Here is a 57,671-nt window from a genome sequence, read left to right as displayed (position 1 = left end):
ATGTCCTGAGCTACATTATTGGTAATGTTTTCCACTGTTTTGCTGTTCGGATTATACACCCAGATATCATCCGCCATACCGCCTTTATAATACTTCCAGGTACGAAATTCGCGCATCACCCGGTTGTATGCCAATTGTTTTCCGTCCGGTGAGTAACTGCAAAATCCGCCCTCCGGAAGAGGAATTGCTTCTGACAATCCACCTTCCTTGTCCACTGTAAACAGTTTGCCGGAAAATCCATCACTGATACGGTTACGGTATACGATGCGCTGTCCGTCCGGTGTCCAGGTCATGACAATGTTATTGGGTCCCATACGGTCACCCAGGTCATCGCGGCTATTGGTAGCCGTATAGGTAACTCGTAACGGTTCACCCCCTGTCGCAGGCATGGTATACACTTCTGTATTTCCATCATACTGTCCGGTGAATGCAATCGTTTTGCCGTCCGGAGAAAACCGGGGAAACATTTCGTATCCCACATGGGAAGTCAGACGCTGTGCCTCACCTCCCGCAGCAGGCACTTTATACAAATCGCCCGCATACGAAAATACGATTTCCTTTCCGTTCGTAGCAGGAAAACGCAGTAATCGTGCTTCTCCCGCAGCCGATAACAGTACAGGAGCCCCCGCCAGAACGAAGATAGATAAGATTAGTTTCTTATTCATGTGATTATCTATTAAAATTGATTCACAAAGGTAAGAAAAGAACAAAGAGTGAAAGAGGAAATACACAAAAAAACCGCAGATTCCATCATTCTTTTCTCACAAAAAGATCAAGGAAACCTGCGATATTTACTTTTGACTTGAAAACATGAATTGAGCGGTAGGCGAGGGTCGAACTCGTGACCTGCGGCTTGGGAAGCCGCCGCTCTGCCAACTGAGCTACTACCGCAATGTAATTGCTTCCGTTTTGTAAAGCAGTGCAAAGATAAATATTGTTTCTGAAATACCCATGGCAATGGCACAATATTTTGCATCCGGGAACGGAAATATAAAATATTACCGTACATTTGCTAACCGAAAATACACAGATAGATTCATGAAACAGATCATACTTATCACCGGAGGGGCCCGTTCGGGCAAAAGCAGCTATGCCGAACGGTTAGCATTATCTCTCTCCCCCAATCCGGTCTACCTGGCCACCTCACGCATCTGGGACGAAGAGTTCCGTCAACGGGTGTTACGTCATCAGGCCAACCGGGGACCGGAATGGACCAACATAGAAGAAGAAAAGGAACTGAGCCGCCATTCTTTGCAAGGGCGTGTAGTGCTGATCGATTGCGTAACACTCTGGTGTACCAATTACTTCTTCGACCTTGAAGCGGATACAGACAAGGCACTCGCCGCCATAAAAGCCGAGTTTGACCGGCTGACAGAACAGGAAGCCACCTTTATCTTCGTCACCAACGAGATCGGCATGGGAGGCACCTCAGAAAACCTTATACAACGAAAGTTCACCGATATGCAGGGGTGGATGAACCAGTATATTGCCACCCGGGCCAATCAGGTCTTATTAATGGTATCGGGCATTCCCGTAAAAGTAAAAGATGAAAAACAAACGATAGACTAACCCTATATAAAATGAAAACATTTCAAATCACCAGACCGGACGAAACAATCCGGGAAGCATTGACTGACAAAATAAACAATCTGACCAAGCCCAAAGGTTCTCTGGGAACACTTGAAGAACTGGCTTTGCAAATCGGGCTTATCCAGCAGACACTGACTCCCACGCTGAAATGTCCGCAGAACATTATATTTGCAGCCGATCATGGCATTGTCGACGAAGGTGTCAGCCTCTCTCCCAAAGAGATCACCTGGCAGCAAATCAGCAACTTCCTTCATGGAGGGGCAGGTGTCAACTTCCTCTGCCGCCAACACGGATTCGAATTAAAGATCGTGGATGCCGGAGTGGATTACGATCTGCCTTACGACAAGGGAATTATCAATATGAAAGTACGCAAAAGTTCACGCAACTACCTGCATGAAGCGGCCATGACGGAAGAAGAGATGGACTTGTGTATAGACCGTGGGGCAGAGATAGTCCGCCGGTGCCACGCCGAAGGATGCAATGTGCTCTCCCTGGGTGAAATGGGAATCGGCAACACTTCATCCTCCTCTATGTGGATGACCTGCTTCACCCGTATTCCCCTCGAACAATGCGTCGGCGCCGGAAGCGGACTCGACAATGCCGGAATCCGTCATAAATACAGCGTATTGCAGCGGGCACTGGACAATTATCAGGGAGACGGAAGCGTACGCGACCTGATTCGTTACTTCGGCGGTCTGGAAATGGTAATGGCGGTAGGTGCCATGCTTCAGGCAGCCGAACTGAAAATGATTATCCTGGTGGACGGATTCATCATGACAAACTGCATCCTCGCGGCATCCCGGCTTTACCCTGAAGTAATGCACTACGCCATCTTCGGCCATCAGGGAGACGAGACTGGACACAAGCTTCTGCTTGATGCCATGGGAGCCAAGCCGTTATTGAATCTGGGTTTGCGCCTTGGAGAAGGGACCGGGGCCATCTGCTCCTATCCTATCGTAGACTCTGCGGTGCGGATGATCAACGAAATGGACAACTTTGCGCATGCGTCCATCACCAAATACTTTTAAAGAAGCCCCACATGAATATATTAGCAGCATTTATCTTTTTCACCCGTCTCCCCTTCTGGCGCATCCGAGAAGTTCCGGCAGAATGTTTTAAGCACGTGGTGCCTTACTGGCCCCTTTCAGGATGGCTTACGGGCGGCGTCATGGCGGGGGTACTCTGGTCGGCCGCACAGGTTCTCCCCTTCACCGTTGCCGTATTGCTGGCACTTACCAGCCGATTGTTGATTACAGGCGCATTGCACGAAGACGGGCTGGCGGATTTCTTTGACGGATTCGGCGGAGGAACCAGCCGGGAACGTATCCTCTCTATTATGAAGGATTCGCACATCGGCAGTTATGGGGTCATCGGATTGATCGTATACTTCTTCCTGCTATGGAATCTCCTGACAAGTCTTCCTCTCTCCTTCGCCTGCTCTGTACTGATTGCAGGCGACACTGTGAGCAAGTTGACTTCATCACAGATCATTAACTTCCTGCCTTACGCACGGAAAGAAGAAGAGAGTAAGGCGAAGGTGGTTTATAATAGAATGTCGCAAGGAGAATTTGCTTTCGGACTTTTATGCGGAATACTTCCTTTGACGCTCCTGCTTCCGTACAGGTATTGGATTGCCATTATATTCCCACTGGCAGTGTTGTATCTACTATACAGGCTGATGAAACGAAAGTTACAAGGGTATACAGGCGATTGCTGCGGTGCACTGTTCCTTTTAAGCGAACTGTCCTTCTACCTGGGGGTAGTTATTCTTATATTCATATAGTTTGATTCACCACAGAGTTCCACTGAGATGATTTATCTCTTAAACATCTTATAGACAAGAATTTAAAAACCGGTAAAACTCTGTGTTACTCTGTGGTGAATCAAACTCATACTTAAACCAATAAGATCATGGAAATCATATTGATCCGACATACCTCTGTCGATGTTCCCAAAGGCGTCTGTTATGGCCAGACCGATGTTCCCTTACGGGATAGTTTTAAAGAAGAAGCCACAATCACGGCTCAACAGTTGCAGGATGATGTGTTTGATGCCGTATTCACAAGTCCTTTGAGCCGCTGCACCCGTCTGGCAGAGCACTGTGGCTATCCGGATGCCATTCGTGATGCCCGTCTGAAAGAACTGGACTTCGGTGAATGGGAAATGAAGGAGTTCGACAAAATAGATGATCCGCGACTGCAAGAGTGGTATGACGACTATTTCCATGTAGCAGCCACAGGCGGAGAATCGTTTATAATGCAACTTCAACGGGTCTCCGAATTTCTGGATGAAGTGAGCAGGCAAAAGTACGGGCGCGTGGCTGTCTTCGCACATGGCGGAGTACTGATTTGTGCACAGATCTATGCAGGAACATTAAAGATGGAAGATGCTTTCGGCGCACTGACACCTTACGGTGGAATAGTCCGGCTGCAACTTAACCCAAAGACAGCAGAACAGTCAGCCACACCAACGCGACCATCAACGCCTCTGCCTTCTGATTGACGGATACCGCTTTCCTCATATCCGCTGTTGTCAATACCCGTTCGTTATCACCGATGAACGGTTTCCATACCTCCTCCCCGAAGTAATAATGCGGACCGCCGAACCGGCAATTCAGGATACCTGCCAATGCCGCCTCCGGATAACCGGAGTTGGGACTGGCATGGCGACTGCCGTATTTACCCACAAACCTGAATAAAGAAAGCCGTCCGCTGACGATTATCATCAACAGAGCCGTCAGGCGGGCAGGAATGTAATTGGCGACATCATCTATCCGGGCCGCTATACAGCCGAACTGACGATAGCGCTCGTTTCGGTAACCAATCATCGAGTCGAGCGTGTTCACCATCTTATACGCCATCATGCCGGGTACTCCCAGCACGGCATACCAGAAAAGAGGCGCAATCACTCCGTCACTCAGATTTTCCGCCAAGGTTTCCAAAGCTGCCGTGCGCACTTCCTGCGCAGATAAAGCAGAAGTATCCCGCCCCACGATACGCCCCACCTGTCGGCGTCCTTCGTCCAACGAACGGTCCACCGCCTCGAAAACCATCCGGACCTCACGTATCAACGTCGTTCCGGCCAGGCAGCAGAATATCAGCAGGGTCTTTATCAGAGCCGTCAATACGATGGAATACTCTTCGGTCACCCTGAGAAAGAAGCAAGTGAAAAGATAGACTCCCGCAATCAGCACTGCCGATACCAGCCCACCTTTCCAAACGCGGGCACTCCCCACATTCATCGACTTTTCTCCCCAGGCTATCAGTTTGCCGAATCCCACCACAGGATGCGGCAACCAGGCAGGGTCTCCCAACCAGCGATCCAGCAGCCAAGCCAAAGGCAAGGGGGACAGCCGGCAGAAATATACAAGGCAAACAAACCAAAAAAACATCTCGTCCATACTCTGATACATCCTTAATCTGTCATTATTCCGCCATCCACTTCGCAATGGCCCTCACCAGTTCATCATTCTCTTCCGGTGTCTGGGTGGCAACTCGGAAGAAACGTTCGTCCAGCCCTTCGAAGTTGGAAGCATCACGAATCAGAATTCCTTCTTCACGGGCCAGATACTCTTTCAAGGCAGCAGCTTTACCGAATCGCAAACAAACCAGCATAAAGTGCGTATCGCTAGGCCATACTTCCAGTCCGCCTATCGCTTCAAGCGAACTTTTCAGACGGGCACACTCTGCCAGATAGTCCTTCATGGAGAGAGCTTCCGGAATGCCCTCGGAAAGCAGGTAGAGACCTGCCTCGATGGCAAGCTGATTGACCGACCAAGGCATGCGGTTCGTACGCAGACGGGCCATCAGCCCCGGCTGCGCAGTTACGTATCCCAGACGGAGCCCCGGTATGGCATATCGCTTGGTCATGGAATGCAAGAGGATCACATTGGGAAATCCGGCAGCTTCACGTGCGGTGAAGAGTTCCTCCAACGTAAAGTATTCATACGACTGATCGATCACGAAGCAAACCTGCGGATGTTTCCTGATCAGTTCGGTCAGGAGCTCTTTACCATGCACCTCTCCTGTCGGATTATTCGGGTTGCAGAGCCATACCATACGCACGTCCTCCGGCACTGCCTCCAGCGTATACAGGGATGTGACCCTATGCCCGTGCATGCGACAGGCATCGGCATATTCGCTGAACGTAGGCATCAGGATGGCCGTATTCGTCCCCCGGAAGGTTTGCGCTATCAGATAAATGGCTTCTGTGGCACCATTCGTCACGCAAACCGAAGCGGCAGGCAAAGCGTGACGGTCGGCCAGACGGGCCTCTAATGTATAAGGTTCCGGTTCGGGATAAGCGGAAATGGTGGAGATACGCCCGCACAAATGCGTCCGCAACCCGTCAAGGTTTACCTTATTATATACGTTCGAACTGAAATTACTCCGTATCGGGCGGAGGTATTTATAAGAATCGTCTCCGTGTCCTTCAATCATTGTCTGTCAATATTTGATAGATAAGCGGCAGGTCGACATGCTTGCGGACGTGGGCTGCCAGTTTATCGTATTGTTCTTCTTTAAACGCTTTATAGTCGAAAGTGGTCTCCTTCAGCTTATCGGCGAAAGGTTCCAGCAGATAGTCGATGACCGAAGGATTGTCGAGAATGCCATGTACGTATGTCCCCATACAGGTACGGTCGGCAAAATATCCGTCCTCCCTTCCGTCTGCCAGATGGTTGAGTGGCGAAGCGGGAACATCGGCAAGGGGCGTCGTTGTACCCATGTGTATCTCGTATCCTTCACAGGTCTCGCTGCCTTCAAGAAAATGGAAACGTACCTGCCGCGTAATCTTTTCCCCCTGCATACGGGTGCTGACGGGCAATAATCCCAATCCCGGCAAGCGTTCTATCTCACCTTCCACATGATCGGGATCGCAAACCTCCTGCCCCATCAACTGGTAACCTCCACAAATGCCCATCACCGTGGCACCCTCGCGGTGGGCACGGACAATGGCCTGTGCCACTCCGTTACGGCGCAACTCATACAGATCGGACAAAGTGCTTTTCGAACCGGGCAACAGGATGATATCAGCTTTCATCAGTTCGTCCGTATTGTTGGTGTAGAACAGGTGTACACGCGGATCGCGCTCCAATACATTGAAGTCGGTAAAGTTACTTAAATGCCGGAGCAGCACTACGGCTATGTTTACCTTCCCCTGTCCGGCACGGATATTCTTGGTTTGCAGCATCACCGAATCTTCTTCTTCGATATAAATGTCTTTGTAATAAGGCACGACTCCCACCACCGGAACACCACAGAGATCTTCCAGCATCTTTACCCCCGACTCGAAAAGACGGATATCTCCACGGAATTTATTAATCAATATCCCCTTGATATGCTTCCGCTCTTCCGGCCGAAGCAGCATCACCGAACCGTAAACACTGGCAAACACTCCCCCACGATCTATATCCGCCACGAGAATCACATCTGCTCCGGCATGCATAGCCATAGGCAGGTTCACCAGATCGCTGTCACGAAGATTGATCTCGGAGATGCTCCCCGCCCCCTCCATCACTACCGGATTATATCGGGCAGCCAAACGGTCGAATGCGGCATGAACCTCTTTTCGCAATTCCTCCCGTCCTTCACGGCGGAAATATTCGTAAGCATTCCGGTTACCGATGGGGCGCCCGTTGAGCACCACCTGTGAAGTATGATCGGACGATGGTTTCAGTAGCAACGGGTTCATATCCGTATGGCAAGGCACGCCTGCGGCCTCGGCCTGCACAGCTTGTGCCCTTCCTATTTCAAGTCCCTCGGGAGTGGCATATGAATTTAATGCCATGTTCTGTGCCTTGAATGGCGCCGGATGATAACCGTCTTGCAGGAATATGCGGCAAAAAGCTGCGGCAATGATGCTTTTACCCACATCACTACCGGTTCCGGCCAACATTAAAGGGTGTAAGTTCTTATTCATATCGTGTTTGTCACGTTAATGGGCGACAAACTTAGTGAAAATATTCGGGGGGGACAAGTGGGGGTATCAAAAACTCACCACAGAGAACACAGAATAACACAGAGAGGGGGGGGGTGTCGAAACTCGTATTCACAACAGATTTATACAGATAAGTATCATTAGTTATCAACAGATTAAGTTTGCTCTATGGAACTCTGTGTTACTCTGTGGTGAATAATGACACATCCCCAATCCATGCAGAGTGCTTCCATGCGGAAGTCATAACAGTCTCAACTTTCTTGTCACATTCTTTGCTATTCCCACAAGATTCTTTATCTTTGTCACTTGAAAGCCGAAGAGAAATGCGGCATATTGAAACGTTTTTTGCGGAAAGAAAAGTACCAAATTTAATTAATGCATAAAAACAAGAACTTCAATAAATCAGTTTCATACGTGCGACGTAGGGTCGGGCGTGTGAACATATTTATGAAGTTCTAGGTATTGGTACTACCTCTTTCCGCGTAAATATGAACTCAGCGCCCGACTTCTTATATATATAAGGTATACCATAAGGATGTGGACGTTCATAATAATCAGAAAGGTATGAACAGACCAATCAAAGAAGTAACAAGGAGGGGCAGGCATGGCTAACTGGATAACCCTCAAACAACTGTCGGAGAAACGCGGTATTGCCGAATCCGACCTCCGCACATGGGCAAACTTGGGATATATCGCTTCATCGAGGATAGAGAACGTCCTAATGATTGATGACGAAAGCCTGACCCAATATCTTGATGTTCACCAGACCAAAGATTTAGGTGAGAATTATCTGGAAAAGATCATCAAAGAAAAGGAACTGGAACGTGAAGTACTCCTCTCACAATGTGACGACGAACTATTTCTATTGAAAACCCAGAAACTACACCAACCGCTTTTCCATATCCTCATTCAGGAACTCGGTCAGTTGATTACGGACGATCACGAACGGGAAATATTCCTTTCCGTCTCCAGTGGCGAACCCATCGCACGGGTGGCGAAACGTAACAAAATGACGTATGCACGAGTGGCGACTAACTATAGTTCCATCCTCCGGACTCTGGGCGAACATAAGGGGCGAATCGCCACATTTCGCAGTCGGACGATGGAACTGATGTTCGATAAATGCAATACGGTCACACCCGTAAATACTCCCCTATCAAACCTTGTCGGCGCGCATGCCTATAATGTTTTATATGGAGAGATGGGATTCAGGACAGTACGCGACCTTCTGCAATACACCACCCAGAACGGATGGCAAAGCCTGAGACGCTTCAAGGGCATGGGACTGGTTACGTATAAGAGTGTGATGAACGCACTAAGGGATGCCAACTTCATCATTGTCCGCAAAGACGGAAACATCGAGCTGTCACCAGAGATCGCTGCGCTGGTAATATAAAAAAGATAGAACCGAGTATCCCGAAGGGAATTGAGCCAGACACAAAGTACCCTTTTATCAAAATGATAATCCAAACGCTTCAGATTCGCTTTTTCCCGTACAAAGTACCAAGGATGGGCAAAAATCGCCGTATTTTCGCATCAAGAGAATACCGTTAGAAACCAATACATCAATTACGAGAACAAAAGGATACCTATTTTGCATTATCGTTTAACAGCAGAAACAAAAACCAATAAAATATCATATTTTTATCAATCATCAACCTATCACTCTACGAAAGCAACCAGAGAAATAGGACCACTGTTTTCACTCCCAAACAAGAACAATATATGTAATGGAAGAAAACATATAGAGATATTGGGCAAAACTCTTATTCATTTTTGAAAAACGCAACCGTCTTTCGGAGCAAATGCTTACTTCTTTTAGTCGAAATGCCGGCTCTTCAAGGTGAAAACGCCGGCTCTTCCTCCTCCCAAGCCCGGCTTTCCGGGCGAAGAAGCGGAAAGTTCCGGGACATTCTCTCCTATATGGGCAAGAAGATGAAAAGGGATAGTTAGCGGAAAAGGCCATTAGCCGTCTTTTTGATTCCGAAAACGTTTTATAGATATCAATTAGGCAAATGAAATTAATTCTGAACGGAACCTTATTCGCTATCAATTAATTTATTATCTTTGTATTCATACTAAAAAAACAAGACGCATTATGAAGGAGTCTAAAAAATACAAGCAACAAGAAGAGGAAACAACCAAAGTATCCGAACCGGTAGTAGCTTACAATAGTATGGCTTATCTTGAATTGGAAGCAGAGAAAGCAGAATTGATCCGGACTATTGCCAATATAGACAGTAAAGAGATCATCGACAAAGTGAAGCAGAAACTTCACGATGTGCTCGGTTTGAGAGAGAAAACTGCTGTTAAGAAAGCAGCTCCCTGCCAGCTCACAGAAGATGAAATTAAAGAAGAAATAGAACAAGCAATAGATGAAATACAACAAGGACAAATCATCAGCAGCCAAGAAATGCACACTACTTTTAAACACTATCTATTATGATGAAGATAGCATGGACAATTCAAGCACAAAGAAGGGTTATTGAAATTTTAGAATACAGCCAACAAGAGTTTGGTAACAAAGCAACCGATCGCCTGGCAAGAACCATTGAACAAAAAACATTGCAACTAATCAATAACCCATTCCGAGGACCTGTAGAACTGATACTTGCCAAAGAGAAAAAGATTAGCTGCCGATACTTACTCGTAAATCCTTATAAAATTATATATTATGTAGATGAAAAGGAAGAAAGCATATACATCGTAACTTTGTTCCATACTCACCAACATCCTTCTAAGTTGGACAAAGAAGTCGAATTATAAAGACGGCATTCCCTTACATTTTCTGAACAAACCTCCCCCCTCGTCTGTTACAAGGACTCATAAACCTAAACCGTAACAGACGTATGGAAAAAAAGAAAATACCGGTCGCGCTGATGATAGCGGCAGGAATACTCTTATACAGCAACACCGTTCTGGCGCAAAGCCTCCCTCCCACGCGGGAAACTTCGCAGCAGCAACTCAGCTTTGATGAAGCGTTGCAACTGCTGCACAAGGGCAACCAAAGCCTCAAGATAGCCGACAAAGGTATCGACATAGCCCGTGCCGAACGGGGAAAGCTCAATGCCTTCTGGATGCCCAGCCTGCAATCGACCGGTGCATTTGTGCACCTTTCCGAAAAGATCGAAGTGAAACAACCCCTTTCCCAGTTCACCGATCCGGCCAAAGACTTTGTACATACCATCCTGCCGGATGATAAGATCATATCGTCCATACTCGACCAGATTGGTACGAACACACTTATTTTCCCGTTGGCGCCGCGTAACCTGACCACTGTAGACCTCACCGCGGAATGGGTGCTCTTTGCCGGGGGCAAACGTATTCATGCCACCAAGATAGGCAACACAATGATAGACCTCGCCCGTGAAAACCGGGCACAGGTAGACGCCACGCAGCGCACGCTGCTTGCCGAAAGCTATTACGGCCTGCGCCTGGCGCAGGAAGTCGTCAGTGTCCGCCGGGAATCGTACCAGGCACTGAAGCTCCATTACGAGAATGCGTTAAAGCTGGAGGCCACCGGCATGATAGACAAGGCGGCACGCCTCTTTGCCCAAGTCAACATGGACGAGGCACTGCGCGAGCTGGAAGCCGCCCGCAAGGAAGAGGCCGTGGTGCAACGTACGCTGAAAACCCTGCTCAATCTGGAAACAAGTGGAGATATCACACCTTCCTCTCCCCTGTTTATCAACGATACCCTACCTCCCAAGATGGAGTTTTTGCAGGTGGTAGGCATCAGCAACTACCTGCTCAACCAACTGAACCTTCAGGAACGCATGGCCAAGCAACAGGTCCGGATAGACCAGAGCGGCTATCTGCCCAATATCGCCCTCTTCGGTAAGCAGACGCTTTACTCTCATGGCATACAAAGCAATCTGCTGCCTCGCACCATGGTCGGCATAGGTTTCACCTGGAACCTTTTCGACGGACTGGAACGGGAGAAGCGGATCCGGCAATCGCGCCTGACCCAACAGACTCTCGCATTGGGGCAGGAGAAAGCACGTGACGATCTTTCCGTCGGAGTGGACAAACTGTACACCGGTCTGCAAAAGGCGCTCGATAACGTGCGGGCACTGAACACTACCATCGAGTTGAGCGAAGAATTGGTGCGGATGCGGAAAAAAGCCTTCGCCGAGGGAATGGCAACTTCAACAGAAGTAGTAGACGCAGAAACTCTGCTATCGAAAACAAAGGTGGCCAGACTGGCAGCCTACTACGAGTATGACGTAACCCTGATGAATCTGCTGGCACTGTGCGGCATACCGGAACAATACTCGAACCTGCAAAATAATCAATAAAACAATAATAAAGAGATGGAGAAGTCAGAATCTAAAAAAGGCAGAACCTTAAGCATCGCCTTCATCGCCGTACTTGTGGCAGTAGCCTTGTTCACTGCCATCGGAATGATTGCCATGCGCCGCCAGCCCCTGATCCTGCAAGGTCAGGCCGAAGCAACCGAAATCCGTATCAGCGGCAAACTGCCGGGACGCATCGACACCTTCCTGGTGGACGAAGGCGAGTGGGTGAAACAGGGTGATACGCTGGTGGTCATCAACAGTCCCACCGTAGAGGCGAAATACCGCCAGGTGGACGCATTAAAGCAAGTGGCTGTAGAGCAAAACAAGAAGATAGATGCCGGAACCCGCCGGCAAATCATAGCTACGGCGCAGCAACTGTGGAACAAAACCCAGAGTGACCTGGCACTGGCACGGACAACGTATAACCGCATCCTCACCTTATACAAGGACAGCGTGGTCACCTCTCAACGCAAGGACGAGGTAGAAGCCATGTATAAAGCGGCTCAGGCAGCCGAGCGTGCGGCCTACGAACAATACCAGATGGCAGTGGACGGGGCGCAGAGTGAAGATAAAGCTTCGGCCCGCTCCATGGTAAACGCGGCCAACAGCACGGTCGATGAAGTTTCATCACTGCTGGTGGATGCCCGCCTGATTGCGCCGGAAGACGGGCAGATAGCAACGATCTTCCCCAAACGGGGCGAACTTGTGGCACCGGGCACTCCGATCATGAATCTGGTAGTGATGGACGACGTGCATGTCGTTCTCAATGTAAGGGAGGACCTGATGCCAAACTTCCGCATGGGAGGTACATTCATTGGAGACGTGCCGGCCCTCGCCGAAAAGGGAATCGAGTTTAAAATCTACTATATCAGTCCGCTGGGGAGTTTTGCCACCTGGAAGTCGACCAAACAAACAGGAAGCTACGACTTACGGACTTTCGAGATCCACGCCCGCCCTACCCGGAAAGTGGAAGGGTTGCGTCCGGGGATGTCGGTATTGGTGGAGATCAAATAGAGAATAGAAATGAATACGATTCACCACAGAGGACACAGAGGGCACAGAGTTTAAATTTTCTGTTTATAGAATATTAAAGAGAAAAATATATTTTCTCTGTGCCCTCTGTGTCCTCTGTGGTGAATCAAACTCAAAAACCAATCATTATGCAACAATCCCCTATCACCCGTGTCGTACAACGTGAGTGGCGACGGATGACCTCACGGCGCCTTTACTTCGGCGTCTGCCTGGTGCTTCCGCTATTCACGCTTTTCTTCATGGCTACCATATTCGGCAACGGACAGATGGAGAACATCCCCATCGGCATTGTCGACCAGGACAATACGGCCACCTCGAGGGATATTACCCGGCGGATGTCTGCCGTACCCACCTTCCGGGTGGTTCGTCACTTCGTCGACGAAGCCGAAGCACGCAAAGCGGTACAGCAGAAAGAAATATATGGTTACCTTTCCATTCCTCCACGCTTTGAGCAAGATATGATATCGGGACAGGACGCTACGCTGAATTATTATTATCACTATGCACTGCTCTCAGTGGGAGGCGAGCTGATGGCCGCCTTCGAAAGCTCGCTTGCTCCCGTAGCCCTCTCACCTATCGTGATGAAGGCCGTGGCGCTGGGCGTAAACGAACAGCAGATAGAAACCTTCCTACTCCCCGTACAAGCCAACAATCACCCGATTTACAATCCATCGCTGGACTACTCAGTCTACCTGAGCCAGCCCTTCTTTTTCGTACTCTTCCAGGTGCTGGTACTGCTTATCACGGTATATGCCGTGGGGAGCGAGATCAAGTTCCGTACGGCCGGCGAATGGTTACAGGCAGCCGGGGGTGACATCACGATAGCCGTTATCGGCAAGTTGCTGCCTTATACACTTATTTTCAGCCTGATCGGCATACTGGGCAACTTTGTCATGTTCGGCATCCTGCACATACCTTTTCAAGGGAGCTGGTTGCTACTCAATGGAATGACGGTACTTTTCATTATCGCCACCCAGGCACTGGCTCTGTTCATCTTCTCCCTGTTTCCTGCCGTGGCAATCATCATCAGTATCGTATCCATGGTCGGATCGCTGGGGGCTACCTTGTCCGGCGTCACCTTCCCGGTACTCAACATGTATCCGTTGGTGCGAGACGCCTCCTATCTGTTCCCCGTGCGCCATTACACCGAGATTACACAAACCATGCTCTACTATGGTGGCGGATTCATCCACCTATGGCCTTCGGCAGTGATACTTTGTATCTTCCCGCTATTGGCATTGGCGATGCTCCCTCACCTCAGACGAGCCATAATCAGTCGTAAATATGAAAATATCCGGTAAACTATCGCAGATTTCCTTCATCATCACACGTGAATTCCGTGCCATCAGTACCAGTTATGCCGTACTGTTGGTGCTGATGGGAGGTATCTTTGTTTATGGGCTGCTCTATAATTATATGTATGCTCCCAACATCGTGACCGACGCTCCCGTAGCAGTTGTCGACAACTCGCACAGCAGCCTTAGCCGCCAATATATCCGTTGGCTGGACGCCACGCCGCAAGTAGCCGTCTATGCACAGGCAATGGACTACCGGGAAGCCCGCGAATGGATGAAAGAAGGCAAAGTGCAAGGCATTCTATATATTCCGCATGATTTCGAAACCCGCGTCTTTCAAGGACGGGAAGCAGTGTTCTCGCTATACGCCACCACAGATGCCTTTCTCTATTTCGAGGCGTTGCAGGAAGCCACTTCACGTGTATACCTTGCCCTCAATGATGCCCACCGCATGGATGGTGCCGTATTCCTTCCTCCGCAGGGACTGCTTGCCGTAATGATGGCTAAACCTGTCAACATAGCAGGCACGGCACTCTATAACCACACCGAAGGGTATGGCTCCTATCTGATTCCGGCTGTCATGATGGTCATTATCTTTCAGACATTGCTGATGGTCATCGGTATGCTGACGGGCGACGAATATCAGCACCGTGCCACAGAGCCGTTACTTCCGGGATTCAGGACGACCGGTAAAAACGGGCTTTGGGAAGCGGCAACGCGCCTTGTGGCGGGAAAAACATTTGTATATTGCGGGCTTTATGCGATCTTTTCCATGTTCCTGCTCGGGCTGTTACCCCACTTCTTCAGTATCCCCAACATTGGGAACGGACTGTACATCACCGCCATGATGGTGCCTTACCTGATGGCAACCTCTTTCTTCGGGTTGGCCGCCTCGCGTTTCTTCACCGATTCGGAAGCCCCACTGCTGATGATCGCTTTCTTCTCGGTGGGACTGATTTTCCTGTCGGGAGTCTCCTATCCGTTGGAACTGATGCCCTGGTATTGGCGTATGATGCACTACATCATCCCGGCCGCACCCGCCACTCTCGCCTTCGTCAAGCTGAACTCGATGGGGGCCGATATGGCAGACATACAACCGGAATACATTACCTTATGGATACAGGTCGTTGTTTATTTCGGACTTAGCGTGTGGGTATACAAGAAGAAACTGGAAGCGTAAACCAGAAGCGTGAGCCCTTCCCAAATTCGGAAGTGACGCCGATACGTCCGCCCATCTTTTCGATAATGCTCTTGCACAAAGGAAGGCCGAGGCCCATACCCTGTACGAAACTGTCTACTTTCATAAAGCGGTCGAAAACTGCCGTCTGATTCTCAGCAGAGATACCGATGCCGGTATCTTCTACAAACATTTCAAGCTGCCGGGCGGCATCGATCTGATAACCGATGGTGATAGTGCCCCGGTGCGTAAACTTAATCGCATTGCTCACGAAATTGGTAATCACCTGGTTCAAGTATCCGCTGTCGGCGTTGAACCAGGCATCGAGCGGTGAGTCTTCATCGATCCGTAACTCTACTCCTTCGGGTACTCTGTCCTTCATCTTCTGTAGCATCATGGCACAGAACTGATAAAGATAAACAGGTTTCGGCATATACTCAAACGAACCTGCATCGATCTTAGAAAGGTCGATGATATCGGAGAACAGTTGCAGGAGCAATACGTTGTTTTTCTGTATGGTCTGACGGAACTCTTCCTGCTCCGCCGGATCGTCCACTGTCATCAGAAGGTCGGAAAAGCCGACAATGGCATTAAGCGGCGTACGTATTTCATGGCTGATATTTGCCAGAAAAGCGGACTTCAACCGGTTGGACTCTTCCGCTTTATCGCGGGCTGCCCTGAGCTCTGCCTCTGTTTCTTTCTGGACCGTTATGTCATAGTTCACCTCTACTAATTCCAGTCTCGGATCGGGCGACTGGTAGGAAGTCACCATGGAAGATTTATGTATCCAGTTCCATTCGTCCGAACCCTCTGCCCGGCGGATACGCAGATCACCATCAAAGAAACGTTCCGTACCCGCTTTGGCCTTTTCATAGAAATCGAGTACCAACTTCCGGTCATCGGGGTGCATGTACGAAAACACACCGATAATATCCGTCAGCGGCGTGTCATGGCTTTCACCCAGATTCCTGTACCACTGGCGGATAGCGTATCCGGTGTGATTCAGCAGGTTGATTTTCGCATATCCCACCTTGGAATAGTCGGAAATAATAGAGAAGAAGTTCTCAAAGTCATGCACTTTGCTCAGTGCATTATTGCGTTCGGTATTATCTATATTCATCAGCAGATAGTTCGACAGATTCCCTTCCGCATCATAGAGCATCAGGCTCCGCACATCAAGATCGACCATCCCCTTCCGTTCCGACCGGAAGAGCCTGCGTTCTTCGTCGAAGTTATAATGCAAATGAAAACTGCCGGGACAGCCGGCTTGAAGGCTTTCAAGCATATCCTGAGTCACATTGGGGCTCTCAAACAGGCTCAGGCCGATGATCCGGTTCTTGTCTGTTACTCCGAATATCTCGAGGTTCCGGTTATTGCAGTCCAGCAACACGCCCTCCTTATTATATAGCTCGAGACCGACCGGAATGTTGTTGAATATATCGTGAAACAACTTATCGCTACGTTGGCTCCATACGCACTGATAGCCTTCTGTCTCCGGGTTTTCTATCCGTTGGCTATATCCGGTAGCAATCAGCTGTCCTTCTTCATTTTCCTCTTCCATGCTCAGTGCGCAGTGCATCCAGAAGATGTTACCGTGGCTGGAAGATACGGGAAAGGTCTGTTCGAATACTCCTTTTTGGGGAATGGACATGAATTCGTCCGTAATGCGTTTGCGATAGTCCCGGCGTACAGTGGACATTAATTCGTCTATGCTCAACAATTCACTGCTGACTTCCAGCGCCTTAAGCAGGGTTTCCGCAATAAGGCATTGTCCTGTGTTAAAGTTCACTTCCCACCATCCGATTTGTGCATCGGCACAAATCTTATTCAGTTTGGCTACATTGTCCAAAGGAGTTTTGCTAATCATTATGTTTGCTTTGTTTTGACAGAATTTGGGATAGGCTTCTTATTTTTTCTTTTTCTTATATGCGAACGACTGCCAGCGCTCTTCCGGCCAGTCCTGTTGTTGCATGTCATAGCGTGCCATAACAAAAAACAGGTCGGACAAGCGGTTGATAAAGCTCAGGATTTCTTCCGGGACGGCATCTTGCCGGTTCAAAGTCCAAAGACGGCGTTCTGCTCTTCGGGCAACTGTGCGGGCAAACTGCAATTGGGCAGAAACCGGTGTGCCTCCGGGCAGCAGGAAGTAACCATTCTCTTTCAGCTCGGCCGTCATCGCATCCATTTCCTGCTCACAGAAGGTTGCCAGATGGGGTGATAGACTGTTCGGGTTCTTGTCGCGAATGGCCGACGGAGTCGCTAAATGACTCATAACCACCATCAACTCCCGCTGGAGGGTATGCAGCAACCTTTGCCAGTCATGTGTTTGCGGAAGCAATGAACGGATTATGCCGATCACCGCATTCAATTCATCGATGGTTCCGTTTGCTTCAATCCGGATATCGTCTTTTTCTACCCGTTCTCCACCATGAATACCGGTTGTTCCCCGGTCGCCGGTCCGTGTATAGATTCGTTTCATTATTCAAATAATTTAAGTAAATCAATCTCTCCCCAGTATAGATGCGTGTAACTGGCTATCACGTTTTTGTATCGGAACACAGGTGTGCCGACAGGTATTCCCTTGGCATTGTATACCTGAGTGACAGACTCCGGCAGTTCTTCCGTCTTCGGTTCGAATTGCGTATAGTGGAACTCGTGGCCGCGAAGATGCTGTCCGTTATAATCGAAAGACCGATACCCCAACGTCAAACGCCTGTCGGCTTTACGGCTTGAAATATAGAAAGGAAATACCCCTGTTTGCAGTCCGGTCGCAATCCCCGGATGTTCCGGCCGGTCGAAGAGGATACCTTTAGAAAGGTAAATCATCCCTCCGCATTCGGCAAGCACGCGCCCGCCCGCCTCTGCATAGTTACGGACAGACTGCATTCTTCGCCAAGCCCGACTCAGCCGAGTATGACATTTCTCCGGATAGCCTCCGGGAAGATAGAGCAGATCGGTTCCTTTCGGCAACGGACGATTGTGTTCAGGATTGAAAAAGGTAACGGTTCCCAAACGGCGAAGTATATCCAGATGTTCCTGATAGATGAAAGAAAAAGACTCTGCACTGCATGCCACGGATATTTTTAAATCTCCTTGTCGGAAAGTATCCGGAGTAGAAGGTATGGGGGCAGGAAGCATTGTCTCTTCAAGCAGGCGGGTATAGTCGATGTGTGTTTCCATTAAGGCGGTCAACTCCTCAAGTGCATCCGTCCCTCCCGAACGGCTGAAGTCCAGCCCCAAGTAACGGGATTCCTGCACCAGATTCTCCCGCTTAGGCAAATATCCTAAACAGGAAATACCCAGTTCGCTACATACTTCCTGTAGCATTTCGTAATGACGGGGAGACCCTACACGGTTAAAGATAACTCCCGCTATTCTTATCTCAGGACGGAAATGAAGGAAGCCCGAAAGCAGAGGAGCCATCGAGTAGGCCGCCGACTTGGCATCGACTACCAATACGACGGGTAAATTCAGCAAGCGGGCTATTTCGGCCGAAGAACCCCGGTCACGGTCATATCCGTCATACATGCCCATCATTCCCTCCACAATACAGGCATCGGCCCCTGTAGCATAGCGGGCATAAAGTTCCCCCACATGCTCTGCCGAAGCCATAAAGGTATCCAGGTTAATGGAAGGACGCCCGCAAACTGCCGTATGATATTTGGTATCGATATAGTCGGGCCCGCACTTGAAAGGTTGTACTTTCAACCCTTTCTTTATCAATAATGCCATTAATCCGCGACTGACCGTTGTCTTTCCGCTGCCCGAAGAAGGGGCTGCTATCAGAAACTGAGAAATCATCCTACACTCCATATTGTCAGTTTTTATCCTGCAAAGATACGGATATTTCTCTCTAAGGGTATATCTTTGTCTGTAAAAATGCGCTATGGCTGCTGGGTCGGCACCAGTTCCAAAAACATGGTCGTGGTCAGTAAAATCCCGATAGATACGCAGACAAGAATAAGTAACCAATTAATATATTTTGCTTTAGGCTTGGTATCGGCATGCAGATTGTTGAGGAAATACTCCCGGAAAAAGAGGTATAATGCGGGAATCGTTGCACTGGCCAGCAGAAAATCTTCCGGAATATTAAAGAAGTAAGTTTTCGACAAACCGATAAGAGACCAATGGCACAGGAACAATACCAGAAACATATTCACTTTGCGCGAGAATAACAGAAGCAGACCGATAGTAAAAACGGTTACCGAGCAAGGCATCACCGGCGATGTAATGCCGGGAAAAGCAAGTCCCCTTGCGACAGACACCAAAGGATATACGAATGGCAAAGCCAACAGCACGTACGAAAGCATATCGTATTTATGCGTACGCTCAAAAGTGGTATATCCGGTGATGGCATCCCACACCCATATCGTAGCCATAACAATCCAAAACATAGCCAATGCCCCGTTATAGCTGCGCTCGTCACAACAGATGGCATAGTATGCGATGGCAATCCACAAATACAGAAAAACCATATACAGTTTCATGCCCATCTTTACCCATGGACGGGGATTCTTTATTAGCATCACTGTCAGCAGCAAGCCGGCAACAATGATCAGCAACTGATAGATCCAGGTAGCAGAATTATAATACGCAATAGTTTTCCAGAATATCTCCATAAAATATAGATTCTTATTAAACAGATTAATTTATTAATGCCGCGTCAGGGAAAATGCTTTGTGAGGAAACAGGAACATGGGGAAAGTGGCTCCCACCGCCAACATAAAGATAACGGTACAAGTCACCAGTCCGTTGGCAAAGAATGTCTCCATGTATTTACCCAGCCGCTCCGGCTCGTTCATTGTTTGCAGACTCATAATCAGTGAAAACACCATGTTATAAGCAAACTTACCCGGAATCATCGGAAGCAATGCCGGTATATAGAGTACGGTCATCGGGCAATATACTTTCTGCCCGAGCCACAAGCTGCCGAAACCGATAATCAATGCTCCGAACAAAGAAGCCGTAGCAATATCCACCCCCAGAAAGGTCATCAGGCAATAACGGCAGGCATGTCCGGCAGCCGCAAGTAACGCAATCATCTTGAAAGCCCGCAACGGCGGATCGGATATAGCCCCAAAGCCAATACCCGCAATTGCGGCAAAAAATCCATCGGAAAGAATATCTAAAGCTATCATATCAAACTGTTTTTAACCATTAACAATGTAAACGAAAGACCTATCGCAATGCTGACAATCAGCAGGGCAGCCTCCGTCAACCGGGCAAATCCCGTGAGGATATATCCTTCTACAATATCGATCACACCATTGATCAGCGGCACGCCCGGTACCAGATAAAGCACGCTGGTTGCAAGGGCTATCTCAGAGGTAGTGTCAAAAATAAGTGCTGTCGACGCACATAATGACGCAACAAAAGCGGAAACAATAAAAATGATATAATGATTTATTTTCTTCTTCTGCATCTGTTGCTTCAGGAAAAGTCCCGTGATAGTAGCCGAAAAGACAATGCTCATAGAAATGATATCACCACCAAACAACTTACAGAATGAAGCATTGGCGAATCCAACCAGTAGAAGCACAAACAACGGATCTATTTTCGGTGCCGATATAATTTTATTGAACTTGTCCGCCAACTCGTGTAAAGGCAGATGCTTGTCATAAACCTCCCAACTCAAAGCACTCAATTCAGAGTTGTGTTCAAAACTGATCGGATGGGCAGGAATATCAATTACTTCGTTACAAGCCTCACGCGTTTCGTTATCAATAATGGTCAGGATAATGTTTTTATGAAAAACACTCAACTTCACATCCACCCCATAGGCTTCTCCGATACGCTTCGAGTTACGGATGACACGTGAGGTGTGCACACCTGCTCCCATCAGATGGGCCGAATATCCGGCAATGAACTTGGATATGGAAATCAAAGATTCATTTGTAGTCATAATGCTCACTTTTTAAAATCGGGCGCAAAAGTACAAAAAAGATAGGAAAGAGAGACATGATGCAACCTTTCATTTTATCCAAATCTTGTTTCGCGCCGCGTAATGTTGTTATTTCTAAAGTTAACCTAATGCCAAAATAAGGATCTGTGCAGTAAGTACCCGCAGGAACATGGTCAATGGATAAACCGTGGCATAACCAACCGCAGGCGCATCGCACGAAGTCAGGTCATTGCAATAAGCCAATGCCGGCGGATTGGTGGTCGATCCGGCCAGCACACCGATCAACGTGTAATAATTTAACTTAAAGACACAACGTCCGATGATTCCTGCCAATAACAGAGGAAGCACAGTGATAATGATGCCATAACCAATCCACACATAGCCTCCCTCATAAATAATTGTTTCTACAAACCCTCTGCCGGCTCCCAGTCCCACACAAGCCAGAAAAAGTGATATGCCGATTTCGCGAATCATCAGATTAGCACTCATTGTAGTGTAGGTAATCAGTTTATACTGCGGTCCAAAACGGCTGATAAGGATGGATACAATCAATGGTCCTCCTGCTAATCCCAGCTTGACAGGCTGAGGAATGCCGGGAAACATAAAAGGAAGACTACCTAAAATACATCCTAAAGCAATACCCAGAAAAATAGGAATCAGATTGGGATGGTTCAGCCGTTTCATCGAATTACCCAATACTTTCTCAGCGTGGCTTACTGCCAACTCACTCCCCACAATGGTAACACGATCTCCCATTTGTAACTGTAGTTGCGGGGCGGCTACTAAATCAACTCCCGAACGATTGACACGAGTGACACTGGCACCAAAATTATTGCGGATCTTTAGCTGTGAAAGTGTTTTGCCGTTCAATTCTGGTTTAGTTATCAAAATACGGCGGGACACTAACTCCTTATTCAACTGCTCCCATTCCATATCAATCGGTTTACCAAAAAAAGCTGTGATAGCCTCCATATCTATTGGAGTGGCAATCACCAATATTTTATCCTGCAGGTGCAATACCGTATCAGAGTTGACCAGCTCCGTCTCTTTCTTTCCGTCATGGTGACGGATACGTGATACAACGAAATTGCGGTTTACCAACGGACGTATTTCTTTGATTCTTTTCCCTTCCAAGGCTTCATTTCTGACTTCCAGAGAAACAGGCCGGACAGTTAGTTCCTGTAGATGTCCCAACCCCTGCTCTGCGTGGGCTTCCTCTTGTTTTGTATTAATATGAAGAAGATATTTTAGTCCCAGCAAAGACAAAATACACCCTACCACTCCCAACGGATACGCCACGGCATATCCCAAAGCGATCTCCGGGGCATCAATTCCATTCAAATCACTATTTGCCTGTTGAGCCGCACCCAGTCCGGGAGTATTGGTTACCGCCCCTGAAAGGATGCCCACCATGGTCGTTATAGGTATACCTGTTATAAGATGTATGGAAACCGTAATAATGACTCCCGCGAAAACAACCGTCATAGCCAATACATTCAGTGTAAAACCTCCTTTCTTGAAAGCGGAAAAGAACCCCGGTCCCACTTGTAAGCCAATGGAATAAACAAACAGAATCAGTCCGAATTCCTTCAGAAAATGAAGTAAGTGCTCGTCCAGGTTCAAATTAAAATGCCCGAATACAATGCCGACAAATAAAATCCAGGTGACTCCCAAAGAAATACCTGCCACTTTTATTTTAGCCAACATGATACCAAATGCAATGACAAGCGACAAAATAAGTACGGAGTGTGCCACTCCTCCACCCCATAGGTTGGGGTAACCTTCAAAAAGATTTCTTAAAAGTTCCATAGTATAATATAGTTAGATTCGTTCAATACTTAGCTTTCCGGAAGATGTGTCGTCCTTCACGCTATGTGCAATGTCCTCCAAGCATGAATGACACAAACAGTCTGTGTAATTTTCTTTAATATAAGCGTATTGGAATGCGTCCAGTTTCACACTTGCACAATGACACAACATTATATTGTCATGCCGGCACTCAAAAGCAACACCACAACGAGGACATACCTTTTTCATCGGCATACCACCTTTCCATCTTTTTTGAAGTTAATCTTTTTTCGTACTGCTTTCCTAATCCCACGAGTAAAAACAGCCTTTGATGAATGGCAGGTCTTCTGACTTACTCCTTATCCTGAAGCCTTCCCGATGTTTCAAATCCGACACCAGTGGCAAAAGATGTTTCCAAGATATATAAACGGAGCTTCACAGCAGCGGGACTGTTTGGGACTTACACCCAATTCCCTTTTAATCCGAATGACGAGAATCTTCATCCGAAACCAATTCGGGACAAAGATAAAGAAAAAAACAGAGCGGGGAAGAATAATCAATAAGAAATGTAAAATACAATCCCATTCAGCATCTTCCATCATTGACATTTTGACATTCTGTCATCTTGTATTTTCTATGTGGCTTGTAGCACATTTTTCGGAGTCTGTCCCAGGCTTCTCCGGAAAAAGCGCCGTATTTACAATTCTCCAAAAACAAAAGAACATTCGTGAACATATCTTCTAAGCAAATTAAAATATATCCACTGCATTTTGTAGCATAAAGAATATAAATAACTGATATTACAATCCAAACGATTAATCCGGCCGAGCATCGAGACGGAGTCAACCAGCATAAGAAACAGAGCTTTTAGTGCCTTTTTTTAGAGTGTTAACCTCACCCGGATACAATGTTAACTTCCTCTGAACGCAATGTTAACTTCCTCCGAATACGATGTTAACTTCATATAAAGACAATATTAACTTCCTAAAGGCAAGAAATCGATCATCTCTGATCATCCAAAGTATATTTAATCACAAAACAGTCCGGATATCGTATACTAATGCCATATTTATGCGGACTACTTTTCTATTTCACACATATAGAATTCTTCCCTTGTTTTAAAAACAGAGTAAATCCCTTCTTTCTGCTACAAATAAGCAGTAAACCGCGTCCTTTTGACTGAAAGACATCCGCCTTTCCCAATATAAAAGGCTTCACTTCTCCGATATACCTATAAATAAGTATATTCTTTAATTTATTTCTATATAAACTAATAAATGTATATCTTTGTCCCCGCTTAGGTGATGCAGTCGAAGCATTCCGTTCGATGCATAAAAGGGAATCCGGTGAGAATCCGGAACAGTGCCCGCTACTGTGATGCCCATATACTCCGCATTCTGTTCAAAGGAGGAAAGGAAAGCATTTCTACACATACCACTGTCGATGCCGGAAGGCAAGGCGGGAAGGTTGCTTTCTAAAAAAGGGATAGTCAGGAAACCTGCCGAGCAGACATAGATAACAGTGCCGTCCCGGGGTCAGGAAGGCCGTTTATTAACACATTATTCAAAAACATCAATGGACAAAAGATGCTTACTGACCATTCTCTTGGGAGGATGTGCAGCGGTGGGTGCGTTTGCACAGCAACACGCAACAGGCAAAGACAAAGAGATGACTGTGGACCTGAACCCTGTAGTTGTGACAGGTACCGGTACACACCAAAGACTGAAAAACACACCGGCTCCGGTGGAAGTAGTAACTGCCAACGAAATAAAGAAAGCCGGTATCACAGACTTTCAGCAGGCAATGACCATGCTCGTTCCTTCCCTTTCATTCTCTACCAACTCAATGGGTTCTTACCTGATGATGAACGGCCTCTCCAACAAATATGTACTCATCTTAATTAATGGCCGAAAACTGATAGGGGACATATCCAATAACATCGACCTTTCGCGCATCGACATGAGCCGCGTGAAACGTATCGAGGTGCTTGACGGCGCAGGTTCATCGCTTTATGGTTCTGATGCCATTGCAGGTGTAATCAACATCATCACCAATGAACCGAAAGAACTGATGCAGGTGACTTCTACCACCCGATATGAAGATCATCGCCAACTGACACAAATGGTAAATGCGGACATCGCTACTGAAAAGTTTGGTTCGTATACCTCCTACAAACATGAACAAAGCGCAGGGTGGAGAAACAGTGACTTAGCATACGTGACAGATAGTAAAACAGGAGCAGTATCAACTATTCCCACCGTATCGCCTACATCCAATGGCTTCCACTCAAATTTAGTAAATCAAAAGTTCACTTTCCAACCGACTGAGAAGCTCTCTTTCTATGCTAATGGAGGTTACTACTGGAAATTAACAGATCGCCCTGTATACGATAAAAGTATCGACGGAGGTTCTAAATATGACTTGCATTACGAATCATATAACTTCGGTGTAGGCGGACGCTATAAAATCAATAAACGGTCTTCTATCCAACTCGACCTGATAAACGACAATTATATGCAGAACTACAAGTACCTGGTTGCTGACACTAAAAAAAATATTGCAATTGGTGATTATACAAAAACAAAACGGCAGCACTTCTATGATGCCGAACTGAAAGGTATCTTCAATTTTGCGAAAGACAACATGACGGTATTCGGAGTAGACTACCGTTCGGAAAGCCTGGACCGTCCCAGTGCTAATGTTGATAAAGCAATCTATACGGCCTCTGCTTATGCACAACACGAAATTAAATTATGGAACTGCCTCAAAGGTATTGCCGGTGTGCGTTACGATTATCACGAACTTGCCGGGGGACGTTTCACTCCAAAAGTAGCTCTGATGTATTCCGTGGGGGCTTTCAATATCCGTGGTACATACTCTACCGGTTACCGTGCTCCTGGTTTGGATGAATTATATTATTATCTCGTAAAGCCAGGGGGGAGTACCATTACCCAAGGTAACAAAGACCTGAAAGCAGAACACAGTAACTACTACTCCATCAATCTGGAATATAACACGAACCATCTGAATGTATCTGTTACGGGCTATCTGAATTACATTAATGGTATGATTAACGCAACCACCACTCCCCTCAAAGACTTACCCAATGGTGAAGAACTTCGTGCAAAAGCTCAGAAAGACTTCAACCTGACAGATGCCGAAGCCAAAAAGCTCTCCAATTACAAACTCTACGGCAATCTCGACAAGGGTGTTATCCGTGGCTTTGAAATAAATGCAGCAAGCAACCTCGGTGCAGGCTTCAGCCTGAATGGAAACTATGCTTTCGCTTATGCACGTGGTAAAAGTGTGGACGGTGTGTGGGGTAACATCGAACGCTCGGTACGCCATACAGGAACCGTAGCGGGGAATTACAGCCATTCCTGGGATGACTATCTGCTGAACATCAACATCAACGGACGTTTCCAGAGCAAACGCTTCCATCCGGGACACAGCTATGGTGACGCTCCGGGTTATGGGGTATGGAACCTGAACGTAAAACATTCACTGACAGGATTCGAACACTTGGGACTGGACTTCGGCATGGGTCTCGACAACATTTTCAACAAACGTGATACCCGTCCCAATGGCGTTAACTACGCACTTCTTTCTCCGGGACGTATGGCATATGTAAGTTTAACTCTCCGATTCAAGAAATAACCAATGAAAACATCTATTCTCTCTTTACTCTTGTTAGTTTCCCTCTTCTGCTCCGCGCACGAAGGGGGAAACTTCGTGGCCTCCGATATGCTGGCCACCATGCAACCGGGCGATAAAGCCGCCCTTCTTATGGTACATTTCGGCACTACATACGATGACACCCGTACCAAAACCATCGATGCTATCAATGCCAAAGCCAAAGAAGCATTCCCGCAACTGGAAATGCGCGAGGCTTATACTTCACGTATTGTCATGCGCCGCCTCAAAGCTCGCGGCATTGAGAAACCCAGTCCACTGGAAGCACTGTTGAAACTTCTCGGAGATGGCTATACACATGTCATTGTGCAGAGTACTAACATTATAGAAGGTGTTGAGATGGAGTCGTTGAGACGTGACGTAGCCTCAGTAGCGCCATTCTTTAAAGAGATCCGGGTAGGTAACCCGCTTCTTTATTCGGTAGAAGACGCTGAGGCTGTGGTGGATATCCTGGGCAACAGCAAGCCGGAAAAAGGCAGTGTGGTCCTCGTCGGACATGGCACTTATACCCCAAGTACAGCTACTTATGCCATGATCGACTATATGCTGAAAGCCAAAGGATTGAAAAACTTTCATGTAGGTACCATCGAAGGTTACCCTACATTCGACACCATGCTTCAGCAACTGAAGGATAACAAAACCAAGCAAGTGACGTTGGTTCCCTTTATGTTTGTAGCAGGTGACCATGCCAACAACGACATTGCTGTCGACTGGAAAGAAGCTCTTGAAAAGGAAGGCTTGAAAGTAGATGTACGTATGCAGGGATTGGGTGAAATACCCGCTATCCAACAACTATTTATCGACCATGCCCGGTTTATGCTGAAGCACAAAATGGTGGACATTATGAAGAAAAAAGCTAAATATGCAAAAGAAAAAGACGAATGAAAAGAGTAATATTAATGGCAATAGGCAGTGCACTATTGCTCCCCTCGCAGGCACAGCTGCAAAACAAAAAATATACCAACTTCAATGATTCTATATTCTCAATCAACGAAGTAGTAGTGGCAACCAACTACAGACGAAAGACCGATGCCCTGAAACTGGATGTTCCCGCCAAGTTCATTCCTATTTCAACCAATTCAATCACTTCCGGAATGCTTGAGAAACGAAACATCCGGGACATACAGGAAGCTGCCCGTTTCCTCCCAGGTGTACGCTTCCGCACCTCCTACGGAGCCTTTACGCAGTTCTCCATCCGCGGGTTCGATAATTCCGTGATTATGGTGGACGGAGTGCGTGACGAACGTTCATCCATCGACAATTCCTATCCGTTTATGGACCTGTCTTCCGTTGAAAGTATCGAATTGCTGAAAGGTCCGGCTTCGGTACTTTACGGACAGTCCGCCGTAGGTGGTGTTCTCAACATTGTCCGTAAAGCTCCCGTAAGCAAACAAAGCGTATACGCACGTCTCGCTTATGGCAGTTACTATAACAAACAGGCTACAATGGCGTTAGGCGGCAAACTGGTAGGTCCCCTAAACTATCGTGCAAGCGTCAACTGGCAAGATCAGGAAGGATGGAGAAGTAATGCTACCAAACGTCTTTCCGGATACCTGTCCCTTGGCGGACATCTGACTGAAAGCGACGAACTGGACATCCGTATCGGCGCCAACCGCGATTTCTATCCGACCGAGATCGGTTTACCTCCCACAATGTCTTATGATATACTCTCAGCCACAGACGGCAGCACATACCTGAGCAAAGGAGATGCCCTGCCCGGACTGAACAAAAAAGCCCGCTACAACAGTGAATCGGACTTTATGTACAACCGTGGTTTCAACGTATCCGCCATGTATAAACACACCTTCAGCGAAGCGTTCAAGCTGATGGACAAACTCTCTTATACTTATGACGATATTGATTACTTCGGTACTGAGTCATTGGACTATCTGACAAGTGACAGCCCTATCTATGATCATTATTACATAACCAAAGACAAGCAAGGTAACGACACCAAAAAGTATATCTGTCTGGATTCCATCTATTACAGCTATCCGCTACGCTTCTCACATATCGCTAAAACTGTGAACAACCAACTGGAAGCAAGCGGTAAGTTCTATACCGGAGACGTTGTGCACAACTATCTGGGCGGTTACTCTTTTGTATCCCTGATGCGTGACTCTTACATGGCTTATGGTGGCGGAAGTACCGGAGCCACCGGCCCCGGAACCACAGGACACGGTTCGGTATATAATCCACACAGCATTGGCTGGATGGAAGCGCCTTTCAGATTTGTCACCGCACAGAAAACATTCACCCACGGATTTTACCTGCAAGACCTGGTGGAGTTCAGTGATAAACTGAAAATGATGCTGGCAGGACGTTATGACCTGTTCATGTACAAGACCGCCAACCTGAACACCAGCGACGGAGGACGCCATTATGACAAACCGGATGACGATGCATATAACAAAATCACCAACGGTGCCTTCACGTTTCGTGCCGGATTGGTGTATCTGCCTATTGACAAAATGTCCATTTATAGTTCATACGGTACTTACTTCAAACCTATCCGCGCATTTTATGACGCTAATACCATTTACATTGATAAAGATGGTAAAGAGTTTATTCCGATAAATGGTAAAGAGGTATTCAAGCCGGAGAAAGGTTTCCAGGTAGAAGTGGGAGCACGATACGAGATCACACGTACGTTGCAGGCTAACGTAAGCTTGTTCTATATTAATAAAGATAATATCCGCCAGACTCTTGCAAACAAAGGAGACATTGCCAATGGTGTAGAACTGGACAAAAAAGTTGTAGGGCAAGTGGGTAGAATGGATTCCAAAGGATTCGATATTGATATTACCTGGAGTCCTATTTACAACCTGTCTATGAGTGCCGGATACGGATACACCGACGCCAAAGTGCGTGACCTGGCCAACAACCCTTATATGCAGACAAACGCAAGCGAAGGCAAGCAGTATGCTTATATCCCTAAAAATACTTTCTACGCTTTCGGTGCCTATACGGTTTCAAAAGGTATGCTGAAAGGTTTGGGAGTGAATCTCTCTACCAGTTTCCAGGACAAAGTGTACCGCAACTCGGACAATACAAGTTCGTTCGATGCTTACTGGCTGACCGACCTCGGTCTCTCTTATACATTAAAGAGCAATGTGCGTCTGGGAGTCAATGTCAACAATCTGTTCAACAAGGAATACTGCAACCAGGCACTTGGCAATCAATTGATACCAAGCATGCCACGTAATTTCATGCTTTCTGCGTCTTATACTTTATAATGATGATCACGAAATTGATGTATACCATTCACAGGGTACTGGGCACACTGCTCAGTATCCTGTTTTTAGTTTGGTTCCTGTCAGCTTTTGTCATGATGTACCACGGATTTCCACGTGCATCTCAAGCTGAAAAATTAGAGAAACTGGAACCCCTGTCTCCTTCACTGCCTTCTGTCGGCGAAATCACTTCCCGACTGCCCGAAGGTGAAAAAGTGAAAGGAATCCAGATAGACCGATACCTCGGACAGACCGTCTTCCACATCCGCACGGACAAAGGTGAACATAATCTGCCCGCTGACTCTGCTCAGGTACTACCATCTGTAGACGGATCCCGTATCCGCCGGACAGCGTCCCTATGGTGCAGTGCGCCGGTGGAGCGGATAGATACGCTGAACCGGCTCGACCAATGGATTCCGTTCGGTAGCCTGAAGAAGGAGTTTCCCATTTATAAGTTCCATTTTGCCGATGCGGAGAGACACCAGTTATACATCGGCTCACAAAGTGGAGAAGTATTGCAGTTCACCACCCGTAACGAACGTTTCTGGGCATGGCTGGGGGCTATTCCACATTGGGTTTACTTCACCTGGCTCCGGCAAGATGCCGCTTTATGGAGCGTCACGGTGATCTGGCTGTCGGGCATTGGCTGCCTGATGACGATTGCAGGACTGTGGGTAGGTATCGACATCTGGCGCCGCTCACGCAAACAGGGAAAAGGTTTCTCGCCCTATCGCAAAAAGTGGTATCACTGGCATTATGTGACGGGAATCGTTTTCGGTCTCTTCGTGCTGACATTCTGTTTCAGCGGAATGATGTCGCTGGCAGAAGTTCCGTCCTGGATCAGCAAACCGGTATTGGATAAAAATCCCACACGCGAAATAAAGAAAGGAGCACCGAGGTTAGAGCAGTATGTGCTGGATTACCGCCGGATATTAACCGAATATCCCGACGTACGCCAGATAGAATGGAGTAATTTCCGCTCGCAACCTTACTATATAGTAAAACGAAGTGAAGGAGATCTATATATCGATGCATCGGACTCCCTGTCGCGCCCGCTGAAACTGGACGAAAAGCAGATAACGGATGCCGTGAGAGCCATACATGGTGACAGTGCCCGGCTACATGTAACACTGATCAACGAATTTGAAACCTACTACAGGGATATGAGTCGGATGTACCGTGACCGCAGTCTGTTGCCCGTCTGGAAAGTCACTGTCGGCGACGCAGACAAGAGTTGTTACTACATCCATCCGGAAACGGCCACCGTACGATATGTGAACGATACGGCCCGTTGGAAATACTGGATGTACACTGCCCTGCACCGCTTACGCATACAGGGGCTGAACTCTTCGCCTACACTCCGTAAAACCGTTCTTTGGGTACTATTGCTGGGCGGTACTGTCTGTTCGCTGAGTGGTGTAGTGCTCGGAGTGAGGTACATCGAACGTAAATGCAGAAAGAAAATAAAAAGATAAAATGAAAGTACTGACCTTCTTTCACCATAAGAAAACACTGTATATAGCCGGAAGCATACTGCTTCTGGCTATTGCCTTTACTATCGGTTATCTGCACTGGATGGCTCCGACACAGATTCTGATCGTAAATCCGTTGCCCGCACAGGCAGCCGACATTGTACTGAACAATGACAGCCGTCACATTCAGGTCACTTGCATACAAACCGAAGATCTGAAATCACTCAAAGGTTATGACGCTGTTGTGCTCTATGGGCGGAGCCTCAACCTGACCGACAGCCAAACAAAGGAGATAGAACGTACTGCTTCTGCCGGTGTTCCTGTTTTCACAGTCTCGCTACGCAACTTCAATACTGTCATTAACCGTAACATTACCTCCGACGAAGAAGCGATGTTGCTCCGTTATTTTGGCGATGCCTGTCGTCAGAATTACCGGAACGGATTACGTTACCTTCGCCGGATTGCCACTCCTTCACGTTGGAGTACAGAAGCGTTTGACGCCCCTCTGCGTTTACCGAACAATCTTTTCTACCATCAGGAATATGGCAAATACTTCAACACTCCCGAAGACTTGGAACAATATTTGCGACAAAAGGGAATCTACCACGAAGGGGGACGCAAAATCGCATTTATCTCAGGTATCAGTTTCCCGATGGAAGGAAACCGTGCCCATGTGGATACCTTAATATCACGAATGACACAAGCCGGATTTAATGTTTATCCCATTGCAGGCAAAGATAAACGTACCGAAATGCTGCGTAACCTCCATCCGGATGCAATGGTATACCTACCCATGGGTAGATTAGGCAACGATTCGCTGATAAACTGGTTACATACAGAAAACATCCCGATTTTCAACCCTTTCCCCCTGATCCAGTCACGGGAAGAGTGGCTCGATCCGATGAAGCCCGTCAGCGGAGGAACCTTGACAGCCCGTGTGCTTGTTCCCGAAATAGACGGAGGAATGACTCCCCTACTGATTGCTACACAAAACCTTCACGAAAGCGGTTATTATCTTCACGAACCCGAAATGGAAAGGGTTGACAACTTTATCAGTCACCTGCGCAAGTATCTGGATCTGCGTACGAAGCCCAACCGCGATAAACGAATTGCTATCTGCTATTTCAAGACACCGGGCAAAGACGCACTGCTTGCCAGTGGCATGGAAGTAATCCCCTCTCTCTATAACTTCCTGAAAAAGCTGCGCTCCGAAGGATATGATGTCAGCAATCTCCCTCCCACTGTCGAAGAGTTCGGCAAACAGATTTACCGGGACGGAGCCGTTATGGGGCCATATGCGGCAGGAGCCCAGGAAAAGTTTCTGTCGACAGCACATCCTGTCTGGCTGACCAAAACGCAGTATGAAAAATGGGCTCACGAAGTGATTGATGCAGAAAAATACAAAGAAGTAACCGAACGTTACGGCGAAGCCCCCGGCCACTTGCTGACCGGAAAGAACGAACAGGGCGAAGAGCAACTTGCCATCGCTTGTCTTCGTTTCGGCAATGTACTTCTCTTCCCCCAACCCCGTCCGGCACTGGGCGATGACGATTTCAAACTGGTACATGGTATGCCTGTAGCACCACCGCACAGTTACCTGGCACCTTATTTATATGTACAAAAGGAGTTCCGGGCGGATGCCTTGATTCATTTCGGCACTCACGGAAATCTGGAGTATACCCCCGGAAAAAATGTAGCTCTTTCGCATAACGACTGGGCAGACGCATTAGTGGGAGATTTACCCCACTTTTACTATTATACAACCGGAAATGTCGGCGAAGGTATCATCGCCAAACGCCGTACTCATGCCGTACTTGTTACCCATCTGACTCCCCCTTATGTAGAAAGCGGAATGCGCCAACGATATGCGTCTTTGCTGGAAGACATTCACAAGATACTTGCCGAAGGAACAGAAAAGAACCGAATATCTGGATTACGCATCAAAAAAGAAGTGGTTAAACTTGGACTGCACCGTGATCTCAAACTCGACTCCACACTCAGCCGACCTTATACAGACGAAGAGCTGGAGCAGATCGATCTCTTTGCCGAAGAAATAGCCAATGAAAAGACAATCGGGGCCTACTACACATTGGGAGAAACTTATTCGGCCAGAGACTTACTGACTACCACTCTTGCCGTCAGTGCCGACCCTCTGGCCTATTCAATGGCAAAGCAAGACCGTGATAAAGGGAAAATCACTACTGAACAGTTGCAAGACTTCGGCTACATAGCCCATCATTATCTACCTGTTGCCAAACAACGGCTGATTCCCCTTTTACAGAATCCGCCCAAAGATACCGCAAGCATTGCCCCTGAACTTCGGGACGCACTTCGTTACCGTTCGCAACTGATAGCCTCCACCGATAACGAGCTGTCTGCCATGCTGCGCGGTCTCAGTGGAGGAACCGTATTCCCTGCACCGGGAGGAGACCCTGTTCTCAATCCTAACGTGCTACCTACCGGAAGAAATATGTATAGCATCAATGTGGAAACTACTCCCGACGTAGCTTCGTGGGAAGACGGGAAACGATTGGCGGAAGCCACCTTGAAGGCATACCGTGAGAACCACGACGGAGAATATCCGCGTAAAGTAAGTTATTCTTTTTGGGCAGGTGAATTTATCACTACCGAAGGAGCTACACTGGCACAAGTATTCTGGATGCTCGGCGTAGAACCCATCCGTGATAAAATGGGGCGTGTAGTCGACCTACGCCTGGTACCTTCGGCAGAATTAGGACGTCCAAGGATCAACGTTGTCGTACAAGTATCAGGTCAATTGCGTGATATAGCGGGATCGCGGCTGACCATGCTTACCGATGCCATCCGACTGGCTTCATCTGCCGATAGCGAATCATTCCCAAACTACGTGTCGTCGGGCACACGCCTACAAGAAAAGCTACTGGTTGAAAAAGGCGTTTCCCCCAAGAAGGCACGTGAAATGTCAGTCATGCGTGTGTTTGGTCCTGTCAATAGCGGATATAGCACCGGCATGATGGCCTATACGGAAAAGAGTGACCGATGGGATAATGAATCGGAACTGGCAGACGGCTATCTCAACAATATGGGGGCAGCCTACGGAGATGAAGAAAACTGGGGAGAGATGCAAAAAGACCTCTTTGCCTCGGCACTCTCCGAAACAGACGTAGTGATACAACCCCGGCAAAGCAATACTTGGGGTCCACTCTCCTTAGACCATGTATATGAATTTATGGGAGGCCTTTCGCTAACAGTAAAAACACTGACCGGCAAAGAGCCCGATGCACTGATGGCAGACTATCGGAACAGGAATAACAAACGGATACAGAACGTCAACGAAGCCATTGCCGTAGAAGCAAGGGCTACCATCTTAAATCCTACTTTCATAAAAGAGCGAATGAAAGGCGGTGCCACCACGGCCCAAATGTTCGGTGAGATATTCCGTAACATCTTCGGGTGGCACGCTACCCGCCCTTCGGCTATAGACAAGGAGATTTTCAATGACCTGTACAAGATGTATATCCTTGACGAGAACCATCTGGGAATCCGAAATTATTTCCAACAGGTAAACCCCGCTTCCTATCAGGCAATGACTGCGGTCATGCTCGAAAGTGCCCGCAAAGGTTACTGGAAAGCAGATGACGAACAACTGAGAACAACCGCACAGCTCCATGCGGAAATCACCCGTGAAGCAGGAGCAGCCTGTACGGAATTTGTCTGTGACAACCGGAAACTCCAACAATTTATAGAGAATAAGTTGACGCCATCCGAAGCCGGAAGCTACCGGGAAGTTATGCAGGACATTCTTCAGGGAACCGGTACAGACGGAAAGAACATCGTACTGAAAGAGGAGAAACTGACCCAAGCCGAAAGCCGGGAAAAGAATGTCGTCAATGGTATACTGACAGGGGGAATTGTTCTTATTATCTTTGCCGGAGTGATATTTCTATTAAAAAGGAAGAAGTAATCATGGAATCTGTCATTCATCTGCTGATGGGCTTCATTGTCCTGAATTTCATCCTGAAGATAGGATTCTATCCACGATGGGGAGTCTGGCTGGCAGGTATTGGCTGTGCAGTTTTCCTACTTGCCATAGGCGAGTGGGCTACGGAGCAATCAGCTACGGAGATAGCCTCCCTGTTTGCTTCCCGCTCCCGGATGCTGACCTTTTCTGTGTACATCACACTTGAGTCCTCCGTAATGATTGCCTTCTGCTTCAACTGTTTCGCTAAAGTTTTACCACACCCGACTCTCTTCCGGAAGACAGTCAGCCGGATATTGAATCTATATCCCGGTCTACTTATGGCAGTTGTTCTCGCCTATCTGTTGCCCCAACTGTTTTTTACCTTTCCGGGAATCAGTTTCAGGCTTATCACTGTCGTATGTTCAGTATCGGTTTTCATACTGATACCCATCATCAGTTTACTACTGAAAAGTATATTGGGAGAGACAAGACTCCGGCTTGAGATGCTCTTCATCACCAGTTTGTTTGTTGTATTGTTGAGTATCATTGTCACAGGAAATAACTAAATAACAAATATAATTAATGGAAACAATATCAAATACACTATTCTGGATATCCAACGGATTACTCGTTCCGGTGGTAGTTTTGCTATTGCTGTTTTTTGCAAGAGCAATCCTGCTGGCAGGGGGCTTTTTTGGAGAATTCTACCGTAGAATAAATACCCAGAAGAACTTTGCCCGGCAATTGGAAGAGTTAACTCCCGAAAACGCCGGAGAAAAGATAGGACTTCTTGTGGGAGATAACAACACTCTTCTGCAACAATGCCTCGTCAAGCTATACTCCCACCGGGAGAATACAGCCTATTGCGAACGTCTGCTTGCCAATTTTGAGGTAGATGCAGAACAGGAATTAGGCCGGTCGCGTACCTTTGTCAAATTAGGCCCGATGCTTGGATTAATGGGAACCTTGATTCCCATGGGGCCTGCACTTGTCGGCCTGGCTACAGGAGACATTGCCTCGATGGCCTACAACATGCAGGTAGCCTTTGCAACCACGGTTGTAGGCATGGTAATAGCCGCCATTGGCGTGATTACCCTACAAATCCGTCAACGTTGGTATGCCCGCGAAATGAACGATCTCGAGTTTATAAGTAAAACCCTTTATAATGCGAAACAGACTCCTGCACAGCCAGAATGATACCGACCCGATGGGAACGGTAGCTAACTTATTTGATGTAGCAATGGTATTTGCCGTGGCACTGATGGTAGCACTCGTCAGCCGATTCAATATGACCGAGATCTTCTCAAAGGAAGATTATACCATGGTAAAGAATCCCGGAAAGGAAAACATGGAAATCATTACCAAAGAAGGCAAAGAGATTAAACGATACACTCCTTCCGAACAAAAAGAATCGTCCGGCAAGCGGGGCAGGAAAGTAGGTGTAGCCTACGAACTGGATAACGGAGAAATCATTTATGTTCCCGAATAAAAGGCTAAAAACGGATTAATCCGTATCTTTGCTACATAGTTTTTCTAAATCAGGAATAGGAAATGAATCAGGTTCACCACAGAGGACACAGAGGACGCAGAGAATATCTTTCTCTTAAACATCCATATAAACAAGAGATTAAAACTCTGTGCCCTCTGTGTCCTCTGTGGTGAATAATACTCAAAACCGATAAATTATGAAACAACCCAAGATAATCGTAGCCGGCATCGGGCCGGGAAGTGAACAAGATATTACCCCTGCGGTACTCGCTGCCGTGAGTGAAGCAGACGTAGTGGTGGGATACAAGTATTATTTTCGTTTTATCCGTGACTTTGTCCGTCCGGATGCCGAATGTATCGACACCGGAATGAAGCGCGAACGGGTTCGTGCCGAACAAGCTTTCGAATACGCCGAACAAGGCAAAACAGTCTGCGTCATCAGTTCGGGCGATGCAGGTATCTATGGCATGACTCCCTTGATATATGAAATGAAACGCGAACGACAGAGCGATGTGGAAATCATCGCCTTGCCCGGAATCAGTGCTTTCCAAAAAGCTGCCTCCCTGCTGGGTGCTCCGGTAGGACACGATTTCTGCGTCATCTCCCTCTCCGACCTGATGACTCCGTGGGAACGCATCGAACGCCGTATCATCGCCGCCGCACAAGCCGATTTTGTAACTGCCGTCTACAACCCCAAAAGCGAAGGACGCTACTGGCAGCTATACCGCCTCCGGGAATTGTTTCTGCAGGAAGGGCGCTCGCCGGAGACTCCGGTGGGATATGTCCGCCAGGCAGGCAGAGATGAACAAGAAATACACGTAACGACTCTTTCCGCATTCGATCCGGAAGAAGTAGACATGTTCACGGTCATCATCATTGGTAATTCGCAAACCTACTCTTTCGGTGAAACGATGATTACTCCCCGCGGGTATTATCGTGAGACAAAAGAAGACGCAACCGGCATCGGACAGGATATTATGATACGCAGTTTCCGTACCATCGATGGAGAATTGAAAAACAAAAACATCCCGCTCGACCATAAATGGGCTTTGCTCCATGCCATCCACACAACGGCGGACTTTGATATGGAAAAACTACTCTACACCGACCCCGGTGCAGTGGCTTCACTTTATCATGCCATCGGTGAGGGAAAATTGAAAACGATTGTCACAGATGTGACCATGGCTGCATCCGGCATTCGCAAAGGTGCCTTGCAACGTCTGGGTGTCGAGGTAAAATGTTACCTGAATGATGAAAGGGTAGCAGAAATGGCTGCCTCTAAAGGCATCACCCGCACACAAGCCGGTATCCGCCTGGCCGTAGAAGAACACCCGGACGCTCTATTCGTATTTGGCAATGCTCCCACGGCACTCATGGAACTGTGCGACCTGATCCGCAAAGAAAAAGCGCAGCCGTCCGGCATCGTTGCCGCTCCCGTAGGTTTTGTCCACGTACAGGAGTCCAAGCACATGACCAAACCCTTCGTTCACATCCCCAAACTGATTGTAGAAGGCCGTAAAGGAGGCAGTAACCTGGCAGCCACACTGGTCAACGCTATCCTCTGTTATCCGGATGCCGAACAATTAAGACCAGGAAGAGACGTTTAAAAGGAGAGAAAACCCATTAGAAACTTAAAGACATGACAGATCACCATCATCCCACCCAATTCATTGTCATCGGTCTGGACGACAGCCCTGCTCCTTATCTCCCACCCTCGATACAGGTACTGATACGCGAGGGTAAGGTCTTTTCAGGGGGCTTGCGTCACCATGACATCATCTCCGCCTTCCTTCCCGAAGGGGCGGAATGGATCGATATCACTGTCCCTCTCGACGCGGTATTTGCCCGTTACGAGGCCTACGACCACATTGTTGTCTTCGCTTCGGGCGACCCGCTCTTTTTCGGATTCGCCAATACCATCCGCCGGCGTTTGCCCGAGGCGAGGATACAACTTTATCCTACCTTCAACTCCCTGCAAACACTGGCTCACCGATTAGTCATGCCTTATGACGACATGCGCACCGTATCCCTCACAGGGCGTCCCTGGCATGAATTTGACCGGGCACTGATAGAACGCACACCGAAAATGGGCATTCTCACCGACAGGGAACACACCCCTGCCGCTATAGCCCGACGTATGTTGGACTATGGCTACACTCATTATACGATGTACGTCGGCGAACATCTGGGCAACCCGGAACGGGAACGTATCCGCCGGCTGGAACTTCAAGAGGCGGCAGAACTGACCTTTGAATATCCCAACTGCCTGATTGTCCATCAGTACCCCGACACCTATACTCCCACCCACCCCGGAGCGCGTATAAGTCTCCCTCCACTCGGAATCCCCGATGAAGAGTTCGAACTGCTGGACGGGCGCACCAGGATGATCACCAAAGCTCCCATCCGTCTGCTTACACTCAGTACGCTGGAACTGAATCGCCGCGTCTCTTTCTGGGATGTCGGTTTCTGTACCGGCTCCGTATCCATCGAAGCCAAACTGCAATTCCCGCACCTGCACGTTACCTCCTTTGAGATCCGTCCCGAAGGACAAAGACTGATGGAGGTCAACAGCCGGCGTTTCGGCACTCCGGGCATCACCATCCTCATTGGTGATTTCCTTGAAGCCGACCTCGACACCATTTCCCACCCCGATGCCGTCTTTATCGGCGGGCATGGCGGACATCTGAAGGAGATGATTGCACGCATCTCCCATTACCTCCTTCCGGGAGGATGCATTGTCTTCAACTCCGTATCCGAAGAAAGCAAGTCGCTCTTTATCGAAGGGATAAGAGAAGCCGGACTCCGGCTCCTCAGCGGAACAAGAATTGCCGTCAATGAATACAACCCCATTGAAATACTCAAAGCCGAACAACAATGAAAACAGCTATTATCGTAATATCAGAAGCCAGCATATCCATGGCGAAAACCCTCAAGCAGGAACTACCTGAATCTGAAATTTTCTCTACCATCGCAAATGCCGACTGCCGGCATATCCCGGCCCTTCAGGAGGCAGTTCCACAACTGTTCCGCGACTCCGACGCACTTATCTTTATCGGGGCGATGGGCATTTGTGTGCGTGCCATCGCTCCCTGCATTGAAGATAAGAAGACAGATCCCGCCGTGCTATGCGTAGACAGTACGGGACGCTACGTCATTTCCGTACTCTCCGGACACGTCGGCGGTGCCAACGGACTCACCCAATATGTGGCAGGCATTCTGGGTGCCGAACCTGTCATCACCACCCGTAGCGACCGCACCGGACTCTGGGCACTCGACACCCTCGGAAAGAAATACGACTGGCAGGCAATCCCCAGCGAAAACAGCGACATGAACCACCTGATCTCCCTTTTCGTCGACTGTGCACCGACTGCCCTGTTACTCGATATTCGTGACGAAGGCACTGCCCAACTGGAACACACCTTGCCGTCACACGTAGATGTGTTCTATAACTTCAAGGACATAGATACCGGCAAATACCGCCTGTTGCTGCTCATCACTCCTTATTTGTATGAAACTTCCGGCATGCAAGCACTCTACTATGTACCCAAAGTGCTGCACATGGGTATGGGACTGGCACGCAACGCCGGCCCGAAGAATGCCGTCATCACCCGCCTGATGAACACATTACTGGAGGCAAACATCATACCTGCCGCCATTCGGACCATCTCCTCCATTGAAGAGAAAAAGCATGAAGAAGTACTGAAACTGCTTGCCGATGCTTATGAACTGCACTTGTACACAGCCAGCCAACTCAGCCAGGTAGATGTACCTACCCCAAGCGAGGTAGTCGATAAATACATGGGTACGCCCAGCGTATCCGAAGCCTCAGCCTTGCTGACAGCCGGAGGCGGCCCGCTGATTCTGCCGAAGCAGAAATGTGAGAACTTTACCGTTGCCATCGCCCTGGACAGCGCAGCCGTACGCCAAGGGCACATCGAAATTGTGGGAGCCGGTCCCGGCGATCCCGAACTGATTTCAGTACGCGGACGCCGTTTCCTTGAAGAAGCCGACCTGATTCTCTATGCCGGCAGCCTCGTCCCGCGCGAACTGACCGAATGTGCCAAAGCCGGAGCCACCATACGCAGTTCGGCGTCCATGACTCTTGAAGAACAGTTTGCCCTGATGAAAGAGTTTTACGACCGCGGACAGCTGGTAGTCCGCCTGCATACGGGCGATCCCTGCATCTATGGTGCTATCCAGGAACAGATGAACTTCTTCGACCGATACGGCATGCATTATCACATCACTCCGGGCATCTCGTCATTCCAGGCCGCGGCCGCGGCCTTACAATCACAGTTCACCATCCCCGAGAAAGTACAAACCATCATCCTCACCCGAGGCGAAGGACGCACGCCCATGCCCGAGAAAGAGAAACTCAACCTGCTGGCACGTTCGCAAAGCACCATGTGCATCTTCCTCAGTGCGGGTGTGATCGATCAGGTTCAACAGGAATTACTTGAACATTATCCTCCCACTACCCCCGTTGCCGCTTGTTATCATCTGACGTGGAAAGACGAACGCATCTATCGTGGCGAGCTGAAGGATCTGGCACAAATCGTAAAGGAGAACAACCTGACACTGACCACCATGATTGTCGTAGGCGACGCCATCGACAACCGTGAAGGATTATCACGCCTGTACTCACACCAATTTAAACATCTATTCCGTAAGTAAAATGATACTGATATTAGGAGGAACAACCGAAGGAAGGAAGGTCGTCGGCATTGCCGAAGAAGCCGGAAAACCTTATTACTATTCAACCAAAGGAGACGAACAGGAAATCAGCCTGCAACACGGAATACGGCTCACAGGTGCGCTGACCCAGACCACCATGAAAGCCTTTTGCCGAGAGAACGGTATCCGCCTGCTGGTGGATGCCGCCCATCCCTTTGCAGAACAACTGCACGCAACGGTCACCGCCGTTTCACAGGCGCTCGACATCCCTTGCATTCGGTACGAACGCATGTATGATGACCTGTTCAAGCTGTTTAATGAAGAGATGTACGATGAATATCCGCTCAAACTGAGGGAAAAGTACGAAGAACTGTCAGAGTTACTCAACGAAGAAGGTATACATCGGGTACTTGCCCTGACCGGGGTCCAGTCCATCCCCAAACTAAAACCCTTCTGGAAGAAAAAGGAAAGTGAGTGTTACTTCCGCATTCTCGACCGCGAAAGCTCCCGCGAGATAGTCCGGAAGGCAGGCTTTCCCGAAGACCGCCTGGTCTATTATACTCCCGGCAAAGAGAACCTGCCCGAACTCCTCCGGCAACTCTCTCCGGAAGTCGTTCTTCTGAAAGAAAGCGGCGTGTCCGGAGGATTCTCCGAGAAAGTGAACATCATTACCGAACAGGGAATCCGTCTTTATATCCTTCTTCGCCCTTCTCTGCCCCCGTATGACCAGACAGTGAATGGAGTGAATGGAATGCGCCGTGCCATCGAGCACTTTCTGCCCGACTTCCTGCCCCTGCGCAGCGGACTTACCACCGGGACATGCGCAACCGCAGCCGCCAACGCAGCTCTGCGGAAACTCCTGTCGCCCATACCCGGAAATATAATAAAAGATGTTTCCGTTTTGCTCCCCAACGGAGAAAAGATTGCCGTCCCTGTCCATTCCGTTACCGGCTCGTTCACTGACCGGCGCATGGAAGTCTCCTGCACTGTGATCAAAGACGGAGGCGATGATCCCGATGTCACGAACGGGCTACCCATTGTAGCTACCGTATCCATCGATATTTCTGAAGAAAAGCCGCACACCGGAGGTGAGCGGCAACAGGTTATACAAATCCACGGCGGACAGGGTGTCGGTACCGTCACCCTACCCGGATTGGGACTGGAAGTAGGCGGACCGGCCATCAACACCACTCCCCGGCAAATGATTACAGAAAATCTGCTGCACATCCTTGACAGACACACCCCCGTGCCCACTGCCCCCATACATGTCACCATCTCTGTCCCCGGAGGCGAAGAGGTTGCCGCTCGCACCTTCAATCCCCGCCTCGGTGTTGTAGGTGGCATTTCCATTATCGGCACCAGCGGTATTGTGAAGCCATTTTCTTCCGAAGCATTTGTCAATTCCATTCGTAAAGAAATGTCGGTAGCCCAGGCTACAGGTTCTCCCCGCATCGTCATCAATTCGGGTGCCAAGAGCGAAAAATACATCCGCAGCCTCTACCCTGAATTACCCTCACAGGCTTTCGTCCATTATGGTAACTTCATTGGTGAAACCATCCGGATCGCTGCCGAACTCGGCATCCGGCAACTCACGTTGGGGGTTATGATCGGTAAAGCCGTAAAGCTGGCAGAAGGACACCTCGACACGCATAGTAAAAAAGTAACGATGAATAAAGAATTCCTGAAAGAGATAGCCCGTCAGTCCGGGTGCAACACTGCCACTGTAACAGCCATCGAAGGCATCACGTTGGCACGGGAACTTTGGGAACTCCTGCCCGAAGCGGAACTTCAGACGTTTTGTTCATTACTGATCGAACAATGCCATCACCATTGCGACCCACTGTTGCCCAACGGAGAACTGACTATTCTGCTGATAACGGAAGAAGGGAAAGTGATTCGTTAAAGAAAAGAATAACCCACATACTATTTAGATAAGTCCGAAACTCACCACAGAGGGACACAGAGTAACACAGAGTGAATATTAAGTCATTATTAATAATCTGTGTAATCTGTGGTGAAAGAGACTTTTAACATCCCTTATTCTACCAGCCACCGATCCAAATTCCTTTTTTCGGCACTGAACTCCACCCCAACTTTCACGAGTTTTCTTCCATCCATCAGATAAGGAATCAGATATCCTTTATCATCTATTTGTTGCAAAGCCCGCTCGGCCGTTCCGTTTAGTTTAAATTCAAAGACATAAATATAATCAGCTGTTTTAACCACAGCATCCGCACGCCCTTTGGCACTTCTGACTTCTGCTTGGGTAAACTGCCCCATCAATTTAAAAACCAAATAAAAAACAACCTGATAATGACGTTCGGTGGCGGCATTGAGTTCATAAGGAAAATCGGCAAAAAAAGCTCGCAAGCGTGTAAGGAAAGCATCCACTTCACCTTTCCGTAACTCTTGTACAAATCTTCCGATATAAAAATTCTGTTCTTCCTCAGCTACAGGAGTATAATAAGATACAAGAAAATTCAGAAAACCGTACTTAACCTCCTCATTAGGGAAAACTAACCGGTAAAGCTCAAACTCTTTATCATATCCCTTAATCGTCAGATAACCGCTTTGATAAATCAATGCTATCGGATTATTAACTTCGATCCGATATTCCATAAATGATGAAGCGGCTACTTCCACCCCATCTATCAATGTACGCAGATCGTAATCACTTTTCTGCAAAAGTTTGACCAGGAAAGTGGGCGTACCCGTCTGAAACCAATAATTGCCAAATTCAAGTCTACTGAATGAACTAAGTACACTAAATGGATTGAATACTCCTTCTCCTTTAGGATGAAAATGATAACCGTCATACTTCCGGGCCATCATTTCAATAGCCTCTTCCGGAGTCATATCATTTGCTTCTGCCAGTTGTTTAAGTTCGGGTACAAAAGTTGTCGTAAGCTCTTCTCGCGTAATTCCACATACAGTAGAGTACGCAAAATCAAGGCTGATATCGTTCAGCTGGTTTAAATCACTAAATACACTGACTTGTGCGAACTTTGTTACTCCGGTCAGGAAAACAAAACGCAGATAGCGGTCAGCGCTCTTCAATACTCCATAAAACGCTTTTAAAGTATTACGATATTCATCCAGCAATTCCCCATTGTCCAATGCCTGCAAGAGAGGCTTGTCATATTCGTCAATCAGCACGACTACTCCACGACCGGTAAGTTCGGATGCACGACGGATCACACCGATAAAACGTTGTGACAAGGTCTCTTCATCCACCCCATGTCCGTACTTTAACTCCCACTGCGTCAACTGGCTACTCAATATCGCATGTAACGCCTGAAGCGAATCGTATTTTTCGGCATTTAGATCCAGATGCAACACTGGATACTCTTTCCACTCCGTCTCCAGCTTCTCTATGGCAAGTCCTCCAAACAGTTCTTTCTTTCCTTTGAAATATGCTTCGAAAGTAGAAAGCAACAGACTCTTACCAAATCGACGAGGACGACTCAGAAAATACGGAATACTGGTGGAAGCTATTTTCCACAATAGTGCTGTTTTATCTACATACAGATATCCTCCCTCACGGAGTTTCTCAAATGTCTGTATCCCTATCGGAAATTTACGGTCTAAGTCGATCATTTTTCCTCTATTTTAAAGGTTCATGCAAATATACAAATATAGATTAATATAATATGGGAATATGGGAATATTACTTTATAGGAATATAAGAATCTATATAAACCGAGCAAGTCCACCTTTCCCCACCGGGAAAGCATGGACCTGCAACAAACAAAACAAGCAAGGGGAAACGTCTGTCACAGATAGCTTCCACACGATTAAGATATATGATTACTCTAAAATGATATTGAATGTATAGTTATTGTTTCGGCGGAGAGAATAGTCATTGATATCACTCCTGCCCAGATCAATGTTTTTTGTATACTCAGTCCCCCCTTTCGTTGCTTTTATTTGGAGTTGCGTGCGTTCATTCTGGTCTGTTCCTGTGGTTACATTCTCCGCCATATAATAATAACGATAAGAAGAAGTTGTTCCCAATGTTCCGGCAGTGATCACCTCTTCCGTATAATCACCGCTTTCCGGTGCCAGATACGTATCCGAAGGGAATAGATAACCTTTGGTCTGCGCCCGCTTCAATTGAATTTTCACGTTGCTGAATACTCCTGCCGTCTTGGCCGAAACAGCTATGTTGAGCCTGCATACCAGACGTCCCAATACCACATTCACAGCGGTGGTTCCGGTAGTAATCTCTCCTTCATAATAGCCGAAAAGACATACATTCCGGTCAGCACTCCGTTCTTTCATCCAGCCCATATCTACCACCAGACTTTTGAAACCATTCAGGTTATCTGGCCACGCGGGAGTCTCCGCATCCGTCAGATTGCCTACTATGCAAAGGGTACTGCGCCCGGTCCTCAGTGTGACTCCTTCAAGCGTTGTATTGAGCACCGGTGTGGTCAGCACTATCCGTTCACTGCCGATCAGGATGCCTTCACGGTCAAACTGCAGAATCCACAAATTACCAATCAGGTTTTCATAATCGGGCGCCATCGGCTGCTCCGCACGGGTAACCGCATCATTGGTAAAAGAAGCGGCAGTGAGCCCAACCGACACTTTTACCACGTCCTCTTCCTGATCCATCGGTTCATGGGATATGCAGGCACCCAACGTAAGCAGACAAACACTAAAAACGATATATCCAAATCTTTTCATGGGACTATTATTAAGTATTACTCTAATTTGTTCATTTCACCACAGATTACACAGATTAACACAGAACTTTTAATCGTAGATATCAACGAGATAAATTATAAATCTGTGTTAATCTGTGTAATCTGTGGTGAGCTCTTATGTATCCATTTCCACATTTTCCGTCCACGAACGGTTTTGCCAGGTCAGCACAGTCACCCCGTTACTGATCTTCACCGTAGCGGTATAGTTATACGAATGTCCTGCTGTCAGATACAAACCGGTCAGCAACATCTGATACTGAGTGGGGTTACCATTCACTTTCAGATTCAGCAACACGCTGATAGAGTGCGAACGTGCATCTGTGGGCAATATGCCGGTATGTGCCATCAGGCTGTTATCAGCATTTTGGGTGGCTTGTGTGATACGTACCGATGCACTCTGGTCGCCCACTTTCACGGGCAGCACCTCTCCATTCACCCAGTCAAAACTGGTTGTATTGTCCAGTGGTTGCTGTATGCCACTGATTTCAATTCCTTCGGCAAGCATCTCCAAGGAGTGTACACCCTCACCCGCTTTGACAGTAAACTGCATCCGTGCCGTCTGGTTGATGATGGGGGGCAGATACAGGGTCTGAACATTGTTCAATGTACCCCCTTCATCAATTTTCGTAATGGTCACCGCCGTCATGGCTGTTTGCGTATACCGGTCGTCGGTCGCAAGCAGATATTCTCCATTACCGATATTGACAAAACCCTTTGAGTTTAAGGCCTTGGCAGGTGACAGGATTCTGAAGTAATAAGTACCCGCCTTCATATAAAGAGGAGTGCTGCTTGAAGATATTACCGTCCCGTCGTCGTCTACTTCGCAGGGATAAAGCAAACTGCTGCCTGACGTACCGGCGTTACGTACCAGATAGGCTTTGGAATACTCTTCCATTAAGTTCTTGGTATTATCATATACCACCAGTCGTATCGTACTCCCGTCTTCCAGCAGATAAATCGGTTTATCCTGCAATGTTTCACTATCCTGTGCCGTTGCACGGGTACGGACCGAAGGAAGCATAGAAGCGTAATATCCACCGGCAATGGGATTCACCTGTACCAGTTCCTCCGTATTCTCCTCTTCGGGAGAGGCAGGGACACATGCCGTACAGAGCAGAACCATGATTACATACAACCAACTTTTGAAGACAATCATTCTTTTCATACTTACTCTCCATTTCATTTTGAAGTGACATCCCTCACACAACGGATAGAAACGCCGGCAGCCCTGTTCGTAGAGTATACCGCAAAGTAACGACGGCCGGTATTGCCTATATATTTAAAAGAAGCAGCATACATATAAGCACCGTTAGGGGTCGATGTTGCATACACTACCTCAGCACCGGCATTATACAGTGCCGCTTGATCAGGATAAATATAACCGGAAACAGGCAGATTGATAAAATCACTGGGATGCTTCCAGTCATAATCCGTATTACAGGTACTTATATTCAGGTCGGCATCTTTATCACATGGAAACCTCGAGATTGTAACATAGGCGCGATAGCGTGTTCCATAATCCGTTACAGACTGCCCGTCTCCAACCATCCCCACTGTCCACATCAGGCGGTAAGCTTGTGGAGTTCCCTGATACTTAATTGCATAAATGACTCCATACGATGCACCACTTGCCCGTTGGCATACATAAACTGTTCGGGCACCTGCCTCCGGGTCATTCGAAGCAACTTCCCTCCAGGACGTCCCGCTATGGTTTGCAAATGTCAAGTCGCCATATCTCTCTGCCGTAGGCATAATTCCATCAAAATCCGCCTTAGTAGGCACGCGCCAGCCCGTCGGACAAGGGTCATTCTTTGTGTTCTTCCAATAAGTAGAACTGGTAGCGGCAGTATAATCCCAATCACCGCCGACCCTAACGTAACTAAATGTCTTACCGACATCTCCCGGATTAAGCGCTAAGGTCTCCACCGCCGTAGGCCGCCCGATAGGAGCATCGCTCTCATGTCCCACTATCTGTGGGTAAGGTTTTGCACCCCCGTCTCTATCAACCATACTTTTAGGTCTTTGACGCGTCACTCCGTCACTTCCCCTATAGTTTACTGTTTTAGGCAGATAATATGGAATACTTCTTCCCATCTGATACACATATCCTCTGGCTCCTTCCCATCCCTCGGCGGTTGTCATATCCGCACTGGTAGCTCCGAGATTCCGGTCCATCCACATCAAGCCGTTAAAAGTCAGGGGTTGCCCCAGATATTGCGAATCATCATCATGTTCGATCCAATCGTACCGGCGGGGAATAATTGTAATAATCTGTACATCACTGTTAGTGATCGTAATGGTGAGTGTATACTCGTAATTGGGCAGGAAGCGGAAAGGCTCCGTCACGGTTTGACCACTTTCATCTTTCTGAACGATCCCGTCATCTCCCATAACCGGAACACGAATTTCATACGTATCCGTTCGATCTCCACTGTTCGTTCCCGTCGTAGCTACATTTATTTTAAGTCCCTCCGTAGCCGTGGTTAGAGTCGGGAATATCAGGCATTCGGCAGCCGCACTGCCCGATTGCCCGTCTATAGTTACAGACTGCACACTTTCCGTCACAGCTTGAGAGAATCCGCTGCCCAGAACCGCACGGTCACTTTTCCCTCCCGTATGGCTGTATTCTCCGGTCGAAAGCAAGAGCGCTCCTTCGCTATAATCACCGACAGAGATACCCTGCAACCGGATATCTTGCAATACATCCGTATCCGTTGAACCGCTTTCCGGCTTTTGCTTCACCACCTCAAACTTCAACTTAGACAAAGTATGCTTGAAGGGTAAGGTAATCACCCCCGAGTTGATACCCGATTGTCCTGTCAGCACAGCACGGCGCAAGTCGGGCAGTGCTCCTCCGGCAGAGGAAGTGACGTTGCAAACAGGTACGCCATCTGCTTCGGAACCGCATACCGGCAGAGTCGTATTACCGTATGTCAGTGCATAAAAGTCGAGGATTCGGCCTTCAAAACGGTCTTCGTCAGTATCTGTACTCAGATATTCTATCTGATGTGTGCCGTCCGCATCCACGACCTCCGTGCCCTCCTGCCCATTCATCGTAGAGAGTCTGCCGCTCCACGAACTCCCTATAAGTCCGTATAGCCGGTATTTAGTGCCGACTGTGAAATGATTCACCGACACATCTCCCGCACGGGTGATGGCCTGCTCTTCACTCGAGGAGAGTGTAAAGCTGTCACCACCCTGCGCAGGTATGTGTTCCTCTTCGGGAGTGCAGCCGGTAACCAGTGCAGCAGTCACGGCTACGGTTGAAAGAAAGAATCGTATTATTGTTTTCATATATTCAGCTCTTTTTATTTAGATTCACCACAGAGGACACAGAGGGCACAGAGTTAGAGTATTTAAGTTTACAGCCCCTCCCCTGTTCATCGTTCCCTGTTCACCGTTCATCTATGTACTTGGAACCGGTTCAGGAACCACCACGGGAATGGTCATTTTTCCTCCATCCCCCCACTCTTTCTCTTCGCCTTCCAGCGTAAAAGAGTCGATATCAAAATTGAGAGTGGTTCCATACGACTCTCCGGCTTGCAACTGAGTTACCGGGGCTCCGGATTGATCCATGAAATTCAGGTTGCCATCCAAAACAGGAAAGCTTGCCTTTCGCGCTCCTGTCGTAAAATTTACATCCTTGGCCACATCCGCTGTCAACGTAAGCCCCGGTGTACCCAAAGAGGAAATATCGGTCAGCAAGTCGTTCGTCGCACAGGGTATCAGATAGAATACCGCAATCTGCGTATCTTCCGTACTCAATATCTGACCGGGATGATCGATAACCAAATCGGCGGAAGCCGGAGCCCCTACATAGTGTTTCACCCCCGTATCCCATTTCACCCCTCCGCACACTAACCGTGAGGGTACTGTCAACTTGAGGTTCTTGACATACAGCTTACCGACCGTGTTGTCCGTACGCCTTGCCTTGAGCACGATGCGTACAGTAGCATGCGCGAACTCCAACGCCCGTCCGAAAGGTTGCTTCCTGCTGCCCGTAACTCCATTCGGAGTAACCAGCACATCGGTCAGCCCTGCTCCCGAAGACGGTAACGAATAGGTGCCGTGACCATCTGCCGTAGTCATGACCGAAGGGCAAAGTCCCATCACCACCACCCGGGAGTTATCAGCCGGATAATCCGCTTCCGTATTATAGGGTGCATCGGCGTAATCACCGATCCCTCCTGCCGGAGTGGAGATTTTATAAGGAGAGCCCAATGTCCCCGCACTGAAATCCGTCTCTTTCCAGAACAGCAGTAACGGAGTGCTTTCGCTGCCTGCCACCCCATCCGTACGGGTGAGAGCTACCTCCATGGGTATCTCCTGTTCGTACTCTCCTTCTCCGGATGCACACGAGGCAGACAGCAGACACAGGCAAAGCAGCAGGCATGCCCGGCAGAATCCACTCTTTTTTTCTTCTTTATTCATAGTTGTATGCTTTCTTTTTCACCACATTTTCCTTTCTACGTCGGCCTGACTATAATTGTATTACCCGAACTCGTCACCCAGTCCGTTACTTTCATCGTGGCACGCATCGGTTGCGGCAAAGCGGCCGAAGGCAGACTAAACCGGGTAATACGCAGCAGATAATAACGGTTGCGCAAAATGCCGGAATCCGTACTGAAAGCGATTGTGCCGTCGGTAGCAATTGTGCCGTCTATATAAGTGTAATAATAACCGATCCCGCCTTCGTAAGCGGTAAAATCAGTACGTTTCAGGGTACCCGCACCGATGGCGGCCTTCATGCCCGCATAGCTGTAATAGTCACTCCCGTTGGTAAAGTAAGTGCCTGCCGCATGTGCTTCCGCCTCGGCAGGTGTCGTCGTTGCGGGCAAGTAAGTAGCGGCATCGACGGGAGATGTCAGGGTTTGCGTGGTTCCGGCCCCGGTAATAATCTGTTTGGGGACAAACTTCGCCGCTACCAGCAGATGGGTAGCCACCAGGCGGGGAATCTCCGCTTGGGTTGAACTGAGCGTTCCTGTCAGATCCAGCCCACCTTCAAGAGAGGCGGTAGAAGTGGCAGTCGTGTTCTCCGGACAATACAGTCCACCGGTATAAGCGCCGCTTGTCGAGGGGACAGTGGCCGTAGCATTGTACCGGGGGGCGTCATACGCTTCCGGAGCGCTACCTTCTGCCCAGACACTGCCCAAGGTACGGTAAGCGAATTGCTGTTCAGGCACATCGGGTGCCGACACATAATTGCCGCCACCATCTTTTACCACATACGGGTCTACTTCATAATTAGGATCTTTCCCATCCGAAGGCGCATTCAGATACACCTTCCGGTTCACCGTATTGAGGGCATACCGCACTTCCGACAAACGAATCCAGCCCGGAGCATCCGCCGGACGAGCCGCATAATCGGACATCCGTACATACGCCCCTCCGTCGTCCGTATAGGTATCGCACACCAGCAGTACTTTAGCCACCAACCTTTCGAGCGCGACAGGCGAGGCCGTAAGATCTATATTCACATCGGTACCCGCACTGACCGTTACGGCATCGGCGGCTTTTCCGGTCATGGCAATGCCCTCCGCCTGACGGGCAAACTGTCCGATCACTTCGTCATATCCGTCTCCGGCAGCGGTATACAATCCCAGGCCTCCCGCCTGCCCGCAAATGGCATGCACCTGGCCGGGCAACAGATTGGCACCCACATAGACCTTCTTCCGTCCGGGAGCAGTCGGTATGCGGGCCTGATACACGTCCGTCGCACCACTTGTCGCGCCGTAAACCACTTCGTACTGCACATCATTCCAATCTTCGTTTCCGCTCCCGTCGACCGATACCAGAAAAACGGCGACAGAAGAGATCTTCTCCTCAACTGCTTCGCCCGCCGATACGGCCGCCCGGGTACTTGCTCCCGCCACCCGCACCGAGAAACGGACACACGCCGTCACCCGATCCGTCCCTGCCGGAGTGCCCGGCATATCGGTATCGTCGGAGCATCCACATGCCAGCAGGCAGAGCAGAAACCGAAAAAACAAGATAAATATGCTGCCTTTACAGTTGTGCATCATTCAGTCTGATAATCCATCCGTTAATGTTCAGCGCCTCCAGCCTTCCCATCGGGGTAAGGTAGAAAATCACGTTGAACTGATCTTCGTAATCAAGGTAATCCTGGTCGCTGAGCTCCACACCGCTGCTCTCTTCAAACAAAGGACGCGTCATCAGCAGATAATGCGTCAGGTCGACGTCCACTACTTTCTGTCCCGAGGTGCGGTCCGTCACCACCAGACGGGCCTCCTGCCCTGCCAGTAGGCGCAATGTATTCAAGCGGGCACGTGCCAGGCTGACTTCTCCCGTACGGGTGGCCGCCGGTTCCGTTTCGGACGCGGACTCCGTATGGTAGGCGGCATAAGTCACCCGGTTGCCCGTTATTATCTCGTTATCGGCATTCAGGTGACCGTTATCCGCCAACAGGGTAAAGTCATAATCATCGGCATCCAGCCCCTCGCCCGAAGTGTCGTGCAGGGTGATGATGAACCGGTTGCTGTCCTTCAGCATCGGCACACTGACCGATGTCAGTTCCGAAGGCTGTATCCGGCTCAACCGGACATGCCCATACCACAGGTGTCCCAGTTCGTCATCCTGACGTCCGTCCCCGTCACGTTCCAGCCAGAGGACCAACTCGTCACGGGTCGAACTGCCCGGTGTGAGCTGCGGTATCCGGTAATGCCGGTTGTCCCCTCCCGCCCAGAACACCAGTTCGTAAACATCTCCGTCTTTATACTCCAGTGGCAGGGTAATGATAGATCCGTTTTCAGTCAGCGATTGCCTGTTTTCAGTGTGCAGGCAGACAAACTGTCCCTGTGCGTCGAACACGTAGAGGGACAATGTGTCAATCTCGTCGGTGATGATGCCTATCCCGCTACCGGGCTGTATCTGTGCATGCAATGCAGGCTGAAGACGAATACGAAAACCACTGGGACAGTCGCCGCGATCGTCCTTGGTCCACGAGCAGGCGGATAAGCCCGCCAACAGGCAAAACCATAAGAACGGCAGAAGCCGACTGCCGGAATGGGAGAAACAGGAGGTCTGAAAGTTATCGGACATGGTTGGGAAAATTTTATGATTGAACAGGGGGGGCACCACAGAGGACACAGAGTTTTAAGCTCTTGTTTATAGGGTATTGAAGAGAAAAATATGTTCTCTGTGCCCTCTGTGTACTCTGTGGTGAAAACCTATCTCAAAGCAATTACTTTATAACAGAAAACAGTGGGTTAACGTCCCAATACGGCACTATTCGTGCGTACTGTCCAGGGTTTGATACTTAACTTCACATTCAGCAATACGGTAGTCGGATCATCGGTTTCGGTATCGGTGATGATATCTTCGGTTACACCGTCTTTGCCCACACCTTGAATACCAGTGACAGTTACTTTATAGACATTGTTGCGGACAATGCCGAACTCCATCACGTCTTCTGCCACATCGTCCGAAGGGATGTGCTTGATCCAATACGGATAATAACAAACGAACTTGCCATCGGCACTCCCTTTTTTGAAGCACTGGACGTCGTTCTTCTTCAGGTCAGCAGGGGCACCACTGACAGAGCTGGAAGTAGTTCCGTCCGCCAGCAATACGCCGGCTTCCTTCAGTGCTGCAATATCCTTGTAAAAGATGCCGGAATGATAGAAGATTTCAGACATGCTGGTAAATGTGGAGTTCTCTTCCACACCACCACTACCAGCCTTTTTTTGCATCATTTTACTCGGAGCTATTTCCGCTTTAAATACGATACCGGTTGTATATCCATTCTTCTGTTTATCCTTCAGCATCGTGTTTTCATAGCAGTAAGCGGCGACTTTGGTTTCTGCCGCAGCGGAAGAATAACCCGGCATAGCCGTATAAGTTCCCCCAAAAGAACCGAAGGACAACAAACCGAATGCGCCTGATCCTTGCAGATACCAGTCGGCATAGCTACCGTCTAAAGCACCGGTGTAAGTTTTACTATACGTTTTCGGATCTACCACATACGGCAATGAAGTGGTTGAGTTACCATAATTATCCACGGTCAAAGGACTCGTTGCAGAGCCTTCTTTATCCACATGACGGAAATAATATCCCTCTTTCCGTGCGTTGACTACATAATAGCCTTTCAGGGTGATATTCGTAATATTGCCGATAGCAGTCACTGTGGTAGAAAAGCTGGTATACACATTAGCGGCAGAAGCCACATTGGCTCCTCCCGCCGTCACCGTAATCTTTCCCATCATACGCTCTACCGTTGCCGCAATGGTTTGTTCCGGATCTTTGGTGATCGTCTGGGCAATATAAGGAAGAGTATTCGTTTTATCATTGTTGGGAGAACGGCTCGCCATCACCAGTCCGGCCTCCGGCACAGCGGCTATCACGCCCGTAGCGTCAGCCGTTGTCTTTGCAAGGAAATCGGCTTCGGTCAAGCTATTCTTGCTGCCGTCAGTCACTCCATTGACCGTACCGTTCACCACAATGTAAATACGATAGTCTCCCGGTGTCAAGGCTGTTTTCTTACTGGTCCATACAATCGTTTTAGCGTCGGCAGTGCTGGCTGTCATTTGTGTAAACTGGTTGATGGAAATAATCTCTTTCAACTTAGCGCTACCAAAGCTACTACCCGTTCCTCCCGGAAACAAATACAGGTTGGCGGTCTTCACTTTGTATTCATCCTCCGAACCGACTTCAGTAGTGTTATCGTCAGTATCTGCCGTCGTACCGGCTCTTGTTTCCGCCACGCCGTTCGGCACGGCAATGGTCACTGTGGTATAAGCTCTCGCTTCTTCCGGATTCTCTCCGCCCGGGATGTCCGTATCGTCGGAACAGGCGGACCAGGTTGTCAGCAGCAAAGCAGCCAACCCCATCATACTCATGTACTTTAGTCTTTTCATTTCTTTTTATATTATGTGATACACTTATTGCGTTATACCGGTTGTCGCGGCCCGTTGTTCCGCATTCATCTTTTTAAGGTTTTCTTCCGCCTCCCGGTTTCCGGCTTTCGCCGCTCTGTGCAGCCATATCCCGGCCTCTTTGTCGTCTCCGCACAACAGATGGCATACTCCCCGTACGTTCCACGAACGTTCGTCCGCCTCTACTGTTTTCAGCAGCCGGAATGCTTCTTCATAATCCCGCACCCGAATGGCGGCTATCGCACGGTTCACCGTATCCGCCACACTGTCAGGACGGTTGGCATACTCCACACGGATGTAGCAGGCATCGCGCAACTGCGGATAGAGCACATCCAGCACCGAACGATACGGACGCCCTCCCGCCAGAGCTTTCAGCCTGTCGTTCCGTTCTTCCTCCGGATGGCTGCGGAGAATGGCAAGCACCTCCTCTTTATACGTCATGTCGCTTTCATTTACCAGTTCGGCCAGCCTGCCCCAGTCTACTCCCCCGGCATTCAGTTCAAACAACGATACAGGCAGGTTCATACGGACCGAGAGAGCATGTCGCAAAGCCTCGGCACGTTTCGCCGACAACTTCCGGTTCAGCTCCGTCGCTCCTTCGGGCGAAGCATATCCGGTGATCGAGATACCTTGCAGGGATGCGCAACTGTCCGCACGCAGCAATCCGATGGCTTCCGTTATCCGGCGCAGGTTTCCGGCATTGGCCGAGTATAGTGTATCCACCACTGCCGACGCCGCACGGAAACGAATACCGATGCCGCTTTCACGCAGGGGACGGCTACCTGCCTCACACAAGAACGGATAGTCAGCCGCATGTTCCGCTACCGACCGGCTCACCTGCGGAGCAACCTCACAAACCGAGGGACGATAGGGCAAAGCCACCGGAAAAGCACCGGAGGAAACGACGCTCCCCACCGTCTGTACCCGGCAGCAACCTTCCCGGTCGATGTCGAGCCGCAGGTTCAAACCACTCTCCATCCACGGAGCATAGCGCAGCGTATCGGTATACAAGAAGGTATCTCCATTGCGGGCGGTCAGCCGATGCCCCGCCTCACCGGCACTGCCTTTCAAGAGACGTTGTTGCCTCGCCCTGCGTGCCATGATGCGCCCCGTCACCACAAACGGGCTGAGCAACACACTATCCGAGGCATTGCCCAGACAAGGGGTAATCACCCAGCGGTGACGGGCACGCACTGCGCGGGGGGCTATCTTTATGGCAAACGAGACATATACCTGTCCACCCGCACGCTGCATTCGGACAGCAGTAAGGGCCACTCCTCCGGACGGCCCCGCCGCACGGGCAGACGGCATGCCGGAACACAGGGCAAAGGCCGCCAGGCAACAGGCTGACGCCAAAGCCTTCCGAAAGCATATTCTTAAACGGGTCGATCGTATCTTCTCTTTCATAAAACTTTTCATTTTAGCATATAAATCAAGCTGATGCCCACACGGGTCGGTGCCAGGAAGTTTTTCTTATCCGCTCCCCGATATTCGCCACAGGCAGGGCAATTAAAGCGTTTGTACTCGGCATGTACCCATCCCGCGCCTACGGTAGCCTCCAGATTCCAGCGTTTGCCCAGCACCCACGAGTAACCGTATGAAAACCCTGCCATCACCGCCCACCCCTCGTAGCGGGAAGAGGCCGAATGGGAGACAAAAGGCAGACGCACCCGGCTCAGGTTGTACTCTCCCCCTCCGGCATGCACGCCCAGAAAATGCCCGTAGAACGATTGGCAAAGCCAGTAGCGTGCCTCCCCCTGTGCCATCCAGAATTTCCACTTCCGGTTGTTCTCAAAGCTCCACGGACAGGCGCTTCCCGAAACATCGAGTGTCCATCGGGAGGCCAACGCCCACTCGGCGGCAAGCGAAGGAGCGGTCGCGACATCGTGCAGCAAATTAGTTTTAACTGCTGCCCTTTGTGCCAGCACGTTGCCCGAAACAAGCAAAAGCAATATGAATAGTTGTTTTTTCATTCTATTAGTTTATCTGAAACAAACCGGCAATCCGTTCATAAATCGGTCAGAGGTATCTCCGACAGGTAGACGCGGGTCATCTGGTTGATGATCCCTAACTTATGCGCAGCATGGTGATAGCGTGCGTACATTTTCTCACAATCCGGTTGATTGCAATTCAGATGTTGGTCCGTGGCTTCCATTACATGGAGCAGGGAAATTTGGAAGAGGGGACGGGTCAGCTCATAGATTTCCGGAGTGACATCACCGGCATGATCCGCCTTGACACGTATCAGCCCTGCGGATTCCAATTGCCCCAGAAGTTCGTCAAGAGGCTTACAACTACATTCTAATTCCTGGAAGTTTACTGTTTCCTGAAGGGAAATATGACGCAAGACAGATATGGCTGTCAAAGTTAACGGCGTAAGCATAAGCTATTTTGTTTTGTTGTGTGATCGTCCGTTACTTTGTAGGTAACGGCAATTAACATAAAATAGATTCGGATAGCGTTCCTGACAGAACACTGAGATTTAAATAACGTGAGTTCGACATAAAATCAAAAGATAGTAAGTTGCCCGTCATTGATAAAGTTCACTTCAA

At 48.7% G+C, this 57,671-nt stretch carries 46 protein-coding genes, 1 tRNA gene and 2 riboswitches (1 of these 49 running past the window's edge); of the genes, 23 read left to right on the top strand and 24 right to left on the bottom strand.

Going from position 1 to position 57,671, the window contains the following annotated elements; translation table 11 throughout:
- Positions 1-665, bottom strand: the 5' portion of a protein-coding gene (locus tag JZY04_RS03600; protein ID WP_122142150.1) for a S41 family peptidase. Its footprint begins 2,569 nt before the window's first position; the window shows 665 of its 3,234 coding nt (coding positions 1-665); the start codon lies at positions 663-665; its stop codon lies beyond the left edge, outside the window.
- 153 nt (positions 666-818) lie between these two features.
- Positions 819-891 (bottom strand) — tRNA-Gly (locus JZY04_RS03595).
- A 66-nt stretch (positions 892-957) separates the two neighbouring features.
- Here JZY04_RS03595 and cobU point away from each other — a divergent pair.
- From cobU to cobC, 4 genes are all read left to right on the top strand, one after another.
- On the top strand, positions 958-1,569 hold the full coding sequence (cobU, locus tag JZY04_RS03590) for a bifunctional adenosylcobinamide kinase/adenosylcobinamide-phosphate guanylyltransferase (protein WP_080546236.1): 612 nt from the start codon (positions 958-960) through the stop codon (positions 1,567-1,569).
- An 11-nt stretch (positions 1,570-1,580) separates the two neighbouring features.
- Positions 1,581-2,618, top strand: a complete 1,038-nt coding sequence (cobT, locus tag JZY04_RS03585; RefSeq protein ID WP_005806309.1) for a nicotinate-nucleotide--dimethylbenzimidazole phosphoribosyltransferase — start codon at positions 1,581-1,583, stop codon at positions 2,616-2,618.
- A gap of 11 nt (positions 2,619-2,629) precedes the next feature.
- Entirely contained in the window at positions 2,630-3,373 is a 744-nt protein-coding gene (cobS, locus tag JZY04_RS03580; protein WP_005806312.1) for an adenosylcobinamide-GDP ribazoletransferase, read from the top strand.
- 128 nt (positions 3,374-3,501) lie between these two features.
- On the top strand, positions 3,502-4,092 hold the full coding sequence (cobC, locus tag JZY04_RS03575) for an alpha-ribazole phosphatase (protein ID WP_101603178.1): 591 nt from the start codon (positions 3,502-3,504) through the stop codon (positions 4,090-4,092).
- Here the strand turns inward: cobC and cbiB are convergent.
- The 3 genes from cbiB to JZY04_RS03560 are packed head-to-tail and all read right to left on the bottom strand — an operon-like array spanning position 4,025 to position 7,509.
- Entirely contained in the window at positions 4,025-4,981 is a 957-nt protein-coding gene (gene cbiB / locus JZY04_RS03570; protein ID WP_181996327.1) for an adenosylcobinamide-phosphate synthase CbiB, read from the bottom strand. The two genes, cobC and cbiB, sit on opposite strands and share 68 nt — an antisense overlap.
- Before the next feature lie 34 nt (positions 4,982-5,015).
- Positions 5,016-6,029, bottom strand: a complete 1,014-nt coding sequence (cobD, locus tag JZY04_RS03565) for a threonine-phosphate decarboxylase CobD (protein WP_122142151.1) — start codon at positions 6,027-6,029, stop codon at positions 5,016-5,018.
- Positions 6,022-7,509: a cobyric acid synthase gene (locus JZY04_RS03560; RefSeq protein ID WP_122142152.1), complete on the bottom strand. Its 1,488-nt coding sequence runs from the start codon at positions 7,507-7,509 to the stop codon at positions 6,022-6,024. Before JZY04_RS03560 ends, cobD begins: the two co-directional genes overlap by 8 nt.
- Positions 7,510-8,131: 622 nt before the next feature.
- Between JZY04_RS03560 and JZY04_RS03555 the strand changes: the two genes are divergently transcribed.
- The 7 genes from JZY04_RS03555 (at position 8,132) to JZY04_RS03525 (ending at position 15,332) form a co-directional block, all read left to right on the top strand.
- Positions 8,132-8,923 (top strand): hypothetical protein, encoded by a 792-nt coding sequence (locus tag JZY04_RS03555; RefSeq protein WP_005806323.1) that lies wholly within the window; start codon positions 8,132-8,134, stop codon positions 8,921-8,923.
- Between the two features lie 702 nt (positions 8,924-9,625).
- A complete protein-coding gene (locus JZY04_RS03550; RefSeq protein WP_005777955.1) occupies positions 9,626-9,973 on the top strand; it encodes a hypothetical protein in 348 nt (115 codons plus the stop codon).
- Positions 9,970-10,293 carry a type II toxin-antitoxin system RelE/ParE family toxin gene (locus JZY04_RS03545; protein WP_005777957.1) on the top strand — a complete coding sequence of 108 codons (324 nt, stop codon included), beginning with the start codon at positions 9,970-9,972 and terminating at the stop codon, positions 10,291-10,293. Before JZY04_RS03550 ends, JZY04_RS03545 begins: the two co-directional genes overlap by 4 nt.
- Before the next feature lie 83 nt (positions 10,294-10,376).
- Positions 10,377-11,825: a TolC family protein gene (locus tag JZY04_RS03540; RefSeq protein WP_122142153.1), complete on the top strand. Its 1,449-nt coding sequence runs from the start codon at positions 10,377-10,379 to the stop codon at positions 11,823-11,825.
- Positions 11,826-11,840: 15 nt separating this feature from the next.
- The gene (locus tag JZY04_RS03535) at positions 11,841-12,839 is read left to right on the top strand and encodes an HlyD family secretion protein (RefSeq protein ID WP_005806331.1); all 999 of its coding nucleotides are present in this window, start codon (positions 11,841-11,843) and stop codon (positions 12,837-12,839) included.
- A gap of 146 nt (positions 12,840-12,985) precedes the next feature.
- Entirely contained in the window at positions 12,986-14,158 is a 1,173-nt protein-coding gene (locus JZY04_RS03530) for an ABC transporter permease (protein WP_005806333.1), read from the top strand.
- Complete coding sequence (locus JZY04_RS03525) at positions 14,142-15,332, top strand: ABC transporter permease (protein ID WP_122142154.1); 1,191 nt, start codon at positions 14,142-14,144, stop codon at positions 15,330-15,332. The genes JZY04_RS03530 and JZY04_RS03525 overlap by 17 nt, the downstream gene beginning before the upstream one ends.
- Here the strand turns inward: JZY04_RS03525 and JZY04_RS03520 are convergent.
- The 8 genes from JZY04_RS03520 to JZY04_RS03485 form a co-directional block, all read right to left on the bottom strand.
- Positions 15,295-17,199, bottom strand: a complete 1,905-nt coding sequence (locus JZY04_RS03520) for a PAS domain-containing sensor histidine kinase (RefSeq protein ID WP_122142155.1) — start codon at positions 17,197-17,199, stop codon at positions 15,295-15,297. The two genes, JZY04_RS03525 and JZY04_RS03520, sit on opposite strands and share 38 nt — an antisense overlap.
- A gap of 36 nt (positions 17,200-17,235) precedes the next feature.
- On the bottom strand, positions 17,236-17,808 hold the full coding sequence (locus JZY04_RS03515; protein ID WP_181996315.1) for a cob(I)yrinic acid a,c-diamide adenosyltransferase: 573 nt from the start codon (positions 17,806-17,808) through the stop codon (positions 17,236-17,238).
- Positions 17,808-19,142 (bottom strand): cobyrinate a,c-diamide synthase, encoded by a 1,335-nt coding sequence (locus tag JZY04_RS03510; RefSeq protein ID WP_005777968.1) that lies wholly within the window; start codon positions 19,140-19,142, stop codon positions 17,808-17,810. Before JZY04_RS03510 ends, JZY04_RS03515 begins: the two co-directional genes overlap by 1 nt.
- Positions 19,143-19,213: 71 nt before the next feature.
- Positions 19,214-19,948, bottom strand: a complete 735-nt coding sequence (locus JZY04_RS03505; protein WP_032531008.1) for a DUF6064 family protein — start codon at positions 19,946-19,948, stop codon at positions 19,214-19,216.
- A 33-nt stretch (positions 19,949-19,981) separates the two neighbouring features.
- Positions 19,982-20,467: a threonine/serine exporter family protein gene (locus JZY04_RS03500; protein ID WP_005777972.1), complete on the bottom strand. Its 486-nt coding sequence runs from the start codon at positions 20,465-20,467 to the stop codon at positions 19,982-19,984.
- Positions 20,464-21,231: a threonine/serine exporter ThrE family protein gene (locus JZY04_RS03495; RefSeq protein WP_005777974.1), complete on the bottom strand. Its 768-nt coding sequence runs from the start codon at positions 21,229-21,231 to the stop codon at positions 20,464-20,466. Before JZY04_RS03495 ends, JZY04_RS03500 begins: the two co-directional genes overlap by 4 nt.
- 120 nt (positions 21,232-21,351) lie before the next feature.
- On the bottom strand, positions 21,352-23,040 hold the full coding sequence (locus JZY04_RS03490; RefSeq protein ID WP_005777975.1) for a putative transporter: 1,689 nt from the start codon (positions 23,038-23,040) through the stop codon (positions 21,352-21,354).
- A 12-nt stretch (positions 23,041-23,052) separates the two neighbouring features.
- Complete coding sequence (locus tag JZY04_RS03485; RefSeq protein WP_005777977.1) at positions 23,053-23,274, bottom strand: cysteine-rich CWC family protein; 222 nt, start codon at positions 23,272-23,274, stop codon at positions 23,053-23,055.
- 64 nt (positions 23,275-23,338) lie between these two features.
- Positions 23,339-23,548: riboswitch (cobalamin riboswitch) on the bottom strand.
- A gap of 753 nt (positions 23,549-24,301) precedes the next feature.
- Positions 24,302-24,540, top strand: a riboswitch (cobalamin riboswitch).
- A gap of 54 nt (positions 24,541-24,594) precedes the next feature.
- Between JZY04_RS03485 and JZY04_RS03480 the strand changes: the two genes are divergently transcribed.
- The 12 genes from JZY04_RS03480 to cbiD all read left to right on the top strand — a co-directional run bounded on the left by JZY04_RS03480 (position 24,595) and on the right by cbiD (position 43,422).
- Positions 24,595-26,676: a TonB-dependent siderophore receptor gene (locus tag JZY04_RS03480; RefSeq protein ID WP_181996317.1), complete on the top strand. Its 2,082-nt coding sequence runs from the start codon at positions 24,595-24,597 to the stop codon at positions 26,674-26,676.
- A gap of 3 nt (positions 26,677-26,679) precedes the next feature.
- Entirely contained in the window at positions 26,680-27,597 is a 918-nt protein-coding gene (locus JZY04_RS03475; protein ID WP_044300199.1) for a sirohydrochlorin cobaltochelatase, read from the top strand.
- Positions 27,594-29,948 (top strand): TonB-dependent siderophore receptor, encoded by a 2,355-nt coding sequence (locus JZY04_RS03470; RefSeq protein WP_220577416.1) that lies wholly within the window; start codon positions 27,594-27,596, stop codon positions 29,946-29,948. The genes JZY04_RS03475 and JZY04_RS03470 overlap by 4 nt, the downstream gene beginning before the upstream one ends.
- Positions 29,948-31,420 carry a PepSY-associated TM helix domain-containing protein gene (locus JZY04_RS03465; protein WP_181996319.1) on the top strand — a complete coding sequence of 491 codons (1,473 nt, stop codon included), beginning with the start codon at positions 29,948-29,950 and terminating at the stop codon, positions 31,418-31,420. Before JZY04_RS03470 ends, JZY04_RS03465 begins: the two co-directional genes overlap by 1 nt.
- A gap of 1 nt (position 31,421) precedes the next feature.
- Positions 31,422-35,360: a cobaltochelatase subunit CobN gene (locus tag JZY04_RS03460; protein ID WP_122142158.1), complete on the top strand. Its 3,939-nt coding sequence runs from the start codon at positions 31,422-31,424 to the stop codon at positions 35,358-35,360.
- 2 nt (positions 35,361-35,362) lie between these two features.
- Positions 35,363-35,923, top strand: a complete 561-nt coding sequence (locus JZY04_RS03455) for a hypothetical protein (RefSeq protein WP_122142159.1) — start codon at positions 35,363-35,365, stop codon at positions 35,921-35,923.
- 16 nt (positions 35,924-35,939) lie between these two features.
- Positions 35,940-36,554, top strand: a complete 615-nt coding sequence (locus JZY04_RS03450) for a MotA/TolQ/ExbB proton channel family protein (protein WP_122142160.1) — start codon at positions 35,940-35,942, stop codon at positions 36,552-36,554.
- Positions 36,523-36,846, top strand: a complete 324-nt coding sequence (locus JZY04_RS03445; RefSeq protein WP_122142161.1) for a DUF2149 domain-containing protein — start codon at positions 36,523-36,525, stop codon at positions 36,844-36,846. Before JZY04_RS03450 ends, JZY04_RS03445 begins: the two co-directional genes overlap by 32 nt.
- Positions 36,847-37,042: 196 nt before the next feature.
- Complete coding sequence (gene cobJ, locus JZY04_RS03440; protein WP_044300196.1) at positions 37,043-38,452, top strand: precorrin-3B C(17)-methyltransferase; 1,410 nt, start codon at positions 37,043-37,045, stop codon at positions 38,450-38,452.
- A 32-nt stretch (positions 38,453-38,484) separates the two neighbouring features.
- Entirely contained in the window at positions 38,485-39,723 is a 1,239-nt protein-coding gene (cbiE, locus tag JZY04_RS03435; protein ID WP_122142162.1) for a precorrin-6y C5,15-methyltransferase (decarboxylating) subunit CbiE, read from the top strand.
- Positions 39,720-41,519 carry a precorrin-4 C(11)-methyltransferase gene (cobM, locus tag JZY04_RS03430; RefSeq protein WP_122142163.1) on the top strand — a complete coding sequence of 600 codons (1,800 nt, stop codon included), beginning with the start codon at positions 39,720-39,722 and terminating at the stop codon, positions 41,517-41,519. The genes cbiE and cobM overlap by 4 nt, the downstream gene beginning before the upstream one ends.
- A gap of 1 nt (position 41,520) precedes the next feature.
- Positions 41,521-43,422: a cobalt-precorrin-5B (C(1))-methyltransferase CbiD gene (gene cbiD / locus JZY04_RS03425; RefSeq protein ID WP_122142164.1), complete on the top strand. Its 1,902-nt coding sequence runs from the start codon at positions 41,521-41,523 to the stop codon at positions 43,420-43,422.
- Between the two features lie 134 nt (positions 43,423-43,556).
- On the opposite strand, the gene JZY04_RS03420 is transcribed toward cbiD, so the two are convergent.
- The 11 genes from JZY04_RS03420 to JZY04_RS03370 all read right to left on the bottom strand — a co-directional run bounded on the left by JZY04_RS03420 (position 43,557) and on the right by JZY04_RS03370 (position 57,502).
- Entirely contained in the window at positions 43,557-45,116 is a 1,560-nt protein-coding gene (locus JZY04_RS03420) for an ATP-binding protein (protein ID WP_122142165.1), read from the bottom strand.
- Positions 45,117-45,326: 210 nt separating this feature from the next.
- Entirely contained in the window at positions 45,327-46,226 is a 900-nt protein-coding gene (locus JZY04_RS03415) for a DUF4906 domain-containing protein (RefSeq protein ID WP_122142166.1), read from the bottom strand.
- 117 nt (positions 46,227-46,343) lie between these two features.
- On the bottom strand, positions 46,344-47,393 hold the full coding sequence (locus JZY04_RS03410) for a BF2992 family fimbrillin-A clan protein (RefSeq protein ID WP_032531028.1): 1,050 nt from the start codon (positions 47,391-47,393) through the stop codon (positions 46,344-46,346).
- Between the two features lie 14 nt (positions 47,394-47,407).
- Positions 47,408-49,522, bottom strand: a complete 2,115-nt coding sequence (locus JZY04_RS03405) for a fimbrillin family protein (RefSeq protein WP_122142167.1) — start codon at positions 49,520-49,522, stop codon at positions 47,408-47,410.
- A 111-nt stretch (positions 49,523-49,633) separates the two neighbouring features.
- The gene (locus tag JZY04_RS03400) at positions 49,634-50,659 is read right to left on the bottom strand and encodes a hypothetical protein (RefSeq protein ID WP_122142168.1); all 1,026 of its coding nucleotides are present in this window, start codon (positions 50,657-50,659) and stop codon (positions 49,634-49,636) included.
- 35 nt (positions 50,660-50,694) lie between these two features.
- Positions 50,695-52,248: an Mfa1 family fimbria major subunit gene (locus tag JZY04_RS03395; protein WP_122142207.1), complete on the bottom strand. Its 1,554-nt coding sequence runs from the start codon at positions 52,246-52,248 to the stop codon at positions 50,695-50,697.
- Positions 52,235-53,287 carry a FimB/Mfa2 family fimbrial subunit gene (locus JZY04_RS03390; protein WP_005806380.1) on the bottom strand — a complete coding sequence of 351 codons (1,053 nt, stop codon included), beginning with the start codon at positions 53,285-53,287 and terminating at the stop codon, positions 52,235-52,237. The genes JZY04_RS03395 and JZY04_RS03390 overlap by 14 nt, the downstream gene beginning before the upstream one ends.
- Positions 53,288-53,454: 167 nt before the next feature.
- Positions 53,455-55,101 carry an Mfa1 family fimbria major subunit gene (locus JZY04_RS03385; RefSeq protein WP_122142169.1) on the bottom strand — a complete coding sequence of 549 codons (1,647 nt, stop codon included), beginning with the start codon at positions 55,099-55,101 and terminating at the stop codon, positions 53,455-53,457.
- A gap of 24 nt (positions 55,102-55,125) precedes the next feature.
- Positions 55,126-56,526, bottom strand: coding sequence for a hypothetical protein (locus JZY04_RS03380; RefSeq protein WP_122142170.1), 1,401 nt, complete (start codon positions 56,524-56,526; stop codon positions 55,126-55,128).
- Between the two features lie 8 nt (positions 56,527-56,534).
- Positions 56,535-57,092 carry a DUF3575 domain-containing protein gene (locus JZY04_RS03375; protein WP_122142171.1) on the bottom strand — a complete coding sequence of 186 codons (558 nt, stop codon included), beginning with the start codon at positions 57,090-57,092 and terminating at the stop codon, positions 56,535-56,537.
- A 35-nt stretch (positions 57,093-57,127) separates the two neighbouring features.
- Positions 57,128-57,502 carry a hypothetical protein gene (locus JZY04_RS03370; protein WP_005806387.1) on the bottom strand — a complete coding sequence of 125 codons (375 nt, stop codon included), beginning with the start codon at positions 57,500-57,502 and terminating at the stop codon, positions 57,128-57,130.
- Positions 57,503-57,671: the final 169 nt, after the last annotated feature.

Origin of the sequence: Bacteroides sp. 11BF, assembly GCF_019633765.1 — a bacterium.
GTDB lineage: Bacteria > Bacteroidota > Bacteroidia > Bacteroidales > Bacteroidaceae > Bacteroides > Bacteroides hominis.
Note: the sequence above shows the minus strand (reverse complement) of the source record. Positions and strands in the feature narration are given on the sequence as shown.

What these genes read in the sequence shown, in the direction of transcription:
- cobD (WP_122142151.1), bottom strand. Translation starts at nt 6,029, where the DNA reads ATGATTGAAGGACACGGAGACGATTCTTATAAATACCTCCGCCCGATA.
- JZY04_RS03510 (WP_005777968.1), bottom strand. Translation starts at nt 19,142, where the DNA reads ATGGAGTGTAGGATGATTTCTCAGTTTCTGATAGCAGCCCCTTCTTCG.
- JZY04_RS03475 (WP_044300199.1), top strand. Translation starts at nt 26,680, where the DNA reads ATGAAAACATCTATTCTCTCTTTACTCTTGTTAGTTTCCCTCTTCTGC.
- JZY04_RS03530 (WP_005806333.1), top strand. Translation starts at nt 12,986, where the DNA reads ATGCAACAATCCCCTATCACCCGTGTCGTACAACGTGAGTGGCGACGG.
- JZY04_RS03515 (WP_181996315.1), bottom strand. Translation starts at nt 17,808, where the DNA reads ATGAAACGAATCTATACACGGACCGGCGACCGGGGAACAACCGGTATT.
- cobJ (WP_044300196.1), top strand. Translation starts at nt 37,043, where the DNA reads ATGAAACAACCCAAGATAATCGTAGCCGGCATCGGGCCGGGAAGTGAA.
- JZY04_RS03480 (WP_181996317.1), top strand. Translation starts at nt 24,595, where the DNA reads ATGGACAAAAGATGCTTACTGACCATTCTCTTGGGAGGATGTGCAGCG.
- JZY04_RS03535 (WP_005806331.1), top strand. Translation starts at nt 11,841, where the DNA reads ATGGAGAAGTCAGAATCTAAAAAAGGCAGAACCTTAAGCATCGCCTTC.
- JZY04_RS03450 (WP_122142160.1), top strand. Translation starts at nt 35,940, where the DNA reads ATGGAAACAATATCAAATACACTATTCTGGATATCCAACGGATTACTC.
- JZY04_RS03485 (WP_005777977.1), bottom strand. Translation starts at nt 23,274, where the DNA reads ATGCCGATGAAAAAGGTATGTCCTCGTTGTGGTGTTGCTTTTGAGTGC.
- JZY04_RS03550 (WP_005777955.1), top strand. Translation starts at nt 9,626, where the DNA reads ATGAAGGAGTCTAAAAAATACAAGCAACAAGAAGAGGAAACAACCAAA.
- JZY04_RS03395 (WP_122142207.1), bottom strand. Translation starts at nt 52,248, where the DNA reads ATGCACAACTGTAAAGGCAGCATATTTATCTTGTTTTTTCGGTTTCTG.
- JZY04_RS03540 (WP_122142153.1), top strand. Translation starts at nt 10,377, where the DNA reads ATGGAAAAAAAGAAAATACCGGTCGCGCTGATGATAGCGGCAGGAATA.
- JZY04_RS03545 (WP_005777957.1), top strand. Translation starts at nt 9,970, where the DNA reads ATGATGAAGATAGCATGGACAATTCAAGCACAAAGAAGGGTTATTGAA.
- JZY04_RS03375 (WP_122142171.1), bottom strand. Translation starts at nt 57,092, where the DNA reads ATGAAAAAACAACTATTCATATTGCTTTTGCTTGTTTCGGGCAACGTG.
- JZY04_RS03445 (WP_122142161.1), top strand. Translation starts at nt 36,523, where the DNA reads ATGCGAAACAGACTCCTGCACAGCCAGAATGATACCGACCCGATGGGA.
- JZY04_RS03405 (WP_122142167.1), bottom strand. Translation starts at nt 49,522, where the DNA reads ATGAAAACAATAATACGATTCTTTCTTTCAACCGTAGCCGTGACTGCT.
- JZY04_RS03495 (WP_005777974.1), bottom strand. Translation starts at nt 21,231, where the DNA reads ATGACTACAAATGAATCTTTGATTTCCATATCCAAGTTCATTGCCGGA.
- cobM (WP_122142163.1), top strand. Translation starts at nt 39,720, where the DNA reads ATGAAAACAGCTATTATCGTAATATCAGAAGCCAGCATATCCATGGCG.
- JZY04_RS03555 (WP_005806323.1), top strand. Translation starts at nt 8,132, where the DNA reads ATGGCTAACTGGATAACCCTCAAACAACTGTCGGAGAAACGCGGTATT.
- JZY04_RS03455 (WP_122142159.1), top strand. Translation starts at nt 35,363, where the DNA reads ATGGAATCTGTCATTCATCTGCTGATGGGCTTCATTGTCCTGAATTTC.
- JZY04_RS03420 (WP_122142165.1), bottom strand. Translation starts at nt 45,116, where the DNA reads ATGATCGACTTAGACCGTAAATTTCCGATAGGGATACAGACATTTGAG.
- JZY04_RS03370 (WP_005806387.1), bottom strand. Translation starts at nt 57,502, where the DNA reads ATGCTTACGCCGTTAACTTTGACAGCCATATCTGTCTTGCGTCATATT.
- JZY04_RS03505 (WP_032531008.1), bottom strand. Translation starts at nt 19,948, where the DNA reads ATGGAGATATTCTGGAAAACTATTGCGTATTATAATTCTGCTACCTGG.
- JZY04_RS03465 (WP_181996319.1), top strand. Translation starts at nt 29,948, where the DNA reads ATGATGATCACGAAATTGATGTATACCATTCACAGGGTACTGGGCACA.
- cbiB (WP_181996327.1), bottom strand. Translation starts at nt 4,981, where the DNA reads ATGTTTTTTTGGTTTGTTTGCCTTGTATATTTCTGCCGGCTGTCCCCC.
- JZY04_RS03500 (WP_005777972.1), bottom strand. Translation starts at nt 20,467, where the DNA reads ATGATAGCTTTAGATATTCTTTCCGATGGATTTTTTGCCGCAATTGCG.
- JZY04_RS03385 (WP_122142169.1), bottom strand. Translation starts at nt 55,101, where the DNA reads ATGAAAAGACTAAAGTACATGAGTATGATGGGGTTGGCTGCTTTGCTG.
- JZY04_RS03410 (WP_032531028.1), bottom strand. Translation starts at nt 47,393, where the DNA reads ATGAAAAGAATGATTGTCTTCAAAAGTTGGTTGTATGTAATCATGGTT.
- cobC (WP_101603178.1), top strand. Translation starts at nt 3,502, where the DNA reads ATGGAAATCATATTGATCCGACATACCTCTGTCGATGTTCCCAAAGGC.
- JZY04_RS03390 (WP_005806380.1), bottom strand. Translation starts at nt 53,287, where the DNA reads ATGTCCGATAACTTTCAGACCTCCTGTTTCTCCCATTCCGGCAGTCGG.
- JZY04_RS03380 (WP_122142170.1), bottom strand. Translation starts at nt 56,526, where the DNA reads ATGAAAGAGAAGATACGATCGACCCGTTTAAGAATATGCTTTCGGAAG.
- JZY04_RS03400 (WP_122142168.1), bottom strand. Translation starts at nt 50,659, where the DNA reads ATGAATAAAGAAGAAAAAAAGAGTGGATTCTGCCGGGCATGCCTGCTG.
- cbiE (WP_122142162.1), top strand. Translation starts at nt 38,485, where the DNA reads ATGACAGATCACCATCATCCCACCCAATTCATTGTCATCGGTCTGGAC.
- JZY04_RS03490 (WP_005777975.1), bottom strand. Translation starts at nt 23,040, where the DNA reads ATGGAACTTTTAAGAAATCTTTTTGAAGGTTACCCCAACCTATGGGGT.
- cobU (WP_080546236.1), top strand. Translation starts at nt 958, where the DNA reads ATGGCACAATATTTTGCATCCGGGAACGGAAATATAAAATATTACCGT.
- JZY04_RS03470 (WP_220577416.1), top strand. Translation starts at nt 27,594, where the DNA reads ATGAAAAGAGTAATATTAATGGCAATAGGCAGTGCACTATTGCTCCCC.
- cobT (WP_005806309.1), top strand. Translation starts at nt 1,581, where the DNA reads ATGAAAACATTTCAAATCACCAGACCGGACGAAACAATCCGGGAAGCA.
- cbiD (WP_122142164.1), top strand. Translation starts at nt 41,521, where the DNA reads ATGATACTGATATTAGGAGGAACAACCGAAGGAAGGAAGGTCGTCGGC.
- JZY04_RS03525 (WP_122142154.1), top strand. Translation starts at nt 14,142, where the DNA reads ATGAAAATATCCGGTAAACTATCGCAGATTTCCTTCATCATCACACGT.
- cobS (WP_005806312.1), top strand. Translation starts at nt 2,630, where the DNA reads ATGAATATATTAGCAGCATTTATCTTTTTCACCCGTCTCCCCTTCTGG.
- JZY04_RS03460 (WP_122142158.1), top strand. Translation starts at nt 31,422, where the DNA reads ATGAAAGTACTGACCTTCTTTCACCATAAGAAAACACTGTATATAGCC.
- JZY04_RS03560 (WP_122142152.1), bottom strand. Translation starts at nt 7,509, where the DNA reads ATGAATAAGAACTTACACCCTTTAATGTTGGCCGGAACCGGTAGTGAT.